Origin of the sequence: Micromonospora sp. NPDC005324, from assembly GCF_040607155.1 — a bacterium.
In the GTDB taxonomy this organism is placed as follows: domain Bacteria; phylum Actinomycetota; class Actinomycetes; order Mycobacteriales; family Micromonosporaceae; genus Micromonospora; species Micromonospora trifolii.
In genome coordinates, this window is record NZ_JBEXGE010000014.1 from 1 (window position 1) to 57,671 (window position 57,671).

Consider the following 57,671-nt stretch of genomic DNA (forward strand, 5'->3'; position numbering starts at 1 on the left):
CTCGCCCTGTCCGAGCGTGAATACCAGTGCGGATCGTGTGGCCTGGTCCTCGACCGGGACCTCAACGCCGCCTGCAACCTGGCCGCGCTCGCGGCGGAGGCAACAACCGCCGGGAGTGGCCCGGCGGCTGGACGTGGAGCCGACCGCAAGACCCCGCTCGCGGGGCTGGTGGCATTGAAGCGTCAACCCGGCACCGCGCCAGCGGGTCAGACCGGGACCGTTCCACCGCAAGGCGGGACTGCCAATCGCGTGCTCGCTAGAGCGCACTGAGAGGCAACGGTGGATACTGCCGCAATGACTGTGCGGCGTTCCCTGTTTCTGCACTCGGAGCTGCGCCGTCGACCGGACGACCTGCTGCGGTCGATGCTGACCCAGGTCGACCCGGCCACGCCGCCGAACGGACCGGACGGGCCGGTGGCCGTCCTCGAACGGCGCGTGGCATCCCTGCTCGGCACGGACGAAGCCCTGTTCTTCCCCACCGGGACGATGGCGCAGCAGGTGGCCCTGCGCGTCCACGCCGACCGCCGGGGCCGGCGGGCCTTCGCCGCCCATCCGCAGTGTCACCTGGAGGTCTGGGAGCAGCAGGGGTACGCCGTCGTGCACGGGCTGCGCTTCCAGCCTGCCGGCGACCGTCACCGGCTGATGACCCTAACCGACCTCGCCGCCGTCGCCGAACCGCTCGCGGCGGCGGTCTGGGAGCTGCCGCAACGGGACATCGGGGGGCTGCTGCCGGAGTGGGACGACCTCGTCGCGCAGACCGAAGCGATGCGGGAGCGCGGCGCGGCCCGTCCACCTGGACGGCGCACGCCTGTGGGAGGCACAGACGTACTACCAGCGGCCGTTCGCCGAGATCGTCGCGTTGTTCGACACCGCGTACGTCTCGTTCTACAAGGGACTTCAGGGCGTCGGCGGTGCCGCGCTCGCCGGAGACACCGCACTGGTGGCCGAGGCCCGGGTGTGGCGCCGGCGGCTCGGCGGCGACGTCTACGACGCGTGGCCGCTGGCGCTCACCGCACTGCACGGCCTGGACACCCTGCTGCCCCGGCTGCCGGCACACCGGGAGCACGCGGTGGCGATAGCGGCGGCCATCAACGCCGACGGGGTCGCCCGTGCCTTCCCGGACCCACCACAGACACCCCTGTTCCACGTCCACCTTCCGGTCGGCGCGGACGCCGCGATGCGGGCCGCCGACGCCCTGCTCTCCGCCGACGGGGTGGAGCTGTTCGGCCGGGTCCGGTCCGCGCCGGATCCGGACCGGTGCTCGTTCGAGGTCAGCGTCGGTGAGAACGCCATGGACCTCGCCCCGGACGAGGTCGTCACGTTCCTCCGCGCGCTGCTGCGACACGCCACCTGACCCCGAGGGCGACGGGCGGCACCCCGCTCGGTCAACGGGATGGACGGGGCCCACCGGGCTTCCTAAGATCACGCCGGTGAACACCGAACCGCTCCACGTCGCCGGCGTAGCTGGCCCGATCGTCGTCGCCACCAAGGCATTCTTCGGCCACCCTGCCGTCACCGTCGGCGGAGTGCCGGCCCCCAGGACCGGCAAACGCTACGCGCTGCCGACCGTCGACGGTGGTGTCGTGCAGGCCACGGTCCGCGTCGCCTTCGCCGACCCTTACTCGACCGTGCAGGTCAACGGTGTGCAGCACCGGACCGGGCCTTCCATACCGGTCTTCCTGCGCATCCTGGTCCTGCTGCCGATCCTGCTGTTCACCGTCGGCGGTCTCCTGGGCGCGCTGGTCGGAGCGTTGGGCGTCGCGGCGAACCTGACGATTGTCCGCAGCCGGATGACAACCGCCGTCAAGGCGCTCGCCATGGTCGGCGTCGTTGTCGGCACTGTCATCGTCTGGCTCACCATCGCCGTCGCGCTGAACGCGGCGCTCAGCTGAACCGCGCAGCACACCCCCCTCCATACGGTCAGCACCACCGGTCGACGACCGGTGGTGCTGACGTGGTGCGGGTGTACCGGCCGCGCTAGCTCAGCCGGGCCTCGATGGTCTCGATGATGCGCGGACGCAGCTCGGCGGCGCGTACGACGGCGTCCACCGAGCCGACCTCGACGGCGCGGTGGATGTTGTGCACCCGGTCGAACTCCGCGGCCACCTCGCTGAGCTTTTCCGCGCGCACCGACGAGCGCAGCTCGTCGAGCTCCGCTGTCAACGCGGCGCGTTCGGTGCCAGCCGAGGCGGCGGTGCGGGCCTCCAGGTCCCGCACCCGCGGGTCGGCCGCGGTACGGGCGTTGACGTCGGCGGAGAACACCACGGCGGCGGCGGGCGCGCCACCGAGCACCGAGGCGAACGAGCCCTCCAGCGCCAGCACCGTCATGTTCGGGTTCAGCGCCTTCGAGAACACCACGAACGCACCGCCGTGGTAGCGCGAGATCACGCAGAAGACGATGGGACCCTGGAAGTTCACGATCGCCCGTCCGATCTCGGCGCCGTACTCCAGTTGCAGCTTGCGCATCGACTCCGGTGAGCCGTCGAAGCCGGACAGGTTCGCCAGCACGACGAGCGGCCGGTTACCGCTGGCCGCGTTGATCGCCCGCGCGGCCTTCTTCGACGAGCGGGGGAACAGCGTGCCCGCCGTGTAGGTGTCCGGACCGTCGGTGGGCGGGAAGCCGTGCCGCGGCACCGACTGGGACTCGATGCCGAGCAGGCAGACCGGAATGCCACCGAGGTGGACGTCCTGCACGACAGCGGTGTCCGCGTCCGCCATGCCGGCCCAGCGCTCCAGCACCGGGTGGTCCTGGTCGGAGAGGGCCCGCATCACAGTGCGGATGTCGAACGGCTTCTTGCGGTCCGGGTTGGACTCGACGGAGAAGATCTCCCCGACGGTGGCGAAGGCGCTGCCCGCCACGTCGTGCGGGAAGGCGGAGATGTCACGGTCGGCGGGGTCGGTGGTGACCGCCCGCCGGGGCGCGTCCTCGCCGGGCGCGACGTACGTGTGGTCGTAGTGCGCCATCACCACGTCCCGTGCGGCCGTCAGGTTCGGCGCCCAGTACTGCGCCTGCCCGTTCGGCCCCATCACCCGGTCGTAGCCGCCGATGCCGAAGTTGTCCTCGGCCGACACACCACCGGAGAAGTCGAGCGACTGCTTGCCGGTGAGCACCATCGCCGAGTCGGGCGTCATCACCAGGATGCCCTTGGTGTGCATGAGCATCGTCGCTTCGGCGTTCCAGTACGGCTGCGCGCCGACGTTGATGCCCGCGACCACGATGTTGATCTCGCCGCCGGCCTGGGTGAACTCGACGATCCGCTTGAGCGCGGCGGCCACCCAGTCCATGTTCTCCGTACCGGAGGTCATCGAGATCCGGGCACCGGCGGACAGCGCCCACCACTCCAGCGGCACCTGCATCAGCTCGGCCAGGTCCAGTGCGGCGATCACGCGCCGGCACTCCGGCTCCGACAGGGCGCCCAGCGACTTCGTCGGGTCGCCGAGCAGCACCACCCGGGTGACACCCTGGGGGTAGCGCTCGGTCGGCGTCGTGACCACTCCGGCGACGATGGCGGCGCTGTTGCGCCCCTTCGGCCGGTCCACCGGCACCAACCTGTGGTCGTCGTCGAGGTCGTGCTCGACGAAGTCGCCGAGCCGGCCGGTCAGCTCGTACGGGTACACGGTGTTGCGGCTGCTGGCCCGCAGCACCTTGAGCCGGTACTCGTCGAGCGGCTCGATCGGCTCGACCGGCGGCTCTCCGACGGCCAGTTCGGCGCCGCCCGCGGCGTCGAACGAGATCCGTACGGCGATCTTGGTCAGCTCGCCGGTCCGGCGGTCGCGTTGGCGCGCGATGAACAGGATCTCCTCAAGGCCGGCGCCCGCGGTCGTCGGGCGGACCCGCCCGGCGATCATTTCCATCTCCTCGCGGGTCAGCTCGCTCGGCGGCCACACGTAGACCACGATGCGGTTGGTGTTGAAGCGCGTCTTCGACGGCCGCCGCGACTGTGCGCGGCGGATCGAGTCGAGGCAGGCGGCGATGGCGTCCTCGGTCGTCGGCAGCGCGACCAGGCGGCCGTCCTGCTCGCGAAGCTCGGTGAGGTCACGCACCTGCGCGAACGCGACGAGGCGCTCGTCGGCCCGGTTCTCCCGGGCCACGCACTGGAAGAGGTAGACCTCCTCGTCCGACGACGGCAGCCGGGTCAGGTCGAACCTGTGCAGCCGCTCCAGCTGCATCCGCTGCGCGATGTACGGGTGCAGCCCACGGATCAGCCGGTCCTCGGTCAGCTGGGCGCCCGACGGGCGGAAGGTGAAGTGGTGGTGCATCACCGCACCGCCGCGACCCGCGACGGTGGTGGTGACCCGACGGACCTGGGGCGGCAGCGGGTGCGCGGCGATGACCTCGGCCAACGCGGCCGCCATCGCGTCGAAGTCCTCCGGCTGGTTCTCCCAGCCGAGGTAGATGTCGGCGTCCACGGCGTCCTCGCCGGTGGCCAGCTCGGCCAGCCCCCGCAGGGCGCTGCCCAGCGCGTCGAAGCTGACAGCGGCGGAGACCACGCTCGAGTCGGCGCGCTCGGCGACCACGAACGTGCAGTCCGCGACCTCGCGGGTACGCACGCTGGTGAGCGCCCGGTTGCCGTAGTAGCGCCGGGTCAGCACCTCCAACATGACCGCGTTGTCGAGGTGGTCGCGGACGAGCCGCTGACCGAGCAGCCGGACCAGCGGCTCGGTGCTGCGTACCATCTCGGCGATGCGCTCGGCGCGGTCCGGCGCGTCCGGGTGCGCGTCGAGGTGCCGCAGGTGCCCACGGATCTCGGCGTAGACGCGGGCGCGGTTGCGGCGCAGCAGCGGCTGGGCGAACCAGGCGAACACCACGCCGCGGGCCAGGTCCGCGACCACGGGGAAGCGGACCTGCGTCGCGGCGATCAGCCTCTCCAGTGCGAGGCCGGCCGGCTCGCGCAGCGTCTCGTCGGGTGGGGTCTCCCGCAGCCAGGCGCGCAGCAGCGCCGCGATGACCTGCGCGTCAGCGGAGGCGCGCTGCTGGGCGAGGAAGATCCGGAAAACGGCGGCTTCGAGGGCGGGGGTGCGGTCCAGGTCGGTGACGCCGTACCGGCCGAGCGCCTTGCCGAGCCTGGTCTGGAAGGCGTCCGGCAGCCCGGCCCGTTCGACGTCGAGGCTCTGCAGGTAGGTGTGGAAGTACTCCCGGGCGCTGTGCACGTGCGCGGCGCCGCCGTCCTCGCCCGTCGGCCGGTTGCGGCTCAGTTCGGCGAGATCGGCGAACACCTCGATGAGGTCGAGCTCGGCGGCCAGGGGCCGCTGGCCGGCCTCGGTGGCCGCCCGCCGCGCGGTGAGGTAGCCGTCGAGCACCCGGCGGTCGTCGTGCGGGTCGACGTCGAAGCCGAGCAGCAGACCCCGCAGGTCCTCCTGACCGCGCTTGGTGCGCTCGTCCGCCGGGATGTCCGCGGCGGCGCTGGGCAGGTCCAGTTCGACGGTCTCGGCGCTCGGGTCGTCAGTAATTTCCTCGGCGTCGTCCGCGAGCGGCTCCAGGCGCAGCAGCGGCGCGCCCGCCTCCACCTGGCTGCCCACCGAGACGGCGCACTCCTTGACCCGCGCCTTGAACGGCGCCCGCAGCACCGTCTCCATCTTCATCGCTTCCAGCACCAGCACCGGAGCGCCGGCCTCGACCTCCGCGCCGACCCCCAGGGGCGTGGCGACGACCAGCGCGGGCATCGGGGAGCGCAGGACGCCACCCTCGTCCCGGCTGACCCGGTGCGTCACGCCGTCCACCTCGACCAGGTGGGTCGGCCCGTACGTGCCGGTGAGCAGGCGGTAGCGGATGCCGTTGACGACGATCTGACCGGTGTGCCGGTCGAATCGGTCGAGCTCGACGTCCGCGGTACGCACGACGGGGCCGGTCTCGATGCCGACCCGGAACCGGTGCGCGCCGACGCGCGCCACCCGGGTGCGGTAACCGACGCCGCGCAGCTTGAGGTCCAACGGTCGGCCGCTGGCGTGCTGCACCTGCGGGCGCCCGCCGGCCGACGTCGACAGCAGCCGCTGCCGCTCGACGTGCTCCTCCTCCTCGTACGCCTCGATGGCGGCGGCGGCCAGGGCGACCGCGGAGTGGCGGTGCGTGACGAGGCGGCCCTCGCCGCGGACGCGGTCGATCCAGCCGGTGTCCGCGCTGGCGTCGATCACCTCGGGCTGGTCGAGCAGGTCGAGCACGAAGCTCTTGTTGGTCGCCCCACCCTCGATGATCACCGTGGTGTCCGCCATCGCCCGGCGCAGCCTGCCGAGTGCCTCGTCGCGGTCGCGGCCGTACGCGATGATCTTCGCGATCATCGAGTCGAAGTCGGCCGGGATGGTGTCACCCTCGCTGACGCCGGTGTCCACGCGGATGCCGGGGCCGCTGGGCAGGTCCAGCCGGGCGATGCGGCCGGGCGACGGGGCGAAGTCGCGGTCGGGGTCCTCGGCGTTGAGCCGCGCCTCAATGGCGTGCCCGCGCTCGGCCGGTGGCGCGCCTTCGAGTCGCCCGCCGGCGGCGACGTGCAGCTGGGCCTTGACCAGGTCGAACCCGCATGTCAGCTCGGTGATCGGGTGCTCGACCTGGAGGCGGGTGTTGACCTCGAGGAACGCGAACAACCGGTCACCGGGGTGGTAGAGGAACTCGACGGTCGCGGCGCCTCGGTAACCGACAGCCACGGCCAGCCGCTCGGCCGAGGTCTTCAGCTCGGCGGCCTGCGCCGGGTCGAGCACCGGCGACGCCGACTCCTCGATGACCTTCTGGTTGCGCCGCTGCACCGAGCAGTCGCGGACGCCGAGCGCCCACGCGGTGCCCTGTCCGTCGGCGATCACCTGGACCTCGACGTGCCGAGCGCCGGTGACCAGGCGCTCCAGGAACACGATGCCGCTGCCGAACGCCCGTGCCGCCTCCTGGCTGGTGCGCTCGTACGCGTCGACCAGTTCGGCGTCGTTCCTGACCACGCGGATGCCTCGCCCGCCACCGCCGGCGGTCGCCTTCAGCATCAGCGGGTAGCCGACCTCGGCCGCCGAGGCACGTGCCGCGTCCAGGGTTTCGACGGCACCGCGGCTCCAGGGGGCGACCGGCACGCCGACCTTCTCGGCGATCAGCTTCGAGCCGATCTTGTCGCCGAGTTGGCGCATGGCGTCCGGGCTCGGCCCGACGAAGGTGACGCCGATCTTCTCGCACAGTTCGGCGAACGCCGGATCCTCGGCGACGAAGCCCCAGCCGACCCACGCGGCGTCGGCCCCGGTCTCGGTCAGGGCGCGCTCCAGCACCGCCAGGTTGAGGTACGGGCGGGCGGACGCCGGGCCGAGATCGTAGGCGATGTCCGCCTCGCGGACGAATGTGGCGTTGCGGTCGACATCGGTATAGAGAGCCACGGTTTCGAGCTGGATGCCGGTCTCCGCGGCCAGCTCGCGGACCGCGTGGATGAGCCGCATGGCGGCTTCACCACGGTTGACGATGGCGACACGGTTGAACACCCGAAGAACCCCTTAGCTAGACCTCGACCTGCGTACCGAGAGACGACGGCTCCCAGCAGTGATCACCTTTCCGCGTGGCGGCGGCCAGCGCTATGGCGCAACCACCGAACCCACCGTCCCTCAGTTGTAGGAAGTGCACAAAACTTTTTGGCACCCCGAGGACCGTGCCGACCTCCGCCGACCCGATCCGGCCGCTCCGGCAGTTGATCAAGACGGTGCGGGCGGTTCACGTCCGCAGCCTCCCGTGTTCACCCCCGGGTGATCGGCTGACCAGGAAGATCATCGCCGGTCCGGTCACCCGCCGGCCCGGCTCGACCATCCCGGCCCAGGCCAGGAACGCACCAGGAAAGGAGCGGCAATGAGGTCACCGCACCTCGTACGCCCACGTCTGGCGCTGCTGCTCGCGGCGGGGCTGACCGCGCTCGTCACGCCGGCCGGCGTCGCCCACGCCGCGACCGCCACGGTACCCGCGACGGACACCCCGATCACCATCACCTCGACCGAGCAGCTCGCCCCGGGCGTCACGTACGGCTCGTTCGAGGTGACCACGCCCCGGGGCGTCACCGTCGGTTACCTGCTCACCGCCGACCTGAAGAAGAACAAGGTCTCCCTCGACCTGCTGCACCCCGACGCGGTGGCGCAGCGCACTGTCGTCTCGGCGATGACGAACGAGCAGGGTGCCGTCGCCGGCGTCAACGGCGACTTCTTCAACAACAGCGAGACGCACGCCGGCGTCACCCCGACCTACTCATCGTCCGGTCCGGAGATCGCCGACGGCGAGGAGTTGAAGTTCGCGGTGCCGACCGCGCAGCGTTTCGGCCCCGGCCTGGCCCCCGGCACCTCGACCCGCGATGTGTTCGGTGTCGGCGTGAACGGCAAGGCGCGGGTCGACACCCTGAGCCTGGACGGCGAGGTGCGCAGCGGGAAGGGCACGGTCGCGCTGGGTGGCCTCAATCAGTACGCGCTCCCGGTCGACGGTGTCGGCCTGTTCACCGCCGACTGGGGGACCGCCTCCCGGGTCCGGTCCACCTGCGGCACCGACACGAGCCGCAGCGACCCGTGCAGCACCCACACCTACGAGGTGACCGTACGCGACGGCGTGGTGACGGCGGTCGGCCCGACGCCCGGTGCGGGCGTGATCCCGGCCGACACCCAGGTGCTGGTCGGCCGGGAGGCCGGCGCGGACGCGCTCGACGCCCTCGTCGTCGGTGACCGGGTGCAGGTGCGCGAGAAGCTCGTCTCGGCCGGTCAACCGAAGCTGACCTTCGCGGTCGGTGGCGCCCCGATCCTGCGCGACGGCGCGCCGTTGGTCGGCCTGGACACCAAGACCGCCGCAGTACGCAGCGCGGCCGGTGTCAGCCCCGACGGCCGGACCGTCTACCTGGTCGCCCTGGCCGGCCGCGCCCCGGCCAGCGCCGGGTTCACGATCGCCGAGCTGGCCGACCTGATGCGCTCGCTCGGCGCGGACGCCGCCGTGAACCTCGACGGCGGCGGTTCGAGCACTGTCGCCGTCCGCGAGCCGGGCCAGGCCGCGGCCACCGCCCGCAACAGCCCATCCGACGGTACGGAGCGAATGGTCGCCAACGGCATCGGCATCTTCGTGGGCCGCCACTGACCGGTCCACGCGCTCGAATTCGCCCCGACCGGTGCCGCCGGACGGGGCGAACTCGTGTACCCGGGACGCCCCGGCACCCAGACTGTCGGCCCGGGCCAGATAATGAGGCCGGCCGAAAGGACCCCATGACCGTTCTCGACACCCGGGCGCTCAACCGCGCGACGCTCGCCCGGCAGCTGCTGCTCGACCGCGCCGACCTGCCGGCGCTCGGCGCCGTCGCCCACCTCGGTGGCCTACAGGCCCAGGAGCCGCAGGAGCCGTTCATCGGGCTGTGGTCACGGCTGCGCGCGTTCGACCCGACGGTGCTCTCGACCCTGCTGACCCAGCGACACGTGGTGCGTACCCACCTCATGCGCCGCACCGTCCACCTGCTCGTCGCCGACGACGCCGTGGCCTGGCGCCGCCGTCACGACGCCATGCTGCGCCAACGCGTGCTCGGGGTCTACCGCGGCGAGCTCGACGGGGTGGACCTCGACGAACTCGCCGCTGCCGCGCTGGCGGTGGTGGCCGACGGTGAGCCCCGCTCGATGCCCGAGATCGGGCGGGCGCTCGGCGAACGCTGGCCGACGCCGGGGCTGCGGGTGCTGGGCGAGATCGCTGTGGCGCTGCTCCCGATGACACAGGTGCCGCCGCGCGGCGTGTGGCGGGCGAAGGGAGGCGCGCGCTACGTCCTGCTCTCCGCGTGGCTCGACCGGGAGATCGCCCCGCCGGCCGGGAAGGGTGACGATTCGGTCGGCCAGCAGCTCGTACGCCGCTATCTGGCCGCGTTCGGCCCGGCGGCCACCGCCGACCTGCGGGCCTGGTGCGGCCTCGCCGGGCTGCCGGCCGCGGTCACCGCGTTGCGCGATGAGTTGGTGACCTTTCGGGACGAACGCGGCCGGAAGCTGATCGACCTCCCCGACGCGCCGCGCCCCGACCCGGAGACACCCGCCCCGGTGCGGTTCCTGCCGGCGTTCGACAACGCGATCCTCGGCTATGACGACCGCAGCCGGATCATCGACGACGCGCACCGTCTCCTCTCGGTGGCCGGCGAACGCGTGGTGCTCGTCGACGGCCGGGTCGCGGCGACCTGGACCGTCGAGTCGGGCACGGTGACCGTCAACCCGCTGCGCGGCTTCTCCCGCGCCGAGCAGGACGCCGTGACCGAGCAGGGGCAGGCCCTGGCGGCCTTCCTCTCCGACAGCGAGAGCGACCGGGTGCGGGTCGGTTCGTCTCCCCGGTGACGGACCGGGACGGTCCGACCCCGGGGAGACGAAGAGATCAGTCGACGGTCGGCGGAGCCGTCCTCGCCGCCTCGGCGAGCGCCGCCGCCGCACCGGCGTACGGGTTGTAGCTGTAGGTGCGGGCAAGGCCGGCCGGCACGGTGAAGTACGCGGCCGACAGTTTCGCCGGGTCGCTGGCGATCTCGCCCCGCGCGGGGGAGTCGTTGCCGTCGTCCCAGCCCCAGGGCGCGTTGGCCGAGTTGGTCGAACAGCTCCAGGTGCCGACGCCGCAGTCGCCGGACGTGTCACCGGCGAACGTGCCGAGGCTGGCGAAGAGGCTCGCGTTGGACCGCTGCGCCCACAGGCCGCCGGCGGCGAAGATGTCGATCAGCTGATACCGCACGTCGCGGTCGTTGCTGCTGCTCGGTGTCTCGGCGACGGTCGACGGGTAGTAGACGAGGCCGTCGCCGTTGATGTCGTACTGCGGGTGTGCCTTGAGTCCGTGGCCCTGTGCCTCCTGCGCCGTGACCGGGTGCTGGAACGTGTCGTGCGGTGACGCCTGGAACCGCAGGGTGCCGTCGATGCTCTCCCCGCCGCTGGTCCAGGTGCTGCCGGTCGGTGTGTAGGAGAAGAAGTCACTGTGCGCGACCGTGACGGCCGAGCGGAGAACGCCGTACGTGGAGCCGTCGCGCTCGATAGCGAACAGCGCGCCCTCACCGTCGTTCTCGTGTTCGGTCTCGAAGAACGGGTGGTCGGTCCAGTCGCGGGGGTGGAAGAAGAAGTACGTGATGTACCAGTGGGTGCTCGTCTCCACGACGGAGTAGTAGACGTGGGCGGCGAGTGGGCTGCCTGCCTGGCCGGCCTGGTCCCAGTTGTTGCGACCGTTGAGGTCACCGTCGAAGTCGACCTTGCTGATGTAGTCCGACTGTCCGCTCAGGGCGTGGCTGCCGGTGGCATCGACGTCCTGGTAGTGGATGGGCGCCCAGCGGAGGGCCAGCTCGGCCCGGCTGACGGCGGCGTCGGCGGGGGTTGGCGCGGCCAGCGCGGCGGCCGCCAGCACTGCCGCCGTGCCGGCCGCGATCAGTGCCCGCACTCCCCGGGGTCGCCGAGGCCTGCTGCTTGTGTCGAGCATGGTGTGCTCCCGTGTCCGAATGAATAGACCACAATGAATCATTCGGGGTTCAGGCGCCCAGTGGGTGTCCCTGCGGCGACGAGAATGCGGACGACGCTCGACGGGATCGGGATCGTCTTGTATCGATGTCCATCGGCTGCCATGCTGTGCTTCGGTCGCGCTCGGGGAGCCAGCGCGCACCAGACCTCCTCCGGTCCACGAGGCGCGCGAGGTGACCACGTCACCCGTGCCGGGCAGCCTCGTCGACGACCGGAAACCCGAGCGCGGCACCGGCAACCACCTCGGTCATCGGTGCCCGTGGACCACGGAGGTACCGATGCTTCGCATGTTCCTCGCTGTCACGACCCTGGCGCTGACCGCCTGGACCGGGACGACCGTCGCCGCCGAGGCGACACCCACACCGGCGCCGCCGGCAACGCCGACGCCGACGCCGACGATCGCCTGCCCACCGGCGTTGCCGATCACCGCCAGCGTGGCCGGGGCCACCACCACGAGCCTGACCATCTCGTACTTCATCTTCTTCCGCCCACCCTGCGGCTACAACCCGCCGATGACCGTGAGCCTCTTCACCAGCCGCGAGGACGCCCAACAGTGGCGGGCCGCGGTCGCCGAGGGCGTCTCCGGGCCGGACCGCAACGGCTCGGTGACCATCGACGGGCTGACGCCCGACACCGAATACTGGTACCGCTTCACTGACGTCGAGGGCCGACGGGACCCGTACGTGATCGCCTCGGCCCGGACGGCCTCGCTGACCTCGTGCCGCGCGACGGCCACGATCGATGCCCAATGGGGCAGCGGCTTCGTCGCGACGGTCACGGTCCGCAACACCGGCACGCTGCCGTTGGACCGGTGGCGCGTCTCCTGGCGGTGGTCAGGTGACGAGCGGGTCCAGACGGCCTGGGGTGGGGTGGCCGAGACGTCCGGCACGGACGTCACCGTCACCAACGCCTCCTACAACGGGACGCTGGCGCTGAACGGGGCGACGACGTTCGGTCTGCTCGTGACGACCAGCGCGGTTCCCGACGGGTTGACCATGAGTTGCGCCCGGTGAACGACGTCCGCCCCGCTTCCCGGCGCGACGGCGGGAGCGGGGCGGACGTCGTGTCGGTCAGGGCTTGCGGGCCACCGCGCCGTAGGCGTCAATCCCGACGGCGTCGGGCTCTTCCGGTCGCCACAGCGGGATCGGCACCAGGCCCGGCTCCACCATCGCCAGCCCGTCGAAGCAGCTCTCGAGCTCCTCCGGGCTGCGCAGGATGTACGGAACTCCGCCGCTCTGCGCCAGCCGCTCGGCACCGGCGACAACCGCAGGGCTGGTGTCGGTGCCGTCCCAGAGCACGAGATAGCTGCCGGACGGCATCGCGGCCATCGTCCGTCCGACGATCGACCGCACCTCGGCCAGGTCGGGCTCGTAGCCCATCACGCCCATGTACATCACGGCGATCGGCTGGTCGAAGTCGAGCGTCTGCGCCGCCTCGGCGAGGATCTTCTCCGGGTCGTGGTAGTCGGCCGGGACGTAGGTGGTGACACCCTCCGACGTCGTGCTGGCGAGCAGTGCCCGCGCGTGCACCAGCACCATCGGGTCGTTGTCCACGTAGACGATGCGCGAGTCGGGCGCGACGCCCTGGGCGACCGCGTGCGTGTTCTGCATGCTGGGCAGGCCGGTACCGATGTCCAGGAACTGCCGGATGCCTGCCTCGGCCGCGAGGTAACGAACGGCCCGCACCAGGAACACACGGGACTGCTGTGCCATGAGGACGATCTCCGGGTAGACCTCGGCGACAGCGTCGCCAGCCGCCCGGTCGGCCTGGAAGTTGTCCTTGCCGCCCATCCAGTAGTTCCAGATCCGCGCCGCGTGCGGCACGTCGGGCTGAAGTTTCGCGGCGAGTTCGGGGTCCGGGCCGGCCATGCCTGGCTCCTATCGAGGGGTCGTCAGCTGGAGGTCATCACTGCGGTACGAGCGGGATCGTACTCCGAGCATGTCCACACTCGACTCATGGTGGACGGGCTGGCGCGCACCGGGTGCCGGCGCTCGCGGCGCCGTGCCCAAGGTGGGCTGGATGGCCGATTCGCCGATCAGCGGGGCGGAACGCGTCAGCGGCTGGGTTGCCAGCCCAGCGCGGGGCCGAGCCGGGTGGCCATATCGGTGAGGATCTGTGCGTAGTCCGCCGCCGCGAAGGTGAAGGGCAGCGCGAAGGCGACCTCGTCCACCTCGCGGAACGCCGCATGGCCGAGCAGCCGTTCGGCGATCAGGTCCGACGGGCCGACGAGGTCGGGGGCGAACAGCATCCGGGCCGGCCCCTGCGGTTAGGTCGTTCGAGGCGTCCGCTGTCGGGCGTACGCCTCGTAGCGGGCACGTTGAGACGCGGTGGCGGTGTCGGTGGGGATGACGACGAGCCCCTGCGAGACGCGGGCGCGGTCACCGTCCGGATGGTGGGCGCGAAACGTCCGGATGTGGGAGAGCTGAATCTCGGCGAAGTCGGTGGCGTCCTCAGCCTTGACCACGCTGCTGGTGAGCAGGTTCATGCCCTGCTCGCCGGCCCAGCGCGCCGAGCTGAGGCTGCCCGCGCCGTACCACATTCGGGAAGACAGCCCGGGTGAGTGTGGCTGCACCCGTCGGGAGAACTCCTCGAAGCCCTCGAACCCATCGACGTCGCTGGCCGCCTCGCCACGGATGAGATCGAGCAACCGGCGTGCTCGCGTGTGGCTGAAGTCCTCCGTGTCAGCGGTGTCCGGGTACAACGATCGCCGCACCCGGTCGAAGTGCATCGGTGGGCCGACGCTGACCCCGGCGTTCAGCCGTCCGCCGGACAGGATGTCGACTGTCGCCAGGTCCTCGGCCAGCCGCAGCGGGTTCTCCCAGCCGAGTGGAATGACCGCGGTGCCGAGTTCGACGTGTCGGGTCCGCTGCGAGGCTGCCGCCAGGACGGCGATGGGGGAGGAGATGCCGTACTGGAGGTGGCGGTGGCGTACCCAGGTGCTGTCGAAGCCGAGTTGCTCGCCCAGCTCCATGAGCTTCAGGGTCGCCTCGTGGCCGGCGCGAGGATCGGCCTCGTCGAACAGGCCGATGGTCAGGAAGCCGAGCTTCCGTAGGGGCCGCGCGCCTGCTGCAGTCACCGTTTGTCTCCATGCCTGCCGAGGATGCTCGGCCGAGGGGCTTGAAATCCTACCTTGTTGGTAGGAAAATCGACCGCATGCCCCCCGTTCGGATGTTCACCTCCCGCCGGGTCGTCGACCTGATGCGGGTCGCCGCGCAGCTCTGTCCGGGCGCGCCCATCCCTGCCTGAACGGGGCTTTCCAGCCCTCGCCTGCCCGTGTTCGCCGCTGGCCCCGCCGCGTGCGACCGGTATCCCGGCATCCCGCGAGCGCGGAGGTGCACCCCGTCGAGGAGGACCTGTGACGATCAACGACGCCCCAACACCCGCCGCCGCGGACCCCCGGATCCCGTTCGACGAGGAGTGGCGGCAGTGGCACCGCCGCCACGAGGAGGTTCGAACCGACCCGCACGGCTTCCTCGCGGTCACCGGTCTGCACTGGCTCACCTCGGAGCCGCAGCGATTCCCCGACGTGCCGGGGGAGTGGCACACCGGCGAGAGCGGACCGGTGGTGGCTCTCGGCGACGACGAGGAGTTGATCATTGGCGACCGGCCGATTCGAGGCCGGCACGAGTTCGGGCCGATCGCCGAGCGCGGCGGCGTCAGCGTGGGCATCGACGCTGGGGTGCTGGAGGTGGCCCGCCGGGGCGGGCACGACATTCTCCGTCCCCGGCGCCCGGATCACCCATTCCGCGTCGCCTACCGGGGCACCCCCACCTATCCCCCCAGTCGCCGATGGGTCCTGAGCGGCCGCTTCGTGCCGTTCGACACCCCTCGGCCGACCACTGTCGGCGCGGCCGTCGAGGGGCTCAAGCACGTCTACGACGCCCCCGGTCAGATCGAGTTCGACGTTGACGGGGTGCCGCTGACAGTGACCGCGTTCAACGGGCACGCGCCCGGAAGCCTGTCGGTGCTGTTCACCGACACCACCTCCGGAGTCACCACCTATCCGGCCAACCGGTCCCTGGCGGTCGGCGCCCCCGACGAGCAGGGCCGGGTCACCGTCGACTTCAACCGAGCCACCAACCTGCCGTGCGCGTACACCGACTTCGCGACCTGCCCGTTGCCCCCGGCGGAGAACCGGCTGCCGATCGCGGTCGAGGCCGGCGAGAAGACACCGTACGAGCGGTTGGCGGACACTCCCGCCGACCGTTCGTAGGCCCAGCGGACCAGACCCTCGGGAGGATCGCCATGACCCAGTCCACCGACGCCCCGATCGACGCCGACAGCGACACGCTGCGGACGTTGCTGCGCCACCAGGCCAGCACTGTCACAGTGGTCACCGCTCCCGGCTCGCCGGCGGTCGGCTTCACCGCCACCTCGTTCACCTCGGTGTCGCTGGCGCCGCCGATCGTCTCGTTCTGCCTGAACCTCGGGTCGTCGAGCTGGCCAGCGGTGGCCCGTGCCCGCCACGTGGCCGTGCACCTGCTCGCTCACCATCAACAGGAGTTGGCCAGGACCTTCGCGACGAGCGGCATCGACCGGTTCGCGACACCCACCCGTTGGCGGCCCGGCCCGGAGGGGGTGCCGATCCTCGACGACACCCTGGCGTGGCTCCTCTGCCGGGTCGTCGACCGGGTGACCGTCGGCGATCACGCCGTGGTGCTGGCCGAGCCGGAGGTGCTCCGGCACGCCGACGTCGGTTCGCCCCTGCTGTACCACCGTGGGCGCTACGCCGGGCTGGCCGGCGACCAGGCCGGGACGTCCCGCCGCTCGGCCGCCTGAGCGACGCTCTTTCCGGCCGGTCGGGCGCAATCCCTGCAAATCCTATAGCCTTAGTAGGGTATGCGTCAACGAATCGACGTCCTCCCGTGCGATAGCCGACATCCGGCGACGGATTCGTTGACACCACCACGCTTCGGAGGTGGACTCGGCTCATGTCCAGCGAGCTGCGGCTGACGATCCGCGGCCACATCGACTTCGGTCGGGTGTGGTCGAGTTCCTGTCTGGTCTGACCCGGCACCCACGCCCGTAACCCGGCCCGCCGCACCGGCCCGCCGAGGTGAGGCGCACCGCCGCGCCACCACCGCACCGACACCGTCACCGGCCCGCGCCGCGCGCAGAGGCCGGGTGTCGGCATACCCGCTTCCGCCTGCCTGGACAGGAGATCTCACCATGCCCGCGTACCGTCTGCGAACCCTGGCCGCCGCCGCGCTCGTCCCACTGCTCGCCGTCGTCGCCGGCTGCTCCACCGGTGCCGCCCCGGCCGCCGAGGCGGCCGGCCAGCCCCGCTCCGGCGGCACCCTCACCTGGGCCGTGGAGACCGAGCCGATCACCCTCAACCCGCACCAGTACGCCCAGGCCAAGGCCCGCCTGCTGGTCTGGACACCTTCGAGTCGCTGCTCACCTACGACCAGCAGGGCAAGCTTGTGCCCTGGCTGGCGACAGGCTGGACGGTCACCGCGGACGGGCTGACCTACACCCTGACACTGCGCGACCGGGTTACCTTCTCCGACGGCACGCCCTTCGACTCGGCGGCCGTGAAGGCCAACGTCGACAAGCTCCGGGAACCCGGGTACGCCCCGGCCGTCGCCGCTGTCCAACTGCGCAACCTCAAGGCCGTCGAGGCGGTCGACCCGCGCACCGTACGGCTCGTCCTCAGCGCGCCGGACGTGCTCATCCTCGACTTCCTCGCCTCCCCGCAGGGCGCCCAGGTCTCGCCGAAGTCGCTGCGTGAGGCGAAGAACCTCAAGGCCGGTGGCATCGACGTGGTCGGCACCGGGCCGTTCGTGCTGGACCGCTACGTTCCCGGCCAGGAGCTGCACTATCGGCGCAACGCCAGCTACGACTGGGCGCCACCCACCGCGACGCACACCGGCCCGGCCCACCTCGACGGGATCACCTACCGGTTCCTCAAGGAGTCGGCGGTACGCGTCGGCGCCCTCACGTCGAGCCAGGTGCAGCTCATCGAGGGGGTGCCCGCCACCGACCAGCCCTTGATCACCGGCAACCGGACGCTGCGCCTGAGCCGCGAGCTGAATTCCGGCTCCTCCTACTCCTACTACTTCAACACCTCCCACGCGCCCTTCGACGACCTGCGGGTCCGGCAGGCGTTCCGGGAGGCCGTCGACGTCGACACCGTCCTGAAGTCGGTCTACCGCGACACCGCCACCCGCGCCTGGAGCGTGATCAGCCCGTCCAGCCCGCTGTACGACAAGCGCCTGGAAGGCGGCTACAGCGGCGACGCCGCCAAGGCGAACACACTGCTCGACCAGGCCGGCTGGGCTGCCCGGGACGCCGACGGCTACCGGGTGAAGGCCGGTAAGCGGCTCACCGTGCGGCTCGTGCAGTCCGCGCCCTTCGTCCGGGACCGCCGCGACGTGCTGGCCCAGGCCGTCCAGGCCGCTGTGAAGCAGAGCGCCGGCATCGACCTCAAGGTGTCGCTCGTCGACCAGGGCGCCGCCACCGACGCCTTCCAGCGCAACGAGTACGAGGTCTTCGACAACTCACGCGCCGATACCGACGCCGGCGCGGCACTCAACCTGCTGCTGCACTCGAAGGGCGGCATCAACCGCACGCAGGTCAACGACCCGCGTATCGACCAGTTCCTGGAGACCGGTCAGGCCGCCGCCGACCCGACGAAGCGCGCCGGCATCTACGCCGACCTGCAACAGCGGGTCGTCGCCGAGCAGGCACTGCTGCTGCCACTGTACGCGCCGGCCGACCAGATCGCCGCCAGCACCGGGGTCGGCGGGGTGCGCTTCGAGCCCACCGCCGGGGTTCCCGCCAGCGCGTACGACCTGTGGATCGGCGAGTGACATGAGCCGCCCACCCGTACGTGCCGTGGCCCGTCGGCTCGGTGCCGGCCTGGTCGTCCTCTGGGTCGCGGCCACCGCCGCCTACCTGGCGCTGCTGGCCGCCCCCGGCGACACCGTCGACAACATCGTTGCCGACGGTGCCGACACCCCGCAGATCCGCGCCGAGATCATCGCCGAGTGGGGTCTGGAGCGGCCGGCCGTCGTGCAGTACCTCGACTACCTCTGGCGGCTGGGCGGCGGCGACCTCGGTCGCTCGTACCTGTTGCAACGCCCCGTCGCCGAGGTGATCGGCGAACAACTCGCCCCGACCCTGACCCTCGCGGTCGCCGCCGCCGGGCTCGGGGTGCTGCTCGCCCTGCTCATCGCGATGGCCACCGCCGGGGACCGGCGACCGTGGCTGCGCCGGGTCAGCTCCGGCACCGAACTGCTGCTGGTGTCCACCCCATCGTTCCTGATCGGGCTCGTGCTGCTCAGTGTGCTGTCTTTTCGGTTCGGGCTCTTTCCGGTCTCCGGCGATCGGGGATTCGCCGCGTTGGTGCTCCCCGCCGTCACCCTCGCGCTGCCCATCGCCGGACTGCTGGCCCAGGTGCTCCGCGACGGGCTCGACCGGGCCCTCGACCAGCCGTTCGTGCTCACCGCCCGCTCCCGAGGCGTGCGGGAACGTGCGGTCCTGGTACGTCACGCGCTCCGGCACGCCCTCCTGCCGGCCGTCAGCCTGGCCGGCTGGGTCTTCGGCATCGTGGTCGGCGGCACCGTCATCGTCGAACAGGTCTTCGGCCGGCCCGGCCTCGGCCAGGTCACCCTCAGCGCGGTCACCACCCGGGACATGCCTGTGGTGCTGGCCGTGGTCACCCTCTCGGCTGCCGGCTACGTCGTGGTCAACACCGCGGCCGACCTGGCGTACCTGCTGGTCGATCCGCGTCTGCGAAGGAGTTGACCCGATGACCGTCACAGTGGGTTCCCCGCTCACCGACGCCCCCGCGCGGATCCTCGCCGACCCGGCCGAAACGACCGTACGCCGACGGTCCCGGCCGCGACCCGGCCTGCTCGCCGCCGGGGCGTACCTGATCCTGCTGGTCGTCGCCGCGGCCTGGCCGGCGGCGCTCGCCCCCGGTGACCCGCTCGCGGCCGACCCGCTCGGCGTGCTCAGTCCGCCCGACGCGGCGCACTGGTTCGGCACCGACCACCTCGGCCGCGACGTCTGGACGCGGGTGGTGCACGGCGCCGGCCACTCGCTCACCATCGGTGTCGCCGCGACCGCGATCGCTGTGACCGGCGGCGTGCTGCTCGGACTGCTCGCCGGTCTGACGCACCGGGCCGCCGACGAGGCGTTGAGCCGCACGTTCGACGCGCTGTCGGCATTCCCCATGCTGCTGCTGGCCCTGCTGTTCATCGCCATCGCCGGCCCCGGCACCCTCAGCCTGATCGTCGCCATCGGCATCGCCACCCTGCCACACCACGCCCGCGTGGTCCGTGGTCAGACGCTCGTCGTCCGCCGCTCGGGCTACGTCGAGCAGGCCGTCACCTTCGGCCGGTCCCGGCCCGAGCTGGTGCTGCGGCACGTGCTCCCCAACGTGGTCGGTCCGGTGCCGGTGCTCGCGGTGATCGGGCTCGGTGAGGCGATCCTCGCCGCCGCCGGGCTCAGCTTCCTCGGGATGGGTCCACAGCCACCGTCGCCGGAATGGGGCGCGATGCTCTCCGAGGGACGCAACTACCTCCAGGTGGCCTGGTGGATCACCATCCTGCCCGGCCTGGCGGTCACCGCCACAGTGGTGTCGCTGACCGTCGTCGGCCGCCACTGGCAGGCACGCTTCGACGGGCGGCGGCGCTGATGGCCGCCCTGGTCACGGTCGAGGACCTGCACGTCGACTTCGACACCCCGACCGGCAGGGTGGCCGCGGTACGCGGGATCAGCTTCACCGTCGAGCGCGGCGAGTGCGTGGCCGTCGTCGGAGAATCCGGCTCCGGCAAGAGCGTCACCGCTCGTACCCTGGTCGGTCTCGCCGGCCCGGGCGCGCAGGTCCGCGCCGCCCGACTGGAAATGGCCGACCGGGACGTGCGGGGACACCGGCCACGGGACTGGCGGCGGATCCGTGGCCGCCTCGCCGGGCTGGTGTCGCAGGACGCGCTGGTCTCCCTCGACCCGCTGCGCACCGTGGGCGCCGAGATCGGTGAGGTGCTCACCACCCACGAGATCGTCGCCCGCCGGGAACGGGCCGGCCGGGTCACCCACCTGCTCGACGAGGTCCACCTGCCGGAGCCGGAGCGGCGGGCCCGGCAGTACCCGCACCAGCTCTCCGGTGGGCTGCGGCAACGGGCGCTGATCGCCTCGGCGATCGCCGGTGAGCCGGCCCTGCTGATCGCCGACGAGCCGACCACCGCGCTGGACGTCACAGTGCAGGCGCAGATCCTGCGGCTGCTCGCCGAGCGACGCGCCGCCGGGGTGAGCCTGCTGCTGATCAGCCACGATCTGGCGGTCGTCGCCCAGATCGCCGACCGGGTCCTGGTGCTGCGCGACGGCCGGATCGTCGAGCACGGCCCGACCGACCGGCTGCTGCGCGCACCGGAACACCCGTACACCCGGCAGCTGCTGGCCGCGGTGCCCTCCGCGACCTCGCGGGGCCGCCGGCTCGCCGGGCCGGCGCGGGCCGGCGACGCACGAGCGACGCTGCCCGCCCGGCCCGAGATCCGCGCGGACGACACAGTGCTCGACGCGGCCGGCCTGACCAAGAGGTACGGCGAGCACACCGTCGTGCGTGACGTCTCCTTCACCGTCGCGCGGGGCGAGACCCTCGGCCTGGTGGGCGAGTCCGGCTCCGGCAAGAGCACAGTGGCCCGGATCGTCGCCGGTCTGCTCGACGCCGACGCGGGCGCCGTCACCTTCGAGAAGACGCCGTGGGCCGGTGTGCCGGAGCGGGCCCGCCGCCCGCTGCGGCGCAGGTTGCAGCTGATCTCGCAGGACCCGTTGAGCTCCTTCGACCCGCGCTACAGCGTCGGGCGGGTCGTCGCGGAGAACCTCGGCACCGACGTCGGCCGCGCCGACCGCCGCGATCACGTCGTCGACCTGCTGCGTCGCGTCGGTCTCGGCGCGGACCTGGTCGACAGGCATCCCCGGCAGCTCTCCGGCGGGCAGCGGCAGCGCGTCGCCATCGCCCGCGCCATCGCCCCCCGACCCAGCCTGATCATCTGCGACGAGCCGGTCTCCGCCCTCGACGTCTCCGTGCAGGCCCAGGTGCTCGACCTGCTGGCCGAGCTGCGCGCCACCGACGGCACCGCCCTGCTCTTCATCTCCCACGACCTGGGCGTGGTGCACCACCTCAGCGACCGGGTGCTGGTCATGCACCAGGGCACGGTGGTCGAGCAGGGCCCGGTCGGCGACGTCTTCACCTACCCCCGACACGACTACACGCGGTCGTTGCTGAACGCGCTGCCCACGCTGGTCACCGCCGGCCGACCGGAGGAGAGACACCCATGACCGACAAGAGCCTGCACCTGGCCGTGGCCCTCGACGGCCTCGGCTGGCACCCCGCCGCCTGGCGGCTCTCGCGCGCCGACCCGACCGCGCCGCTGACCGCGCGCTACTGGAACGCCCTCGCCGGCGAGGCCGAACGCGCCGCACTGGACCTGCTCACCATCGAGGACAGCCTCGACCTCCAGTCGTCGTGGCCCGACGGCCCGGACGACCGCGTCGACGAGGTCCGGGGCCGTCTCGACGCGGTGCAGGTCGCGTCCCGGCTCGCCCCGCTGACCCGGCACATCGGACTGATCCCGACCACCAGCACCACCCACACCGAGCCGTTCCACCTCTCCACGGCGATAGCCACCCTCGACCACATCAGCGGCGGGCGGGCCGGTTGGCGGCCCCGGGTCTCCGCACGCAGGGCAGAGGCCGGGCACTTCGGCCGCCGTGACATCCCGCCCCTGGACCTGGCCCGGCTCGACGAACCGGAAGCCGTACGGGTCGTCGGCGACCTCTTCGCCGAAGCCGGCGACGCGGTGGAGGTGGTCCGCCGGCTCTGGGACAGCTGGCAGGACGACTCCGTGATCCGGGACGTCCCGACCGGCCGCTTCGTCGACCGGGAGCGGTTGCACTACACCGACTTCACCGGCCGGTGGTTCTCCGTCAAGGGCCCCTCCATCGTGCCCCGGTCCCCGCAGGGGCAACCGCTCGTCGCCGCGCTCGCCCACTCGTCGGTGCCGTACGCGTTCGCCGCCCGGCACGCCGACATCGTCTTCGTCACCCCGACCGCCCCGGAGCACGCCGCAGCGATCGTGGCCGAGGTGCGAGCGACCGAGGAGACCGTCGGCCGGGCGGGCGCGCCGCTGCGGATCCTCGCCGACCTGGTCGTGCTGCTCGACGAGACGTCGACGCTGGCCCGGCGCCGCGGGACCCGCCTCGACGAGCTGCACGGCGCGCAGTTCACCTCCGACGCGTCCATCGTCGCCGGCACCCCGGGTGAGGTGGCCGACCTGCTCGCCGAGTGGCACCGCGCCGGAGTTGACGGTTTCCGGCTGCGACCCGCCGTGCTCCCGGACGACCTCACCGCGATCACCCGGGCACTGGTGCCCGCGCTGCGCGACCGGGGCCTGTTCCGTGCCGCCTATCCCGGCGGGACGCTGCGCGACCTGCTCGGTCTGCCCCGACCGGCCAGCCGCTACGCCGTCGCGACCGCCTGAGCACTGGAGACCATCATGCCCAAGCAGATCATCCTGGCCGCGCACTTCCCCGGCGTGAACAACACCACCGTGTGGAGTGACCCCGCCTCCGGCAGTCAGATCGACTTCTCGTCCTTCGTCCACCTGGCCCGCACCGCCGAGCGCGGCAAGTTCGACTTCCTCTTCCTCGCCGAGGGGCTGCGGCTACGTGAGCAGCGGGGCCGTATCCACGACCTGGACGTCGTCGGACGGCCCGACACGTTGACGGTGCTCGCCGCCCTCGCTTCGGTCACCACGCACCTGGGGCTGGCCGGCACCCTCAACACGACGTTCCGGGAGCCGTACGAGCTGGCCCGGCAGTTGGCGAGCCTCGACCACCTCTCCGGCGGGCGGGCCGCCTGGAACGTCGTCACCACCTCGGACGCGTTCACCGGGGAGAATTTCCGCCGGGGCGGCTACCTCGACCGCACGCTGCGCTACGAACGGGCCGCCGAGTTCGTGCGTACCGCGCGTCGGTTGTGGGAGTCGTGGCCGGCGGAGGCGATAGTGGGTGACCGGGACGGCGGCCGGTACGTCAGCGAGGCCCGCCCAGGCGCCTTCGCCCACCACGGTGAGCAGTTCGACATCGCCGGGCACTTCACAGTGCCCCGCAGCCCTCAGGTGCACCCGGTGATCCTGCAGGCCGGCGACTCTCCCGACGGTCGTGAGTTCGCCGCGTCCAGCGCCGACGCGATCTTCTCCCGGCACGGCACCCTGGAGGACGGCCAGGAGTTCTACCGGGACGTGAAGTCCCGGCTCGCCCGGTACGGCCGCCAACCCCACGACCTGTTGGTCATCCCCGGTGTCACGTTCGTGCTCGGCGACACCGACGCCGAGGCGCAGGAACGCGCTCACCACATCCGCCGGCAGCAGGTCAGCCCGCAGACCGCGATCCTGCTGCTCGAACAGCTCTGGAACCGGGACCTGTCCGGGTACGACCCGGACGGCCCGCTGCCCGCCGAGGATCCGGACGTCTCCGGCGACGCGATCAGCCGAGGCCGGGCCGGCATGTACCCCGACCCGGTCGGCACCGCCCGGCAGTGGCGTGCCCTGGCCGAGGAGAAGGGGCTGGGCATCCGCGACCTGATCATCGAGGTCACCGGCCGGCAGTCCTTCGTCGGCACCCCGCAGCAGGTCGCCGAGCGGATGAACCACTTCGTGCAGTCGGACGCCGCCGACGGGTTCATCCTGGTGCCGCACCTGACCCCGGGTGGGCTCGACGACTTCGTCGACCGGGTGGTCCCGCTGCTTCAGGAGCGTGGCGTCTTCCGCACCGAGTACGCCGGCACCACCCTGCGCGACCACCTGGGCCTCAGCCCCGCTGTGACCCCGGCGGCGTCCGCCCGAGCCTCCAGTCGAAAGTGACGGTCCCCGCGTGAAGTTCCTGCTGATAACGCTCATCACCCACCTGCCCGACCCGGTCACCGGCCAGCGGAGGAGCACCACCGAGCGGTTCCGGGAGGTGGTCGACACGGCAGTCCTCGCCGAAGAGCTCGGGTTCGACGGGTACGGCGTCGGTGAACGGCATGAGCGCCCGTTCATCTCGTCGTCGCCTCCGGTGGTGCTGAGCCACATCGCCGCCCGCACCTCCACCATCCGGCTCTTCACAGCGGTCACGACGCTCAGCCTACTCGACCCGGTCCGCGCGTACGAGGACTACGCCACCCTCGACCACCTCTCCGGCGGCCGACTCGAACTGATCATCGGCAAGGGCAACGGCGCCGCGCAGGCGCAGCTGTTCCACGTCACCACCGACGACCAGTGGGAGCGCAACCGGGAGGGCTACGAGCTGTTCCGCCGGCTCTGGCGGGAGGACAAGGTCACCTGGTCCGGGACGTACCGGCCGTCGCTGACCGAGGCCGAGACCTGGCCACGCCCGCTCCAGCAGCCCATCCGGGTGTGGCACGGCAGCGCCACCAGCCGGGACTCCGTCGACCTCGCCGCCCGCTACGGCGACCCGATCTTCTCCGCGAACGTCACCAACCCCATCGAGCCGTACGCCGAACTCATCCGCCACTACCGGGAACGGTGGGCGCACTACGGGCACGACCCGGCCGACGCCCTCGTCGGTGCCGGCAGCGCCGGCTTCCACGTGGCCCGCACCTCGCAGGAGGCGATCGAGCGGTACCGGCCGATCTTCGACGCTCGGGTGGCCGCGTTCCGGCGCCTCGGCGTGCCACCGGTCTTCGGCACCCTGGAGGACGCCATCGACCGCAGCTCGATCCTGGTCGGCAGCCCGCAGCAACTCGTCGACAAGGTGCTGCGCTATCACGAACAGTTCGGCCACGAGGTCATCCACCTCCAGGCCGACCACGACGGGCTGACCGACAAGCAGCACCGGGAGAGCCTGGAGTTGTTCCAGGCCGAGGTGGCGCCGGTGCTGCGCCGGGAGATCCCCAGCCGTCCCTTCCACGCGCCGGTGACCGCAACCGCCACGGCCTGACCAGAAACGGGGACCGCCATGCCCTCCACGCCGTTGTCCATCCTCGACCTCGCCCCGGTGCCCGCCGGCGGCACCGTCACCGACGCCCTGCGCAACACCGTCGACCTGGCCCGCAGGGCCGAGCAGTCCGGCTACCACCGCTACTGGCTGGCCGAGCACCACCTCGCCGCCGGTGTCGCCAGTTCCGCGCCGGTAGTGCTCATCGGGCAGGTCGCCGCGGCCACCAGCGCGATCCGCGTCGGCTCCGGGGCCGTCCAGGTCGGTCACCGCACCGCCCTGTCGGTCGTCGAGGAGTTCGGCACCCTCGCCGCGCTGTACCCCGACCGCATCGACCTCGGCCTCGGTCGATCCGGTCAACGGCGCGTCGAAGCCGCCCGGGAGATCGCCGCGCCCACCCCGCCACCGGTCCAGGCCCGGGTGGTCGACGGACTGCTCATCCCGCCACCGTTCTCCTACGCCCAGGTGCTCGCCTCACCGCGCTTCGCCCTGAGCAGCGCCCTGCTGCACCAACCGGGCGCCCAGCCACCGCCCTTCGCCGAACAGGTGGCCGACGTCCTGGCCCTGCTGCGCGGCGACTACACCGACGCCGACGGTCTGGACGCGCACGCCGTGCCGGGGGAGGGCACCGATCTCCAGGTGTGGCTGCTGGGCAGCAGCGGCGGAGAGAGCGCCCAACTCGCCGGCGCACTGGGTCTGCCCTTCGCCGCCAACTACCACGTCAGCCCCTCCTCGGTGCTCGACGCGGTCGCCGCCTACCGCGCCGCGTTCCGGCCCTCGACCGCGCTCACCGAGCCGTACGTGGTGGTCTCGGCCGACGTGGTCGTGGGCGAGACCGACGCCGCCGCACGCCGGTTGGCCGCACCGTACGGCCCGTGGGTGCGCAGCATCCGCAGTGGCGAGGGCGCGATCCCGTTCCCGAGCCCGGAGCAGGCCGCCGCGCTGCAGTGGACCGACGACGATCGCAAGCTGGTCGCCGACCGGGTGGACACCCAGTTCGTCGGATCGCCGGGGACGGTGGCCGAGCGGCTGCGCACCCTGCGGGATGTCACCGCCGCCGACGAGCTGCTCGTCACCACTATCACCCACGACCATGCCGATCGCGTCAGCTCCTACGAGCTGCTGGCCAAGGAGTGGAACGACTGACCCCGGCTGGAACGGCGGTGAATGTCAGTAGACCGTCACCGGGTGCCGGACGACACCGTCGAACAGGTAGCCGAGAGCATTGGGGCGGGCCTGGTCCGGCTGGCTCGCCCCGGTGACGTCGGTGGCCCGAGCCTGCACTGTGAACCGGCCGGGCCGCGGGGGGCGCCAGCACGCCGTCCAGCGCTGCCAGACGCCGGCCTCGTCGTCGGGGTGGAGGTTGGCGGGTTGCCAGGTCGCCCCGTCGTCGGTGCTGATGTCGACAGCGCGGATCGGGCCGTTGCCGGACCAGGACCGGCCGGCGATCATCAGCTGCTCGCCGCTCGGGACGCGGACGTCCCACGGCAGCTCGATGGCGCTCTTGACCACCGGGGTGGTCACGAGTCGGCCGTCTACCGGATGGCCGGGACCGAACATCCGGTAGAACCGGGTGTTCCACGCTGAGGAGAGGGGGGTCGCGGAGACCTCGATCGGGCCGACCCACTTGATGGAGGCGACGCCGATCCAGCCCGGCACCACCACCCGCACCGGGAAACCGTGGTCGACCGGCAGCGTCTCCCCGTTCATCTCGTACGCCAGCAGCACGTCGTCGATGGCCTTGGCGATCGGTATCGGGCGGCGCACCCGGCCGAGATTCACCCCGCCGGTCACGAAGTCCGGGTCCAGGCCCTCGGGCTGCACGTCCACCGCGTCGTCGGTCAGGCCGGCGTGACGCAGGACTGTCGACAGCCGTACGCCGCGCCAACGGGCCACCCCCACCGCGCCGAGACCCCACGGCACGCCCGGTGTCGGGTGGGTCTGCTGGGAGGCGAAGAATCGTCGGCCGTTGCCCGCGCACTCCAGCAGAACCGCGGTCTCCTCGGCGGGCATGGCCCGCAGGTCGCCGTAGTCGAACTCGACTGCGTCGTCCCGGCTCGGCGCGCCCCGCAGGCCGGTGCCGAACAGGCGCAGACGCCACGTGTCCACGTCCAGCAGCGGACTGTGGGTGTGGTTGCGCACGAAGAACCGGTCGGTGGGGACCGTGAAGCCCTGCGAGGCCATTGCCTCCCACCGCATCTCGGCGTTGCCGTCGCGGAGGGTGAGCAGGCCAGGGGACAGCGGCTTGGCGATCGTCGCGGCGGCGCGTGACGGGAGGGAAACTGTCACCCGGATCCTCCCTGCGGACGGTTTGTTGGCAAGTCCTATTGAATCAATAGGACTTGCGGCTTGACCAGCCTGGGCCTGACGTGCGCGTGGCGAGGTCTGTGCGGAGTCGCTGTCACCGGTGGACCACCCCGTTCTGGTACGCCCAGACGACGGTCTGGAGCCGATCCCGTGCGCCGATCTTCGCCATGGCGCGGCCGAGATGCGACTTGACGGTGCTGGTCTCTATGAAGAGCTGCTCGGCGATCTCGACGTTCGACAGGCCCTGCGCGAGCAGCTCCACGATCTCGGTCTCCCGCGCGGTCAGGTGGTGTGCCGCCGCCGCGTCCGAGCGGGGAGCGGGCGTACGCCTGGCGAACTCCGAGATCACCCGACGGGTGACGGCCTGGTCGACGAGCCCGTATCCGCTCGCGAGGCGACGGATCGCTTCGATCAGCTCCTCGGGCTCACAGTCCTTGAGGATGAACCCGCTGGCGCCGGACTCCAACGCGCCGAAGACGTACTCGTCGAGGTCGAAGGTCGTCACGACCAGCACGGCCGGTGGCGTCCCGGTCGCCTCGGCGACGATCTGCCGGGTCGCGCTGAGCCCATCGCCGTGCGGCATCCGAACGTCCATGCAGATGACGTCCGGTTGCAGCCGGCGGGCCAGCTCGACGGCGGCGGACCCGTTCGACGCCTCCGCCACGACCTCGATCTCGCCGGCCTGCTCCAGGATGACGCGGAAGCCGGCGCGGACCACTGCCTGATCGTCGACGAGCATCACTCTGATCATGCTGGGGCCTCTACCTTCGGTCGGGATGCGGCGGGACCGTTCGTCGGGAGGGTCGCGGCGACCGACCAGCCACCGGCCGCCGTCGGGCCGGCGGTGAACGTCGCCCCGATCAGCTGGGTGCGCTCGCGCATGCCCACCAGGCCGACGCCGCCGGTCCGTGCCGCCGGTACGCGTCGCGGCGCTACGGGTTCGTTCACCACCTCCAGCGACACCGAGCGGGGCTCGAAGCGGAGCACCACCCGCGCCGCAGCGCCCGGGGCGTGCTGGCGGGCGTTGCTCAGCGACTCCTGCGCGATCCGGTAGAGCGCGACGTCGGCGATCGGCGGCACCTCGCGCTGCTCACCCTCCCGGACGAGATCCACCGGGCCGGCGAGGTTGCCCGCGGTGCGGACGAGGTCGTCGAGCATGCCCAGCCCCGGCACCGGGGCGGCGCCGTCCTCGTGCCCCGGCCTGCCGCGCAGCACACCGACGACCAGCCGCAGATTGTCCAGGGTCTCCTTGCCCTGGCTGCGGATCCAGGCCACACCGGCCTTCGCGGCCGCCGGGTCCCGGTCGATCAGCCGCTCGACCGCCGCCGCCTGCACGACCATGCCGGAGAGGTGGTGCGCCGCCACATCGTGCAGCTCCCGGGCCATCCGGGAGCGCTCCGCGCCGATCGCCGCCTGGACCTTCGTGCGTTGCTCCCGGATCGCCTCGTGCGACCGCACCCGGACCAACTCGACGTAGCGCCGGTAGGTGGCCACGTAACCGCCGACGAAGGTCGCACCGGCGTAGGTCAGGGCGCTCGCCGAGACGTACGCGATGGCCGTCAGCAGATCCGGGGTCACCACGACGGCGGCCCCGATCGACTCCACCACCACGACCGCGCTGACGGCCAGCAGCGCACGGCGAACCGGCAGCAACGACCCGACGGTGTACGCCACGACGAACGGTGCGAGGCCCCGGATGGTCGCCTCGGGCAGGGAGAGGCCGATGATGGGCAGTTGGAGGCCGACGACGAGTACGAGGCAGAGCAGTGGCCGGACCCGACGCAGGCACAGCAGCATCGCCTGCGCGCAGCAGATGGCGACGAGCAGCCAGGCCCGCGCCGGGTCGAACGACACCCCGTCCTCCGGTGCCACGAACCAGAACAGTGCGGTGAGCAGTACGAACGTCAGGACGGTCAGCACCGCGGCCAGCAGGCAGTCCCGTGGGAACACCCCGGTCACCCCGAGCCGGGTGAGCCGTCCGTCGAGCCACTTCGTCAGTCGCGGTGTGCCGGGTCCGGTGTCGGCATGGTCCCTCATGCGGTGCGCGTCCTTGCTCCGGGTCGTCCCGGGTCGGGCCGGTCAGTAGGAGATGCTAGGCGCGAGCAGGTGGAACTCCACGGCGAACCAGCCCGCACCGGCGAGAGCGAACAGGATCAGGCCGCTGCCGGTGATCCGCCGCCAGCCAACGTGGCGTCGCACGTCGTCGACGAGCCGGACCGCGGCGGGCAGCACACCGAGCAGACCGACCAGTTGCAGCACCTGAATGGTGCGCAGGACGGCACCGGGAACGTCCTGGAGGCCCATGATGCTGCCGATGCTCAGCACCCACCCGGCGAACGCGAGCAGTGTGCCGGCGACGGCGAGGCGGCTCAGGATCCGCGCCGTGCGCCCCGCCCGCTCCCGCGGAGCGCGGCCGAGCCGACGGCGGACGATCGCGCCGACCGGCCAGGACAGGACGGTGAGCAGCAGCACGACTGTTGACAGCGCCAGCACCGGAACGGCCACAGTGGAGGCGCGGGCAGGCTCGACGGGCAGCAACGCGAACGCGGAGTCGAAACTGATCGCCTCGACCCGGTCGTCGGTCGCCCGCATGGCGATCGTGCGTTGCCCGCCGACCTCGCGCCAGACCCAGGGCTTCACCTCCTGGTAGAGGGCGGGGGAGTCGGACAGCGGGCCCGGTTCCACCAGCAACCGGTCGCCGTCGGCGACGCTGACAGTGGTTCGACCGACCAGGCCGATCGCCGTCAGGAAGTTGCTCCGTATCGCTCGCGAGGACTCGTACGTGCCGACGGCCAACGCGGCGTGCCTGGCGGTGGTCGCCGGGTCCACGCCGGTGGTCGGCTGGTCGTCGCGGGCGGGGAAGTAACGGTCGGCGAAGCCGTTCACGACCGACTCGCGAAGCTCGTGGCTGTCGAGGGCGCCGGAGCCGTTGCTGTTGAGGGACAGGAAGATACCGGCCCGGTCGTCGGGGTAGATCTGAAGGTGGGAGTGGAAATACCTGGTGTCGCCGCCGTGGCCGAGGATCCGGTGACCGTTGCGGTCCTCGGCGAAGAACCCGAGGGTCATCCGGGGCCCGTCGGCCAGCGTGCCCAACGACGTCGCGTCGAGTGCCGGTCTCTGCATGAGCTCGCGGGTCGGTTGGTCCAGCAGGGGCGCGAAGCCCGCCGGCTCGCCGAGCTGGGCGAGCATGAATCGCGCCATGTCCGTCGCCGGGGCGCTGAGCGCACCGGGCGGGGGCGTGCCGACGATCTCGAACGGCGCGGCGGGCGCGGTGGAGGTGTCGTACCCGTTGGACAGCCGGTCGCGCAGCGCCGCCGGGAGGGGCTGCTCGAAGGTCGATGACGGCATGCCCGCGCGGTCCAGGATGTTGCGTTGGACGTACTCCTCGAAGCGCGTCCCGCTGACGCGTTCGACGATGTAGCCGGCGAGCGCGTTGCCGTAGTTGGAGTACGCGGGGACGGTGCCGGGCTCGTAGATCTGCTCCGGTGGGTCGGTCATCAAAGCCTTGCGCAGGTTGAGGTCACTGCCGTCGGTGCCGATGAGGCCGGCGATCCGCTCCTCGAAGCCGGCGGTGTGCGTCAGCAGGTGCCGCGCTGTGACGGCCCGCTCGTAGCGGCGCGGCGGCTCGAAGTCGAGGTACGTCTTGACGTCGGCGTCGAGGTCGAGCTTGCCGCTCTGCACGAGTTGCAGCACCGCTGTGGCGGTGACGAGCTTCGACACCGATCCCATCCGGAACAGATCCCGGTCCGGGTCGACCGGTACTGCCCCGTTGCCGCCGGTGCCGGTGTCGGCGTACCCGTACCCCCGGGTTGTGATGATCTTGCCGTCGTCCACGACGGCGACAGTGGCCCCCGCGATGTCGGTGCGGTCGAGCGCGGCCGGAAGCAGGCCGTCGAGCCAGGCGTTGACATCGGCGCCGGTCAGGGCGGAACCCGCCCCGCTCCCGGGTGCCGCCGGAGCGTCGATGGGCGGTGCCGGGTTGTGCTGCGGCGCGCCGCAGCCGGCGGCGCTCACGGCGAGGACGACAGCGGTCGCCAGCACCGCGCCGAGTCGGACGAGAGGCTGGTGTCGCCGGGATGGAGGAAGAAAGAGTGGGCGCATTGTCTGCCGGTGCCTTCCCAGGCGAACGGGTGTCCGGAGCAGGTCCGTACGGCGTCACCCGATGCCCTGGAACAAGCGTGTTCGAGGAATCGCGCTGATCCATCTGGCGCAGGACGGCACTGCGCCTACGACCTGAGGAGGAGAAGCGTCTGCACCCTTCGCCCCTCGATCGAGGGACATCGTTTGACTTGTGCAGCGAATGCATCTTTGATGGTCGATGTGCTTGTTCGGCGTGGTCGGGCGCTTCGTCGTCTGGGTGGGCCGGTCGATGCCCTGAGCCTGGAGGAACGAATGCGAGTCATCGCGCGGAGAAATCCACTACGCCCACGACGGCGGCTGTTGCCGGTGGCGATGGTGGCGGTGACGCTGCTGAGCCTGGCCGTCGGTGTGCCGGCGGCCGCCGCGGCGCCGTCGACAGTCGTCGGCGTGGCCAGCGGTCGTTGCCTGGACGTGGTCGGCAACGTCAGAACCGCCGGCGCCGGCATCAACATCTACGACTGCAACGGCCAGGCCAACCAGGCGTGGACCTTCACCTCGAGTGGTGAGCTGCGGGTCTACGACGACACGATGTGCCTGGACGTCGTCGGCCAGGACACCACCGCCCCGGCCGCGCTGCAGATCTACGGCTGCACCGGCGGCGTCAACCAACGCTGGCGGATCACCACCTCCGGGACCATCGTCGGGGTCCAGTCCGGCCTGTGCCTGGACGTGTCCGGCGCGGGCACCGCCAACAGCACCACAGTCGGTCTCTGGACCTGCAACGGGCAGTCCAACCAGCGGTGGACGACGTCGCTCGGCAGCGCCGACAGCCAGCCGCCGACGGCGCCGGGCAGCCCACGGGTGAGCGGCCTGACCTGCAACTCGGTGACGTTCGCGTGGAACGCCTCGACGGACAACGTCGCGGTGGCCTTCTACGACATCTACCACGACGGCCAGCTGATGACGTCGGTGAGCGGCACGACGCTCTCCACCAACCTGACCGTGGTGGCCGGGGCGACCTGGGGCCTGTACGTCAACGCCCGCGACGCCGCCGGCAACGTGTCGCAGGCGAGCGCCACCGTCTCGATCACTCCGCCGCCCTGTCAGGCCGACAGCCAGCCGCCGACGGCGCCGCAACAGCTCACCGGCACCGCGTCGGGCACCACTGTGACGCTGCGCTGGACCGCTTCGACCGACAACATCGGGGTGCGGGCGTACGACATCTACCGGGCCGGCGCGAAGGTGGGCACGGTCACCGGCGCACCGCCGGCGACCACGTTCACCGACAGCGGTCTGGCGGCGAACACCTCCTACCAGTACTACGTGGTGGCTCGGGACGCGCAGGACAACGCCTCGTCGGGCAGCGGCACCGCGACGGTGACCACCGGCGCCGCGTGCGCCAACCCGGTGTGCGGGGTACGGCAGGTCACCACCGACACGGACATCCCATGGGGTCTGGTGACGTTGCCGGACGGCAGCGTCCTCTACAACCGCCGCGACGCGCACGACATCATCCAGCTCAACCCGACCACCGGGGCCAAGACCAACCTGGGCACGGTGCCGAACGTGCAGAGCACCGACGGTGAGGGCGGCCTGTTGGGGCTCGCCATCTCGGCCAGCTACTCCAGCGACCGCTGGCTGTACATCATGCACACCTCGCCGAGCGACAACCGCGTCGTCCGGATCAGGCTGGAGAACGGGCGACTCAACACCGCCAGCGAGCAGGTCCTGCTCAGCGGCATCCGGCGTAACAAGTACCACGACGGCGGTCGCCTACGGTTCGGCCCGGACGGCAAGCTGTACGCCAGCACCGGCGACGCCCAGAACGGCAACTACGCCCAGGACCGGGCGAGCCTCGAAGGCAAGATCCTGCGACTCAACCCGGACGGCACCGTCCCCTCGGACAACCCGTTCGGCAACTACGTGTGGAGCTACGGCCACCGCAACCCCCAGGGGCTGGCGTTCGACTCGCAGGGCCGGCTGTGGGAGCAGGAGTTCGGCAACTCGGTCATGGACGAGACCAACCTGATCACCAAGGGCGGAAACTACGGCTGGCCGGCGTGCGAGGGCACCAGTGGCACCTGCGGTACGGCCGGGTTCATCGCGCCGAAGCGCACCTATCCCACCGCCGAGGGGTCCTGCTCCGGCATCACGATCGTGCGTGACGCGCTCTACGTGGCCTGCGCCCGAGGCGCTCGGATGTACCGCGCGGTGATCAGCGGCAGCAGCCTGACGAACGTGCAGACGTACTTTAGCGGCACCTACGGTCGGTTGCGGACCGTGGAGCCGGCGCCCGACGGTGGGCTGTGGCTGACCACCACCAACGTCGGTGACAAGGACAGCACCCCGAACAACAGCAACGAGAGGATCCTGCACGTCACGCTCGGCAACTAGGCCCGACGTCCCCGCGGGGCCGCCTCCGGGCGGCCCTGCTGGAGCGCGGGTCAGACCGGGTGCTTGCTCAGACTCTGGAAGCTCAGCGCCCGCTGGGTCGGAATCTCGGCATCCCCGAACTCCGTCGTCCAGGGCCGGGACAGCGTGGCCGGCGCCCGCCACCGGGCCACCCGCGACCCCGGGCCGGCCGACGAGTCGGCGCGCGGCCCGGCTGAGGTGGCCGTGTCGTCGGCGCGCGCCGGGTCGATGCCCAGCTCCCGCATCCGCTCGACGTACGCGCGGTAACGCCGCTGGGCCTCGCCGTGCCGGCCGGCGGCGCGCAACACCTCCACCAACTCCAGGTGGGCGTCCTCGTCGTACTGGTCCCGGTGCACGAGCCGCATCAGGTAGACGAGCTTCTGATCGGTGTCCGAGGTGTGCTGCGCCAGGGCCCGCAACACGCGGGTGTGCGCCACCTGTGCCTCCTCCCGCAGCGGTTGCGCCCAGTCCTCGTACGGGTCGTCGGCGAGGAAGTCCCCGCCGTACAACTCGTCGGCGCGGATCAGCATCGCGGTGGCGGTCGGGTGGTCGGGCTGTGCTGCCTGCGCCTCCTCGGCGGCGGTGAGGAACGACTCGACGTCCACGTCGATCACGTCGAGGTCGATCGCCACCGAGCCCCGGTCGGCCAGCACCGCGCCCCGCCCGCTGGTGCGTTGCCCGGTGCCGAGCACACGGCGCAGGGTGGACAGCAGCACCGAGAGCCGGTTCGCGGTCCGCGACGGCGACTCGTCCGGCCAGAGCAACTCCATCAGCCGGGCGCGCGGCACCGCCCGGCCGCGATGCGCGACGAGGATCTTCAACAGGTCCCGGGCCTTCTTGGACTGCCATTCGCCGTATGGCACCACGGCACCGGCCCGGAACACCCGAAAGTCACCGAGGGTGTGGATGACCACCGCCGGTACGCGCAGCGTCATGGCGGTGAGCCCGTCGGCGACGCCCGGGTCGAGGCGTACCCCGCAGCGGCGCAGCTTCTGCTCGGCTCCCTCCGCGCCGCGCCGCGCCTGCCGGCCCTGCAGTCGGGCCGCGATCAGTCGGACCGCGGCCTCCTGGGCCGGGTCGCCGAGATCCCGACAGAGCGCGGCGGCGTCGTCGAGCAGGCCCGCGGCGGCCCGGGGGTCCTCCGCCGCCAGGACGGTGAGTTGCAGTGCCTCGATCAGGGTCGCTCGCCGCCTGCCGACGGTGGCGCCGGTGCGGGCTTCGGCGGCGTCGAAGTGGGCCGCGTCGGTGTCGCCGCGCAGCAGTGCCACCCAGCCGCGGGCCAGAAGCGCGTACGGTCGGTCGGGTTCGCGGGCCATGGTGACCGCTCGTTCGGCCAGGTCCCGGGCGGCCCGCAGGTCGTCGGCGGCCCGGATCCGCGCCAGCTCGGCCAGGATCTGGGCGCGGGACATCGGCCGGTGCTGCCCGTTGCCCAGGATGGCCAGGGCGCTCTCCAACGCCTTGCGGGCCTGGCGCGGTTCACGCCGGCGGCGGTGCACCATGCCGAGCGTGGTGAGTGAGAACGCCTCATCGGCGCCGATCCCGGTCAGCTCCCGAAGGCGTTGGTCCGCGGCGCTGTCGGCGAGCGCCTCCTCCAGGCGGCCCAGCAGGCACTTCGCCGTCGCGGTGAGGGCCAGCGCGTAGGGCTCGTAGCCGGTGTCGCCGGTCACCTCGGCCAGCCGGACGGCCGCCTCGGCGTGCCGGAGCGCGTCGGAGGCGTCACCGACCCGCAGCAGGTAGCCGGCGAGGTCCAGGTGAATCATCAGCCGGAACAGGCCGACGTCGGCGTGGCGCAGCCCCTCCGACTGCTGCGCGCGTCGCCGTGCCGCCGACGCGTCGCCGGTCGCCGCGTCCAGCAGCATGGCCAGCCGGGCGTACGCCCCGTGGGCGGCGGGGGAGTCGCACCCGTGCGCCGCCTGGGCGGCCTCCTCGGCGTCGGTGGTGGCCCGCTCGATGTCGCCCTCGATCAGGTGGTGCACGGCGGCGTGGCAGTGCACCTGCACGGCGTGCGGGCCGGCCGCGTCGATCGGGATCATCGCCAGCCGGGCGGCGGCCAACTGCGGTTCGCCGTCGAGGTGGTGTTGCAGCGCGACGCGCCAGATGTCGGCCAGCGGAGCGTCGGCCGGGTCGGGCGTGGCGGTGAGCAGGTCCGGCTGGATGGTGAGCCACAGGTGCGCGGCCGTGCGGTCGCCGACGTCGGCGAGGCGGCGCAGCGTACGCCCCGGATCACCGCCTCGGTGCGGTTGACCCGGTGGCGATGCCTCGCCCCCGCGTTGATCGCGGGTGGGCGTTGGCGGACGCAAGGCATGGTTGAGTCTGTCTCCGGACATCCACCACTCCCGTTTTCTCTCGAGGAGGCTCAGGTGAGTGAAGAGACAACCGGTCGTCCGTGGCCGACGCCCGGCGTGGCTTCCCCCCGGCACGATCATTGTCTTCATTGAGCATCATCGCCATAACCAAAAGAGTCGGTGTACTTACTGACTGCTATGCGGTATCGGCATAATGCCGCCCTCAGGATTCCCTCAGGCGGCCCCCACAGCACGCGCACGGCCCGTACAAGCAACCGGCACGGCTCCGCCGCAGAATTCCGGGCATTGCGTTTCGCCTGCCCGATCGGAGCTGAGATCCGATGTCCGAACAGACCGCCGCGCCTGTCCTCGTCGCCTTCTGGCAGCGACAACTCGACGCCCTTCCGGAGCCACCGGACCTGCCATTCCCGCCCGTACCCGGGACGACGGCGGCCGGCGACCCGAGTGCGTCCGGCGGCACGGCCGGCGTGGCGCTGCCGGGTGGTTCGTCCGAGGCGTTGGTCGACGCACTGGCCGCTGTGTTCGGGTTGCTGCACCGCTGGACCGGGGGCGGCGACCTGCTCGCCGAGACACCGGCCGGCTCGACCGCGCCGCAACGCTGGCTGCCCGTGCGCGTGCGAGTCCCCGAGAATCCCACCTGGACGGAGCTGCGGGACCTGGTCCGGACGGCGCTGCGCGAGGCGCGGGCACACGCCTCGGGGCTGCCCGCGACGGTTCCGGAGCACCGACCGGTGGTGTCGGTGGGCCTCGGGGGGCTGCCGTCGGGGGCGCGGGGCGTGCTGCGGCTGCTGGTCGACGACGACGGATCGCCGACACTCACCGTCACCCATCCGAACGCGGCGCTGATCGGGGCCACGCTGACCGTCCTGCTCGCTCGCGTCGCGGAGCGGCCCGAGGCGCGCCTGGCCGACCTGCCGCTGCTCGACCCGGCGACGGAACGGCGGGTGGTGGCCGGGTGGAACGCCACCGACACCGCCTACCCCCGTGACCGGTCGGTGCCCGACCTGTTCGCCCAGTGGGCCCGGGAGACACCGGACGCCCCAGCGCTGGGCAGCGGCGACGAGATGCTCAGCTACCGGGAGGTGGACCGGCGGTCCAACCAGTTGGCGGGGCACCTGCAACGACTGGGCATCGGCGCCGAGGCGCTGGTCGGCCTCTGCCTCACCGACACCGCCGGCTGGGTGATCGCCGCCCTGGCGACGCTCAAGGTCGGTGCCGCGTACCTGCCGCTGGACCCCGGGTACCCGCCGCAACGGCTGGCACTGATGTGCCGCGACGCCGCGCCGGGAGCGATCGTGCACACCGCCGCGCTGGCCGACCGGCTGCCGGACGACGGGACACCGCGCATCGTCCTGGACCGGCTGCCGGACGCCGACGACCCGGCGGGCCCGCCGGAGGTGAGGATCCACCCCGACCAGCTCGCGTACGTCATGTACACCTCCGGCTCGACCGGCCGGCCCAAGGGCACCGGCGTCAGCCACCGCAACATCGTCCGGCTGGTCCGCGACACGAACTTCGTCGACGTACGCCCCGACGACGTGATGGGGCAGGCCGCCACGATGTCCTTCGACGCCGCCACCCTGGAGGTGTGGGGGGCGCTGCTCAACGGCGCCTGCCTGGTCGACCTGGACATCAACGACGTGATCGTGCCGGAGCGGCTGCGCGAGCGCCTGCACGCCACCGGCGTGACGATGATGTTCCTGGCCACCTCCGTGTCCCGACAGTTGGCGACGGAGGCCCCGGACGCCCTGGCCGGGTTGCGCTACCTGACCTTCGGCGGGGAACAGGCCGACCGGGCGGCGGTGAGCCGGCTGCGGGCCGCCTGCCCGGAAACGACGGTGGTCAACGGGTACGGCCCGACCGAGGGCACCACCTACACCACGACGTACGACTGCGCCCTGCTCAGCGCCGACGACCAGGTGGTGCCGATCGGTGGCCCGGTCGCCAACACCCGGGTCTACGTGCTGGACCGGTTCCTCCAGCCGGTGCCGCCCGGCGTGCTCGGTGAGCTGTTCATCGGCGGGGACGGGGTGGCCCGCGGCTATCTCGGCCGCCCGGAGGCCACCGCCGACCGGTTCGTGCCGGACCCGTTCGGGCCGCGCGGCGGTGGTCGGCTGTACCGCACCGGAGACTTGGTCCGACAACGCGCCGACGGGTTGGTCGAGTTCGTCGGGCGGTTGGACCACCAGGTCAAGATCCGTGGGTACCGGGTGGAGCCGGGCGAGGTGACCGAGGTGCTCCGCGGTAGCGGTCTGCTGCGCGACGCCATCGTGCGCGCCGACCGCGACGGGGCGGGCGACGCCCGACTCGTCGCGTACGTGGTGCCCGCCGACGGGGTGCGCGTCGAGGCGGTCCGGGAACGGGCCCGGGAGCTGTTGCCCGATCACCTGGTGCCGGCCGTGTTCGTGGCGCTGCCCCGGCTGCCGCTCAACCGCAACGGCAAGGTGGACACCGACGCGCTGCCCGCACCCGACGACAGGTCGGCGCCCGACGTGCCACCCGCACCCGACGTGACCTCGGCCGACGACGAGGACGCCGGCCCGCGTGCCGGGACCGAGCGGACCGTGGCCGAGATCTGGCGGGACGTGCTCGGTGTGCCGGTGAGTCGACGCGACGACGACTTCTTCGACCTCGGCGGCCGGTCGTTGAAGGCGACCCGGGTGCGGTCCCGGCTGTCCGCCGCGATCGGCGCGGAGGTGCCGTTGCGGCTGATCTTCGACCACCCGACCGTCGCGGCGCTGGCCGCCGCGGCGGACGAGATCACCGGGGTCCGCGAGGCGGCGGCCCAGCCTCCCGGGCCGGTCGACGGGCTCCCACCGGACGCCGCGCCACCCGCCGATCTCGCCGGCCTGCTCGACCAGTACGAGCACGGGAGCGCGAGATGAGCGGGGCCCTCACGCCGACCGGGCTGCGAGAGCGGGTGGACGCGCTGCCGCCCGAGCGACGGCAGGCATTCCTCGCCGCTCTCCGCGCCGACGGTGACCGGTACGGGATCCACCCTCTGACCGCCGCCCAGGAGTGGATGCTGCTGCTGGCCCAGCTCCACCCGGAGAGCCCGGCCTACCACGTCCCGTACCGGGTGGATCTGCGTGGCGACCTGGACGTGGCGGCCCTGCGCGCCGCGCTGGACCTGGTGGTGGCCCGGCACGAGGCGTTGCGCACGGTGTTCGTGCCGTTGGACGGGGAGCCGTACCAGCTGATCCTCCCGCCGGGCGGCGTGCCGCTCGAGGTGCGCGACGTCGCAGCCGACCGGATCGACGAGTACGCCGCCGCCGAGGCGGTCCGCCCGTTCGACCTGGCCCGGGGGCCGCTGCTGCGCGCCACGCTGTGCCACACCGGCCCGGCCGACTGGTCCCTGCTGCTCTCCCTGCACCACGTGGTCTGCGACGGCTGGAGCATGGGCCTGCTCTTCGAGGAGCTGTCGGCGGCGTACGCGGCGGCGCGGGACGGACGGGTCGCGCAGCTACCGCCGGTGCCGCGCGACGTGCCTGCCGCCCTGGCCCAGGACCGGCTGCTCGCCCCCGCCGAGCTGGCCCGGCGGTTGAGCTGGTGGCGCGACGCCCTCGCGGGTGCGCCGCCGGGACTGGACCTGCCCACCGACCGGCCCCGACCGGCGGCGCTGGAGGACGCCGGTCACGAGATCGAGTTCTCCTGGCCGCCCGAGCTGGCCGACCGGGTCGCCGAGGCGGGACGCCGCACCGGCGCCACCCCGTACATGATCTTCGCGGCGGCCTGGGCGGCGCTGCTGCACCGGCACAGCCAACAGCCGGACCTGCTGCTCGCCACCCCGGTGGCGAACCGGCAGACCCTCGACAGCGAGACGGCGGTCGGCTTCTTCGTCAACACGCTGGTGCTGCGCAGCCGGGTCGACGGGGAGGTGACCTTCGCCGCGCTGCTGGACCAGTTGCGCGACACGGCGCTGACCGCGCTGACCGACCCGGTGCCCTTCGACGCGCTGGTGCAGGAGATCCGACCGGTCCGCGATCCTGGCCGTCACCCGCTGGCCCAGGTGATGTTCGCCATGGAGGACGGCTGGGAGCAGCGCCTGACGCTGCCCGGGGTCACAGTGCTGGCCAGCGGCGAGACGCACACCGCTACCTCCATGTTCGACCTGACGCTGACAGTCATCCCGTACGAGGGTCGGATCGACGGGCGGATCGAGTACCGGACCCGGCTCTTCGACGAGCCCACCGCCCGCGGGCTCGCCGACCAGCTCGCCACGCTGCTCACCGCCGCCCTCGCCGACCCGGACACCCCGGTGGCCGGGCTGCCGCTGCTGCGCCCGGACGCCGCTCGGGACCTGGTCGACCGCTGGGCCGCCACCGCCACCGCGCCGGCACAGCAGCCGACCCTTCCCGAGTTGGTGACCCGGCAGGCCGTCGCCCGACCCGACGCGGCAGCCGTGGCGTACCGCGAGCAGACGCTGACCTACCGGGAGCTGGACGTGCGGGCGGGCCGGCTGGCCCACGCCCTGGTGGCCCGTGGGGTGCGGGCCGAGACCACGGTCGGGGTCTGCCTGCCCGCCGGCCCGGACTGGGTGGTCGCGCTACTCGCCGTGCTCCGGGCCGGCGCGGTCTACCTGCCCCTGGATCCACAGTTGCCGGCGGCCCGGCTGGCCTACCTGCTCACCGACTCCGACGCCACCCTGGTGCTCACCGGAGCCGACGCGCAGCTGGCGCTGCCCGCCAGCGACGTGCCGCTGCTGCGACTCGACGAGCCGCTGCCGCCCGCCGCCGGCCCGCTGCCGGGGACCGCCCACCCGGACGCCGCCGCCTACCTGATCTACACGTCCGGCTCGACCGGGCTGCCCAAGGGCGTCGTCGGCACCCATCGCGGGCTGGGCAACCTCGCCGAGGCGCAGGCCCGGCTGGTGGGCGTCCGCCCCGACGACCGGGTCCTCCAGTTCCACTCGATCAGCTTCGACGTGTCCCTGTCCGACCTGGTCACCGCGTTCACGGTGGGCGCGACGCTGCGCCTGCTCGGCCCGGACGAGCGCACCCCCGGCCCCGACCTGGCCGCAGCGCTCGTCCGGCACGGCGTCACAGTGGCCGACCTGCCCCCGGTGGTGCTCGACGCCCTGGACCCGGCCGGGGTGCCGGACCTGCGGGTGCTCACCGTCGGCGGCGAACCCTGCGCGCCGGACGTCGCCGCCGCCTGGTCGCGCGGCCGGCTCCTGATCAACGGGTACGGCCCGACCGAGGCCACTGTGACCGCCACCGCCGCACGCTGCGCCCCGGACGGCACCGAACTGCCCATCGGTCGGCCACTGACCGGGGTACGCGCCTACGTGCTCGATGCCGAGCTGCGGCCGGTGCCCCCCGGCGTGCCCGGCGAACTGCACCTCGCTGGCGTCGGGGTGGCCCGTGGCTACCACGGCGACCCGGCTCTCACGGCGCGCCGCTTCGTGCCCGACCCGTACGCCCGGACGCGCGGGGCGCGGATGTACGCCACCGGCGACCTGGTGCGCTGGCGCGCCGACGGGCAACTGGTCTTCCTGGGCCGGGCCGACAACCAGGTCAAGATCAATGGCTACCGGATCGAGCTGGGCGAGGTGGAGGCGCGGCTCCGGCAGTGCGCCGGTGTACGCCGGGCCGCCGCCGTGGTCCGCACCGATGCGCCCGGTGGCCGCCGCCTGGTCGGCTATCTCGTCGGTGACGACCTGTTGGTGGACGAGCTGCGCCAGGACCTGCTCCGGCAGTTGCCCCGTTACCTGGTGCCGACGGCCTTCGTGGTGGTCGACGACCTGCCGGTCAACGCCAGCGGCAAACTCGACCCGTCCCGGCTGCCCGCCCCCACCGTGACCCGCGCCGACCTCGGTGCCGCGTACGTGGCCCCGAACGGGGACATCGAGCGGGCCGTCGCCGAGGTGTGGCGCGACGTGCTCGGGCTCGCCGACGTGGGCGTGCACGACAACTTCTTCGACCTGGGCGGCACCTCACTGCTGCTGGCCCGGGCGCGGGCCCGGCTCACCGACCGGCTGGGCCGCCCGGTGCCCGCCGTCGAGCTGTTCCGGTACCCGACCATCGCGCTGCTGGCCCGGTTCCTCGACGGCGGAACGCCGGTGGTCCCGCCAGCTACGGATCCGACCGCCGGTCGCCGCCGCGACGAACGCAAGCAGGCCCTCGCCGAGCGGGCCCGACGTGCCCGTCCGGTGCCGGCAGGGGAGGGACGACAATGACCGATCAGGAGACCGGACTGGAGATCGCCATCGTCGGTATGGGCGGCCGGTTCCCCGGCGCCGCCGACGTGGACGAGCTGTGGCGCCGGGTCCTCGCCGGCGCGGAGACCATCACCCGCTTCACCGACGCGGAACTGGCCGCCGCCGGGATGAGCGAGAACGAGCGGCGGCACCCCGACCACGTGCCGGCGCACGGCGCGCTGCCGGACGTCGACCGGTTCGACGCCGGTTTCTTCGGCTACTCGCCCCGCGACGCCCGGCTGCTCGACCCACAACAACGGCTCTTCCTGGAGTGCGCCTGGGCCGCGCTGGAACGCTCCGGTCACCTCACCGGCGACCCGGACCGGCTGGTCGGGGTGTACGCCGCCGCCGCGGCCAGCGGCTACCTGCTGCACCACCTGTTCCGCAACCCGCAGCTCGACTCGGTCAGCGAGTACGAGCTGATGCTCGCCAACGACAAGGACTCCCTGCCCACCCGGGTGGCGTACCACCTGGACCTCCGCGGCCCCGCCGTGGCGGTGCAGACGGCCTGCTCGTCCTCGCTGGTCGCTGTGCACCTCGCCGCGCAGGCGCTGCTGGCCCGGGAGTGCGACGTCGCGCTCGCCGGCGGCGCGCACCTGCTGCTGCCCGCCGGCACCGGCTACCGCCACGAGGTCGGCGGCATCATGTCCCGCGACGGGCACTGCCGCCCGTTCGACGTGCGGGCCAGCGGCACCGTCGGCGGCGACGGAGTCGCAGCGGTCGTGCTGCGCCGGCTGGTGGACGCCCGCCGCGACGGCGACACCGTGTACGCGGTGATCCGCGGGTCGGCGATCAACAACGACGGCCGGGTGAAGGTCGGCTTCACAGCGCCCGGTGTGGATGGTCAGGTCGCTGTGATCCGGGCCGCCCAGGAGATGGCCGAGGTCGACCCGGCGAGCATCGGGTACGTCGAGGCGCACGGCACCGGCACCGAGCTGGGCGACCAGATCGAGCTGCGGGCCCTCGCCGAGGCGTTCCGGGGCGCCGCCGACGGGCGGTGCGCGCTCGGCTCGGTGAAGTCGATCCTCGGGCACCTCGACGTCGCTGCCGGGGTGACCGGCCTGATCAAGGCGGCGCTGGCGCTGCACCACAGCGTCGTGCCACCCAGCCCGTACTGCACCCAGCCGCATCCCGAGCTGACCGGCAGCCCGTTCCGGGTGCCCACCGCCGCGCGGCCCTGGCCCGATCTCGACACGCCGCCCCGCGCCGCGGTCAGCTCGTTCGGCATCGGCGGCACCAACGCCCACGTGATCCTCCAGGCCGCCGAGCCCACCCCACCCGGCCCGCCCGCCGACACCGACGCCACCCGGCTGCTGGTGCTCTCCGCCCGGGACGCCGACGCGCTCGACCGGGCTCGCGCCCAGCTGGCGGCCCACCTGGCCGAGCACCCCGACCTTTCGCTGGCCGACGTCGCGTACACAGTGCGCGGGTCCCGGCCGGAGCTCGGGCACCGGCTGGTCACCGTCGCCACCACCGCACCTGTCGCCGCCGCCCAACTCGCCGACCGGGATTCGGCGCTGGTCCGCACCGGCGTCGCCTCCGGCGCACCGGCGGGAGTGGCGCTGCTCTTTCCCGGTCAGGGCGCGCAGTACGCGGGGATGGGCCGCACCCTGTACCGCACCGAACCCGTCTACCGGGCCGCCTTCGACAGCTGCGCGGACCTGCTCCGCCCGCACCTCGACGCGGACCTGCGCACGCTGCTCTGCCCACCCGGTGACCCGGTCCCCGCCGCGCCGGAGCTGGACGAGACCCGGCTCACCCAGCCGGCCCTCTTCGCCGTCGAGTACGCCCTCGCCGAGCTGCTGCACCACCACGGCGTACGCCCGGCGGCGCTGGCCGGTCACAGCCTCGGCGAGTACGTGGCCGCGTGCCGGGCCGGCGTCTTCACCCTCCCGGACGCGCTCGCCACCGTCGCCGTACGCGGCCGGCTCATGCAGGCCCAGCAGCCCGGGTCGATGCTCTCGGTGCACCTCCCCGCCGGCGAGGTCGCGCCCCTGCTGCCCGCCGGGGTGGAGGTGGCCGCCGCCAACGCGCCCCGGCTCACCACAGTGTCCGGCACGACCGCCGCCGTCGCCGCGCTCGCCGTCGAACTGCGCGGGCAGGGGGTGGCCTGCCGGGAGGTGCGCACCTCGCACGCCTTCCACTCGGCCATGATGGAACCGGCCCTCGCCGGGTTCGCCGCGCACCTGCGCGAGGTGCCGCTGCGCCCGCCCACAGTGCCGGTGGTGTCGAACGTGACGGGCGGCTGGCTGACCGACGACGAGGCCACAGACCCCGGCTACTGGGTGCGGCAGCTGCGCCGACCTGTCAACTTCACGGCCGGCGCCGACCTGCTGCTGCGCCAGCGGTTCGCGTTGCTGGAGGTCGGCCCCGGCCGCACCCTGGCCACCCTCGCCCGCCAACACGAGGCGTCCCGCGGCGTCCCGGTGTCGACCACCCTGCCCGCCGACCGCACACCGGACGGCGAGGACGCCACTGTCGCCCTGGCGGTCGGCCGGCTCTGGCTGGCCGGGGTGCCGGTGCGCTGGCCCGACGGCCGGACCGAAGGACGGCGGCGGGTGCCAGTGCCCACGTATCCGTTCGCCCCTCAGCGGCACTGGGTCGAGCGGTTGCCGCCGCAGCGCTCGGGCCCGCTCGACCTCGGCGACGTCGCGCCGGAGCCCACCCCGGCGTACCCGGCAACCTCGCCACCCGCGCCGGTCGACGAGCCGTACGAGGTGGTGCGACGGATCTGGATCGACCTGCTCGGGGTGGAGGAGATCGGCCCACACGACGACTTCTTCGAGCTGGGCGGGCACTCGCTGCTCGGCACCCGGGTGGTGGCCCGGCTGCGCGACGCGCTCGGCGTGGACCTGCCACCGGCGGCGATCTTCGAGTCGCCCACCCCCGCCGCGCTGGCCCGTACCGTCGCCGCGCTGGCAGGACCGACCACCGACGTACCCCCGGCGGTTGTCCCACCCACGGACGGCGACCCCACGGACGGCGACCTGACCGACCTGCTCGCGGAGATCCGGGCGTTGTCCCCGGAGAGTCTCGCCCACGAGCTGCACCTGGCCCGACACGAGGAAGGTAACCCTGATGGCTGACGAGCAGCGCGTTCTGGTCAACGACGAGGAGCAGTACGCCCTCTGGCCCCGCCACAAGGAGGTCCCGGACGGCTGGCGGAACGCCGGTTGTGCCGGCAGCCGCCAGGAGTGCCTGGACTTCGTGGCGCGGACCTGGACCGACATGCGCCCCCGCAGCGTCCGCGAACACCTGGCCGCCGAGACCGCCCGGCTGGGCTGAGCGGTAGCGCGGCACGCCCTCAGTCGCTGGTGAGCAGCACGAGCTGCTGGGTGGCCCGGGTCATCGCGACGTAGCGGTCGACAGCCCCCGAGATGCCGGTGCCGAACGTCTCCGGGTCGACGAGGACGACCAGGTCGAACTCCAGCCCCTTGGCCTGCTCCGGGCTCAGTGACCGGACCCGGGCCGTGGGCGGGAACGTCGGGTCGCCGATGACGCAGGCGATCCCGTCGGCGTGCGCGGCGAGCCAGGTGTCGAGAATCGACAGCAGGTCGGCGACCGATCCGTGGACGACGGGGAGCCCGTTGCCGCGGATGGAGGTCGGCACGTTCGCGTCGGGGAGTACGGCCCGGATGACCGGCTCCGCCGCTGCCATGACCTCCACCGGCGTCCGGTAGTTGATGCTCAGCGAGGCCACTGTGACCCGGTCCAGCCCGACCCGCTTGAGGCGTTCCTGCCACGACTCGGTGAACCCGTGCCGGGCCTGGGCGCGGTCTCCCACGATGGTGAAGCTGCGCGACGGGCAGCGCGCCAGCAGCATCTGCCACTGGGCGTCGGTCAGCTCCTGCGCCTCGTCGACGACGATGTGCGCGAACGGGCCGGCCAGCAGGTCCGGGTCGGCGTCCGGCTGCGCGGACTCGTCGACCAGGACCTCGCGCAGGTCGGGTTGGCGCAGCATCGCCAGCAGGCCCTCGCCGTCGTCGTAGGTGTCGGCGGCGAGCAGCTCGTCGACGACCCGGGCCATGTGCTCGCGTTCGACAGCGGCCGCCGGGTCACGCCGGCGGGCGTGCCCCGAGCTTTCCGCGTCGCCGAGCCGCTGCCGTGCCGCGTCGAGCAGCGGCAGGTCGGACACGGTCCAGGCCCGGGGCTCGTCGCGCTGTAGCGTGCGGACCTCCTCGGGGCTGAGCCACGGCGCGCACCTGCGCAGGTACGCGGGCACCGACCACAGGTCACCCACGAGGTCTGCCGCGTCGAGCAACGGCCAGGCGCTGTTGACCGTCGCCCGCAGCTCCCGGTTATGTCTCAGCGAGTCGCGGAGCACGTCGTCCGGCTCCTCGCCGTCGTACCGGTCGACGAGGATGGTGAGCAGCTCCTCCCAGATCTCCTCACGCGCCTCGTTGTGCGGGGTGCCCGGACCCGGCGCCCGGAACGCGTCGGCCCAGTCCTCGGCGCTCAGCCGGACATCGGAGTCGCCGACGGGGACCGTCATCGGGGCGACCGGCGGGTCCTCGTAGAACCGCACTGCCGCGTCGATGGCCCGGACCAGCTCGGCCGCGGACTTCAGCCGGGCCACCTCCGGGTCGGTGTCGGCGGCTGCCGTGGCGCCCTCTGCGACGAGGTCGCGCACTGTGCAGGTCTGCACGTCCTCCTCGCCGAGGCTGGGCAGGACGTCGCCGACGTAGGCCAGGTAGGGCTGGTGCGGCCCCACGAAGAGCACCCCACCCCGGCGCTGACCGAGGCGCGGGTCGGAGTAGAGCAGGTACGCGGTGCGGTGCAGGGCGACGACGGTCTTACCGGTGCCCGGACCGCCGTCGACCACGAGGGCGCCGGCCGACCCCGCCCGGATGATGGCGTCCTGGTCCGCCTGGATCGTGCTGAGCACGTCGCGCATCCGGGCCGACCGGGCGCTGCCCAGACTGGCGATGAACGCGGACTGGTCGTCGAGCGCGACGGCGTGCCCCACGAGCCCGTCCGCTGTGAACACCTCGTCCCAGTAGTCGCTGATCCGGCCGAGGGTCCAGCGGTACCGGCGGCGGCTCGCCAGGCCCATCGGGTTGGCGTGGGTCGCGCCGAAGAACGGCTCGGCGGCGGGTGAGCGCCAGTCGAGCAGCAGCCGTCGGCCCGTGCTGTCGGTGAGGCCGCGACGTCCGACGTACACCGGCTCGGGGTTGTCCGCCTCGACCACGTGGCCGAGGCACAGGTCCAGCCCGTAGCGGCTCAGCGAGCGCAGGCGGGCGGTCAGCCGGCGGACCTCCTCGTCGCGGTCGACGGCCTGCCGGCCCTTGCCGCCGGGCGCCCGACGAGCGGTGTCCAGACGGTCGGACAGCTCGGCGCTCAGCTGCGCGAGGCCCTGTGCCATGGCAGCGAAGTGCCGCTCGTCGTGGGCGATGAGCGCCGGGTCGGCCTTGGGGGCGAGGTGATCGGGGAGTTCGAACACGGAGGTGGGCAAGGAATCCAATTCATGACTTCCATTTCGGCAGAATTTGGCCTCGGCCGACGATTCTGCGTCATAAATGGGGTCTTGCCGCAAGCCCCCCAGTGCGCTATATGTTAGGAGTGGAAGGGGTGGTTTGTTCCCCCTTCCCATGATCCTCCGAGCGCATTCCCGCGGTGGACGTTCTCGACCACGTCCAGGTACCCGTCCGCTGGCAACCGGTGCAGATCATGGAGACAGTCGGACAACGCGTCCCAGCTCCAGCCGAATTAGCCGGAAACAGCAGCGCGTCCGGGAACTCTTAATCTGCGGCGTCGGGGTTCGAGTCCCTGGTGGCGCACCAACGATCAAGGCCCTGGCCTGGTGTTTCACACTGGTTCGAGGTCTTCTTCGGCTTCCCACCGCGGGCCGGGTGCTCGATAGGTGATCGGGAGCGAGCGGTTGGACTGGTCTGGCCAACGGTGGACGCGATGCCGCGTTCTGAACGTCAGTATCGGGCCGTCTTCGTTGGGTGAGCGGCGCCCGGTCGGCGAGCGGTGACGGCAGAGGTCTGCATTTGGACCTTGGCGAGCTACCCAAGGCTGGAGATCGGCCCAAGAAAAGTCGGCCTGTCCAGTAATTCTGTAATTTGTGTTCTCAATCTTCTCGACTGGCCTCTTGGGCAGGTCTGGGTCTCGAGCGGGAGCCATCTTGGTGTCGAGTGGCTGTGTTGCACGACGACGGACCCATCCTCCGCAGATCGCCAATGCGTTTTTGCCTCACATTGGCTCATTGACCTGCCATTTAGAACACCAGTACAGAGGTTTCGGCGACTTGCCAGTGATTGTGGTTGGCGCGAGCTTGGCCGTTGCGATATGTTGTGCGGCTCGCTGCTGGGCCGGTCGGCCCACTCCATTTGTTGTCCGGCACGAGGCAATCGCGGCGACTGTCCACGGCCAGCAGACTGAAGGGTATCCTCGTGGTCGCCGAACACTCTCCACAACGCATCCTGCTCACCTGGGCGGACATCGCCGCCGCCGCAGCTAGCCTTGAGCCGGACATGCGAGAACTACTTTTGGAACTGATTCGGGCGAAGAACCCAGGTGTGGCGACGAGTGTCACCACCGCCGACGGGCCGTGGTATGTCAAAGGCGTTCACGTGCGCGGTCACATCGGAGTCGGTGAGGAAGCCGTTGACCTGGACCTGAGTCCGACTGCGGGCCTCACCATCGTTACTGCCCGCAACGGCACCGGGAAGACGAGCATCGCCGACGGCGCCCGGCACACCCTCAGCGGCGGCACCAAGCGGTCCTACCAAGTGCTGGCGAGAAACATTCATTATCCAAACCGTGACATCGTTGTGACGCTCAGCAACGGGCGTCGAGACATGCAGATTATCTGCGGAGCGGACGAAGTCGTGAATTGGCGCGACGCGACAGGTTCCCTGAGCACACCACCCAGTGAATGGACCGAGGCATTCGAACGCTACATGCCTGTGCTGCTGTATCCGGAGATGTCCCAGGTTATCCAGGATCCGAGTAATCTGCACGCGTTCCTGAAAGACGCGCTGGAGTTGACCGCGCTGGAGGAACTGCAAGCCATTCTAAAAACTGATCGAGATAAGGGCACGGCCGCCCGACGAGCGGTGGAGGCCGCGCAGACGGGCGCACTGAACGGCATCGTTAACGTCGGTCAGGCGGAACTGGCCACGATGGTGCAAAACTGCGGCGCGTTCCCGGAAGATGAGGCGCAGGCGCGGATCCTTGCGCTGGTCGAGACCCTGCCGGAGTCGGCATCACCGCCGCTTGGTCTGCCCGACAAGTGGGCCGTGGATGACGGGCTCCGTGAGCGGGCCGTCAGGGTCCTCACTCGGCTGGACGACGTCGGCCGCGCGGACGCCGCCGGAGCGACCGCCCTCCTCGGCGTGCTTCAGAAGGCGCTTGCCCCTGGCGATACGAGGCTCGACGACCTCCGCGACCGGGATGTGTGCCCAGTGTGCCAAACAGCCGGGCACGAGTGGGTCCGCCTCGCCACCGAAGAGGCCGGTCGGCTGAGGACGACCACCCGGGACCTCCGCGCCGCAACCACTGCGGCGGCTGAGGCCCTGCGGGACCTAGGCGGATGCTTCCCAGCCGTGCTGGGGGATTCCGTGCGCCGGACGCTCACCCAGATGGAGGATCCGGCCACCGAACTCCGGATGATGCAGTGGGACCGGCTCGTTCGCGTGGCCGCCGATCTCACCACCGTCACGCCATCCGTGACGTTGCTGACCGAGGCGCTCGACGAGAGCGCCGACCTAGCCGCCTGGTACGGAAAAGTCCGGGACGAACTTCTCACCCGGCGCGACGACGTCATCGCCGCGCAAGCCACAGTGCGCGTGCACATCGGATCATGGATGGACGTACGCGCCCGAGAACGGCCGGCGGTGATGCGGCTTGCTGTGGCCGAGCGGCTGGACCGCAGGGTCGATCGGTGGATCCGGACCGCGCGTGAGAATATCTTCGCGCCCATTGGTAAGGAGGTGATGGAGCTGTGGTCGGTGCTCAACCCCGACGCGGACCTCAAGCTGACTGGTATTGCCCTAACCGGCGGTACGAAGCTCAGACGGAGTGTGTCGCTTGACCTCGCGGACGGTGACGTGGCACTGCCGACCGGCAAGAACAGCTCTGCGGTTCTGAGTACCGGACAGCGCAACGCGCTCTCCCTGGCCACCTACCTGCCACGGGCTACGCAGCCGGAGAGCCCATTCGGATTCCTCATCTTGGACGACCCGATCCACGCGTTCGATACATGGCGCGTGCGGTATCTGGCTCGACATTTGATCACCCTCGCCGAGCGTTTTCAGGTCGTCGTATTTACTCACGACGACCGGCTCTGGCGCGAGCTTCGCGGCCTGGGTGCCATGCCGACGCACATCCGGATGGATCGACACGGTGACGGTCGGCCCCAGGTCCGGGTGAGGAACGTGGCTAGTCCTGGAATCCAGCGCCTGAATGAAATCCAGCAGATCCTAGGCGCTGAGAAAGAATCGCCCATCGGAACCCCGGGCGCCGTTACCGCTATGACCCTGACCATATGCCGGCAGGCCGTGGATACTGAAGTAGTCGCGCAAATCGAGATGCTGGGGAGGCGAATCGGCTCGCCCGAGGCCACAGTCGTCGCGGAACTACGAAAGGCGCGGAAGACCCTCGATCAGTTAGCGCTCCTCAACAACTACGCCCGTCGCGCGGGCCTACGGGCCATCGACGTCGAGGGCTTCGCACCGACCGTTCACGCGCTAAATGGCGCCGCGCACGGCCGCGCCCCCGACGGAGAACCGCAGCTCTGGGTGCGCCAAACCCGGAAAATCATCAAAGCCGTCCAAAAGGTTTGGAGCTGAGATGGCTACCTACCCGGACGTCCAGATAGCGGATCTCCAGGCCGCCTATGAGGGGTGGCCTGGAAGTCGGGCCGAAAAGGCGCCGCTCGCGGCGCTGGTGCTCCGAGTTCGTATCGAACGCGCGGCTGCCCGGCTGCCCCGGACTGTGATCATGAAGCCACACATATCCGTGATCGAACGGAGGCTGCACCTCAGCATCGGCGAGCCCGGGCTGTCGCCCGAAGCTCAGGTCCGGCGCATGCGGGTGATTGCCGGGGCCCTGGATGCGTACGGGGCGATCTGCGAGATTCTGCACGGCCGTAATCCGGACCCGGTGCCGTCCCTCGCGGACCTGGATTCGTGGACGTCGGCGGTCGACGCACTCGAGGAGAACCTCTACCCGGCTCCCGCAGCTGTGCCTGGCGCGCGAGACCGGCTGCTGCTGACCGCGACTACTGGAACCTAAGCCGCAGGCACGGATGGCAGCGGGCGACGCCCACTGCCATCCGGCAGGGCGCGGTGGTCAGCGCTTGGGCCAGCGAAGACCAGGTGCTGCTGGGCCGGCCGATGATGAAGATATCTAGGCTCGAGGTGGCACAGAAAGCCGGCGTCGGTCTCGACCTTCGGAGCAGACTCTAGGACTTGTATTGTCACGGCAAGGATGAGCTGTACTTCCTGGTCAGGGAGTCGACGTAGACGCAGTGCTGCACCACTTCACGGTCGGTGCTTGTCAAGGGGCCGTAGCTGTCGAGGAAGCTTTCGCGCAGATCCGAGCGGAACGGCCAGGTCCGGGTGTCTAGGCGTACAAGGTCGCGCGCGGCGAGATCGTAGCGGCTGTGCTCGAAGTCGATCAGCCTGACGATGCCGTCGTCGCCGTAGACCATGTTGCGAGGCATGAAGTCGAGGTGGCACGGTACGGCCGATAGCGGTGCGAGGTCCCGTAGTGCTCGCATGTGGGCGCGTACCTCGGCACGATAGCTAGGCGTGATTCGGTTTCCGGCGAGGTCGATCCAGTATTCGGCGCGTTCGGCAAGCCAGGCCGTCCAGTCCGGTTCGAGGCGGGGCGGCCCGGCTACGTGCAGCGTCTTGAGTAATTGTCCTGCCTGCCGGTACGCGTCCTGCTCGGCCTCAGGGTCGAGCTGCCGCTGGCTGAGTGGGACGCCCGGAACGGCGGTGATGACGATGGCCGGTGGATTGTCGGTTGTCGCGAGTAGCCGGGGCGCCCTGTCTCCGAGCGCGGGAAGCCAGGTGCGGTAAGCGTGAATTTCCTGGAAGTGGCGTTCCCGGCCGCGGTGGATCTTGACAATGAGGTCTCCGAAAACGGGCGTGGAGGCGCGGAGCACGCGGGTGCCAGCGTGGCCGGGGTGCCAATTCACGGGCTTGGCGTCGGTGTCGAGGAGACGTTGGCAGAGCGCGAGGTGAACGCTGAGGTCAGTCATGGCGGGGTCGGAGGTGTCGGGTGTCGTTGTGGGTGACCAGCTGCCAGATGGTGCGGCCGAAGCGGTTGGTTGGCCGCTGCCACTGGGCGAGAGAGGCATGGTCGGTGACGAAGCCGAGCCGCAGGCAGGCATCCCGGGGCAGGCCGAGGAGCAGGGTGTGCGCCGCTTCGACGGTTTCCCCGTGGGCCGCGACGAGAATTCGTTCACCATCGTGGCGGGCGAGGATCTTCTGTAGCGCCGCGTTGGCCCGGTCGAGGTACTCGTTCCATGTCTCGGAGCCGGAAGCGTACTGATGGTCGGGGTTGTGCTGAGGCGGTCCTTGGAAGGAGGTTTTGACGTCCACCCAGGGCTGGCCGTCGGCTCCGCCGTGGTCAGGGCCGCGGAGGTTCGGGTCGATGGTTGCGGACAAGCGCAGGGCTCGGCTGATGATCTCGGCGGTCTGGGCCACGCGCAGTCGGGGTGTGGCGTAGAAGGCGGCATATGGTCGGTGGGCGTGCTCGGCGGCCAGCCGGGCGGCGAGTTGTTCCGCCTGCTTCCGGCCGAGGTCGGTGAGGCCGGTGCAGCCCCGTTTGCCGCCGACGATTCCGGCGACATTGCACGCGGCCTCGCCGTGGCGGGCGATCACGAGTTCGGTCGTGGAGGCCATCCGGGGGCTCCTTTTCTGGTCGACTCGGCGGGGATCGGGGCGGGCCAGGGCCGGACGGTGGGCCAGGGGTGCCGGTAGCCGTTGCGGCCGAGGTACCGCAGCGTCAGCAGGTGGTGCAGTTCGGCGTACTGCTTCAGGTCGACCAGGCTGCAGAGCTGGGGTGCGATCACGACGCGGTAGGCGTGCAGGCAGTGGGCGAGGGTTTGCTGCCCGAGGCTGCCGTAGGTCATGGAGGCGGTGACCAGCAGGCCGGCTAGGTCGTAGCCGAAGGGAGCGAGCGTCAGGTTGTCGAAGTCGACGACGGCGATGTCATCGCCTTCCGCGAGGTAGTTCCGAATGTTCGGGTCCTTGTAGAACGTCGCGGGCTGTCCGGCTCGGTCGAGTACGGCGTCGATGGCCGACCAGTGGACGCCCGAGGCGGCAGCGGCGCGGTGCAGCGCCTCCTGCCGTGGGCTTGTGAAGTCGGGGATAACGAGTCCGGTCGAGCTGATGTGGGGTTGTTCGAGGCTGGCGGCCTGTAGTTCACCTCGGTGTGCGGCAGCGTGGAGCCGGCCGAGTGCCGCAGCGGCGCGCGGAAGATCGCCCACCTTCGGTGTGTGCCCCGGCAGCCGCTCGAAGATCAGATGTCGGACACCCCGCGCGACAAGCGCGGGCAGGCGTACGCCGGATCCCAGGCCGGCCAGCCAGGTGTGGTGGGCGGCAGCGGCGGCGCAGCGTTCGGGGTCGTCGTACCGCTTGACGAAGATGGCCCCGCTCATGGCCGCACCGCTATGGCGTAGCTGACGGTGGATTGGGTTGTGTAGGGCGGTGCGGGCAGCCGCTGTCGGAGGGTCACTGCGATAGCGGGGATCCCGCCGGTCAGGGTGATCCGGTATTTCGGTGTGGTGGTGAGGTAGCGGGCGAGGTGCATGGCGTCCGCGAAGTGGAAGAAGTGGTCCTCGTGCTGGACGTCGAGGACGGTAAGACTGATGGCGGCGATGGTGTGCAGGTTGCCGCTGTGGAAGCTCTCGTAGAGGCTTGGTCGATTGGTTGCGTGCGGGTCGAGGCCGGCGGCGTGCACGAGATGGTCGAGTTCGGCGTAGCTGTCCAGCGACTTGGTGACCAGGACGGCGGTGCCGCCGGGGCGTAGGCAGCGGGCAATCTCCGCGACGGCGGTGGCCGGCGTCGGCGAGTGGTACAGGCAGAAGGCGGCGACTGCGGCGTCAGCCACTTTGTCGGGCAGGGGTAGGTGATGGAAGTCGGAGCAGACCATGGAGCCTCGCGCGCTGGCGTGGCCGAGGCGGTCGCGGGTGGTGTCAAGCAGTGCGGTCGAGGCGTCCACGGCAACGAGCTGCCGGGGCCGGAGCCGGTCGGCCAGGCGCAGGGTTGTGGTTCCGCGTCCGCAACCGATATCGAGCACGACCGCCCCGCGTGGAACCCGGGCGGCGAGCAGGTTGGCGATCGTGTCGGCGACGTTGCTTCCGCTGATCTTGGCGCGATGCAGCGCGTGGGTACGGTCGGCGAGTCGACCGTTGCCCCGGTAGAGGCCGCCGTGGACCAGTGTGGGGTCAAGGAACGGGTTGCTCGACATCTGTCGCCTCCCGTCCCGCTGCGGTCAGGTCACAGGCTGGTGCTCGTCGCGGACGCGTTTGATTAGATGGGCAGCTTGGCGGCGGGTGCTGAGGGTGATCAAGTGGATGTGTGGTCCGTGCTCGCGGAGCAGGTTCTGAACTCGCGGGCGCATGCTGCGCCGGTAGCCGAGGATGTAGCGGACGAAGTTCCAGGTGATGCGGTCGTAGACGCCGTCCTGGTGGTGTTGTCCGCCGCGGTAGCGCCAGCGGCGTTGGGCGATGCCCCACAGGCAGGTTGTGGCGGGCAGGTCGAGGAAGATCACGGTGTCGGCGGCGGCGAGCCGGATGGGCAGGGTGCCGGCGTAGTTTCCTTCGATGATCCATCGCTCGCCAGCGACGAGTTTCTCCTGCTGGGCGGCGAACTCGTCCTGCGATAGCGGCTTCCAGTGCTCGTCGTAGTAGGTCGCGTCGAGGTGAGTCAGCGGCACGTCGAGGATCCGGGCCAACTGGTGCGCGACGGTGGACTTGCCGCTGCCGCCGCAGCCGATGATGGCGATCCTGTCCATGGTTCTCCAGGGTAGAGGTGCGGTGAGCTCGTCCGGTGGTGACACGGTGAGTCATGGCCGCACCGGCTCCGGGTGACGCAGCAGGTAGTCGAGCACTTCGAGTTGGGTTGAGAGCCGGAACGGGTCGAGGTGACGGAGGCATTCGGTGATGAGGCTGGCGTGCTCTCCGGTGCCGGCGATCTCGGTGAGCCAGCCGATGCGGTGCCGCACGTCTGCGGCGTCGCCGACTATCAGCGACGAGGGAACGAACGCATTGGCGCCTCGGACGTCGGCGGGCAGCAGCGGCACACAGCCGGCGAGGACGGCCTCGAAGATTCGTTGGGTCATCTGCCCGGCGGCGGCGTATCGGGCGGGCAGCAGCAGGACGGTGGCGAGCGCGTCGGCGTAGATCGCGGAGACGCGGGGGAACGGGACTCGGCCGATGAAGTTCAGATTCGGCCAGCGCCTGGTGTCGGCCCACTTGCCGGCGATCAGGTGAGGAAGTTGCGCGGCGGCCGGCGCGAAGTAGGTGTCGAACGGGTGGTCGCGGTCGTACTGGTTGCCGACGTAGACCAGCGGGGTGTGACGGGGCTGGGCTACAAGCGCGGTGGGGTCGGCGGCGTCGATGGCCTTGCCGGCGACAGGAAAGAGCAGTGGTACCGCGCCCGGAGTCGGGTGCAGAGCGGGTTCGCAGACGGTGACGTTGCGGGTTCGGCGGAGGGGGTCCGCTGCGGGCAGCCGACGGTCCTTGTCCCACAGGATCGTTGGGGTGCCGAGCTGGTGGGTGTAGTGGTGGAGTAGATCGGCCTGCCGATGCAGGTCGCAGGTATGGCCGGGTCGCCCGCAGACGGTGGTGTTGCGGCCGGGGATGGGCCAGCGCCATTCGAGGAACAGGGCGTCGAGATCGGGTAGACCGACGTCCCAGCGGTAGCGGCCGGTGAGGTCGTCGCTGGCTTCGCACAGGTCGCGGTTGGGTTGGAGGATCACGATTTCGTGGCTGACCGCGCGTAGCCCGTCGATCAAGGTCCGGCGGTGGCTGCGGCCTCCGTCCGGGGTGTCGGTGATGCCGGGTCCGAGGAATCCCCAGAAGCTGTAGCCGATCTTCACTTGGTCACCCACCAGTCTTCGATGAGCAGCGCGTCGAGGCCGGATTCGGTCAGGCAGTCCAGGGCCATCTCTGGTGTGCCGCAGATCGGCTTGCCCTTGACGTTCAGTGAGGTGTTAATCAGCACGGGGTGGCCGGTGATCTCGCCGAAGCGGGTGAGGACGTCGGCGAGGAAGGGGTGCTGCTCGCGGGTGACGGTCTGGACTCGGGCGGTGCCGTTGACGTGCACGATCGCGGGCAGCTTGTCGCGGGTCAGCTCGGTCACGGGAGCCGCGAGTGACATGTACGGCGACGGTTGGCGTAGCCCGAAGTAGTCGGTGGCCTTGTCGGCGAGTACCACAGGGGCGAAAGGTCGGAATGGTTCGCGGAACTTGACGGTGGCGTTGAGCCGCTCGACCACACCGGCCTCCAGAGGAGAGGCGAGGATCGACCGGTGCCCCAGTGCCCGTGGGCCGGCCTCCAGCGCGCCGGTGAACAACCCGACGATCGCCCCGTCAGCTAACTGCCGGGCCAGATGTTGGACAGGTTCGGCGAGTCGGTTCGCATGCAGTCCCGCGCGCGGTTCTGCCGGCAGTGCAAGGTCGGGATAGGCGGGGCCGAGGTAGCAGTGGTGGCGGATGCCGGTAGGTGGGCGGCCGGTCGCCTCAAGCCAGGCATGTGCGGCGGCGCCGATCGCGGTTCCCGCGTCGCCGGGGGCGGGTGGCACGTGTATCTCGTCGACGACGCCGGCCTGGGCGATGAGGCCGGCGGCTACGCAGTTCATCGCGACCCCGCCGCCCAGGCAGAGCAGCCCGGAGCCAGTCAGCCGGCGGGCTCGCGTGGCGAGAAGCAGCATTACCTGCTCGGTGCGCTCCTGCATTGAAGCGGCCAGGTCGGCATGCTTGGGCTCTATCGGTGCCGTCGGCAGGCGGGGCTGACAGGTCGCAGCGGTGAA

43 protein-coding genes and 1 pseudogene (1 of these 44 running past the window's edge) are annotated in these 57,671 nt (G+C 71.5%); 25 read left to right on the plus strand and 19 right to left on the minus strand.

Annotated elements, in window-relative coordinates:
• The 4 genes and pseudogenes from ABZS40_RS16525 to ABZS40_RS16540 form a co-directional block, all read left to right on the plus strand.
• Nucleotides 1-270 (plus strand): zinc ribbon domain-containing protein (locus tag ABZS40_RS16525; RefSeq protein ID WP_354944098.1); only part of this gene is annotated, 270 nt, incomplete at its 5' end.
• A 93-nt stretch (nt 271-363) separates the two neighbouring features.
• Nucleotides 364-615: pseudogene (locus ABZS40_RS16530) on the plus strand (beta-eliminating lyase-related protein); the annotation flags it as partial.
• A 193-nt stretch (nt 616-808) separates the two neighbouring features.
• The gene (locus tag ABZS40_RS16535) at nt 809-1,354 is read left to right on the plus strand and encodes a beta-eliminating lyase-related protein (RefSeq protein WP_354944229.1); all 546 of its coding nucleotides are present in this window, start codon (nt 809-811) and stop codon (nt 1,352-1,354) included.
• A gap of 76 nt (nt 1,355-1,430) precedes the next feature.
• Nucleotides 1,431-1,892, plus strand: a complete 462-nt coding sequence (locus ABZS40_RS16540; RefSeq protein WP_354944099.1) for a hypothetical protein — start codon at nt 1,431-1,433, stop codon at nt 1,890-1,892.
• An 85-nt stretch (nt 1,893-1,977) separates the two neighbouring features.
• On the opposite strand, the gene ABZS40_RS16545 is transcribed toward ABZS40_RS16540, so the two are convergent.
• Nucleotides 1,978-7,440 carry a carboxyl transferase domain-containing protein gene (locus ABZS40_RS16545; protein WP_354944100.1) on the minus strand — a complete coding sequence of 1,821 codons (5,463 nt, stop codon included), beginning with the start codon at nt 7,438-7,440 and terminating at the stop codon, nt 1,978-1,980.
• Between the two features lie 358 nt (nt 7,441-7,798).
• On the opposite strand from ABZS40_RS16545, the gene ABZS40_RS16550 reads away from it, so the two are divergent.
• Both ABZS40_RS16550 and ABZS40_RS16555 read left to right on the plus strand, forming a co-directional pair.
• Nucleotides 7,799-9,055: a phosphodiester glycosidase family protein gene (locus ABZS40_RS16550; protein ID WP_354944101.1), complete on the plus strand. Its 1,257-nt coding sequence runs from the start codon at nt 7,799-7,801 to the stop codon at nt 9,053-9,055.
• Between the two features lie 125 nt (nt 9,056-9,180).
• Nucleotides 9,181-10,278 (plus strand): winged helix DNA-binding domain-containing protein, encoded by a 1,098-nt coding sequence (locus tag ABZS40_RS16555; RefSeq protein WP_354944102.1) that lies wholly within the window; start codon nt 9,181-9,183, stop codon nt 10,276-10,278.
• A 37-nt stretch (nt 10,279-10,315) separates the two neighbouring features.
• Here ABZS40_RS16555 and ABZS40_RS16560 read toward each other — a convergent pair whose 3' ends face one another.
• Entirely contained in the window at nt 10,316-11,389 is a 1,074-nt protein-coding gene (locus tag ABZS40_RS16560; RefSeq protein ID WP_354944103.1) for a hypothetical protein, read from the minus strand.
• Nucleotides 11,390-11,600: 211 nt separating this feature from the next.
• On the opposite strand from ABZS40_RS16560, the gene ABZS40_RS16565 reads away from it, so the two are divergent.
• On the plus strand, nt 11,601-12,440 hold the full coding sequence (locus ABZS40_RS16565) for a cellulose binding domain-containing protein (protein WP_354944104.1): 840 nt from the start codon (nt 11,601-11,603) through the stop codon (nt 12,438-12,440).
• 57 nt (nt 12,441-12,497) lie between these two features.
• On the opposite strand, the gene ABZS40_RS16570 is transcribed toward ABZS40_RS16565, so the two are convergent.
• The 3 genes from ABZS40_RS16570 to ABZS40_RS16580 all read right to left on the minus strand — a co-directional run bounded on the left by ABZS40_RS16570 (nt 12,498) and on the right by ABZS40_RS16580 (nt 14,503).
• A complete protein-coding gene (locus ABZS40_RS16570) occupies nt 12,498-13,295 on the minus strand; it encodes an SAM-dependent methyltransferase (RefSeq protein ID WP_354944105.1) in 798 nt (265 codons plus the stop codon).
• Between the two features lie 185 nt (nt 13,296-13,480).
• Nucleotides 13,481-13,675 (minus strand): hypothetical protein, encoded by a 195-nt coding sequence (locus ABZS40_RS16575; RefSeq protein ID WP_354944106.1) that lies wholly within the window; start codon nt 13,673-13,675, stop codon nt 13,481-13,483.
• Between the two features lie 18 nt (nt 13,676-13,693).
• A complete protein-coding gene (locus ABZS40_RS16580; protein WP_354944107.1) occupies nt 13,694-14,503 on the minus strand; it encodes an LLM class flavin-dependent oxidoreductase in 810 nt (269 codons plus the stop codon).
• A gap of 279 nt (nt 14,504-14,782) precedes the next feature.
• Here ABZS40_RS16580 and ABZS40_RS16585 point away from each other — a divergent pair, with 279 nt between their 5' ends.
• From ABZS40_RS16585 to ABZS40_RS16635, 11 genes are all read left to right on the plus strand, one after another.
• The gene (locus tag ABZS40_RS16585; RefSeq protein WP_354944108.1) at nt 14,783-15,640 is read left to right on the plus strand and encodes a DUF1684 domain-containing protein; all 858 of its coding nucleotides are present in this window, start codon (nt 14,783-14,785) and stop codon (nt 15,638-15,640) included.
• A 32-nt stretch (nt 15,641-15,672) separates the two neighbouring features.
• A complete protein-coding gene (locus tag ABZS40_RS16590) occupies nt 15,673-16,206 on the plus strand; it encodes a flavin reductase family protein (RefSeq protein WP_354944109.1) in 534 nt (177 codons plus the stop codon).
• Nucleotides 16,207-16,596: 390 nt separating this feature from the next.
• Nucleotides 16,597-16,896, plus strand: coding sequence for a hypothetical protein (locus tag ABZS40_RS16595; RefSeq protein WP_354944110.1), 300 nt, complete (start codon nt 16,597-16,599; stop codon nt 16,894-16,896).
• Nucleotides 16,851-18,239, plus strand: a complete 1,389-nt coding sequence (locus ABZS40_RS16600; RefSeq protein WP_354944111.1) for an ABC transporter substrate-binding protein — start codon at nt 16,851-16,853, stop codon at nt 18,237-18,239. Before ABZS40_RS16595 ends, ABZS40_RS16600 begins: the two co-directional genes overlap by 46 nt.
• Before the next feature lies 1 nt (nt 18,240).
• A complete protein-coding gene (locus ABZS40_RS16605) occupies nt 18,241-19,176 on the plus strand; it encodes an ABC transporter permease (RefSeq protein WP_354944112.1) in 936 nt (311 codons plus the stop codon).
• 4 nt (nt 19,177-19,180) lie between these two features.
• Nucleotides 19,181-20,071, plus strand: coding sequence for an ABC transporter permease (locus ABZS40_RS16610; protein WP_354944113.1), 891 nt, complete (start codon nt 19,181-19,183; stop codon nt 20,069-20,071).
• Entirely contained in the window at nt 20,071-21,714 is a 1,644-nt protein-coding gene (locus ABZS40_RS16615) for an ABC transporter ATP-binding protein (RefSeq protein ID WP_354944114.1), read from the plus strand. Before ABZS40_RS16610 ends, ABZS40_RS16615 begins: the two co-directional genes overlap by 1 nt.
• Nucleotides 21,711-22,916 (plus strand): LLM class flavin-dependent oxidoreductase, encoded by a 1,206-nt coding sequence (locus ABZS40_RS16620; protein WP_354944115.1) that lies wholly within the window; start codon nt 21,711-21,713, stop codon nt 22,914-22,916. Before ABZS40_RS16615 ends, ABZS40_RS16620 begins: the two co-directional genes overlap by 4 nt.
• Nucleotides 22,917-22,931: 15 nt before the next feature.
• The gene (locus tag ABZS40_RS16625; protein WP_354944116.1) at nt 22,932-24,299 is read left to right on the plus strand and encodes an NtaA/DmoA family FMN-dependent monooxygenase; all 1,368 of its coding nucleotides are present in this window, start codon (nt 22,932-22,934) and stop codon (nt 24,297-24,299) included.
• Between the two features lie 10 nt (nt 24,300-24,309).
• Nucleotides 24,310-25,377 carry an LLM class flavin-dependent oxidoreductase gene (locus ABZS40_RS16630; protein ID WP_354944117.1) on the plus strand — a complete coding sequence of 356 codons (1,068 nt, stop codon included), beginning with the start codon at nt 24,310-24,312 and terminating at the stop codon, nt 25,375-25,377.
• Nucleotides 25,378-25,395: 18 nt separating this feature from the next.
• Nucleotides 25,396-26,520, plus strand: coding sequence for an LLM class flavin-dependent oxidoreductase (locus tag ABZS40_RS16635; protein WP_354944118.1), 1,125 nt, complete (start codon nt 25,396-25,398; stop codon nt 26,518-26,520).
• A 24-nt stretch (nt 26,521-26,544) separates the two neighbouring features.
• Here the strand turns inward: ABZS40_RS16635 and ABZS40_RS16640 are convergent, their stop codons facing one another.
• The 4 genes from ABZS40_RS16640 to ABZS40_RS16655 form a co-directional block, all read right to left on the minus strand.
• Nucleotides 26,545-27,663 carry a sulfite oxidase gene (locus ABZS40_RS16640; RefSeq protein ID WP_354944119.1) on the minus strand — a complete coding sequence of 373 codons (1,119 nt, stop codon included), beginning with the start codon at nt 27,661-27,663 and terminating at the stop codon, nt 26,545-26,547.
• Between the two features lie 112 nt (nt 27,664-27,775).
• Nucleotides 27,776-28,432 (minus strand): response regulator transcription factor, encoded by a 657-nt coding sequence (locus ABZS40_RS16645; protein ID WP_354944120.1) that lies wholly within the window; start codon nt 28,430-28,432, stop codon nt 27,776-27,778.
• Nucleotides 28,429-29,718: a histidine kinase gene (locus tag ABZS40_RS16650; RefSeq protein ID WP_354944121.1), complete on the minus strand. Its 1,290-nt coding sequence runs from the start codon at nt 29,716-29,718 to the stop codon at nt 28,429-28,431. Before ABZS40_RS16650 ends, ABZS40_RS16645 begins: the two co-directional genes overlap by 4 nt.
• Before the next feature lie 42 nt (nt 29,719-29,760).
• Complete coding sequence (locus tag ABZS40_RS16655) at nt 29,761-31,722, minus strand: serine hydrolase domain-containing protein (protein ID WP_354944122.1); 1,962 nt, start codon at nt 31,720-31,722, stop codon at nt 29,761-29,763.
• A gap of 351 nt (nt 31,723-32,073) precedes the next feature.
• Between ABZS40_RS16655 and ABZS40_RS16660 the strand changes: the two genes are divergently transcribed.
• Nucleotides 32,074-34,155, plus strand: a complete 2,082-nt coding sequence (locus ABZS40_RS16660; protein WP_354944123.1) for a PQQ-dependent sugar dehydrogenase — start codon at nt 32,074-32,076, stop codon at nt 34,153-34,155.
• Between the two features lie 50 nt (nt 34,156-34,205).
• Here the strand turns inward: ABZS40_RS16660 and ABZS40_RS16665 are convergent, their stop codons facing one another.
• Entirely contained in the window at nt 34,206-36,500 is a 2,295-nt protein-coding gene (locus tag ABZS40_RS16665) for a BTAD domain-containing putative transcriptional regulator (RefSeq protein WP_354944124.1), read from the minus strand.
• 299 nt (nt 36,501-36,799) lie between these two features.
• Here ABZS40_RS16665 and ABZS40_RS16670 point away from each other — a divergent pair, with 299 nt between their 5' ends.
• From ABZS40_RS16670 to ABZS40_RS16685, 4 genes are read left to right on the plus strand one after another with little or no spacing between them, the layout of a single operon-like run.
• Nucleotides 36,800-39,364, plus strand: a complete 2,565-nt coding sequence (locus ABZS40_RS16670) for a non-ribosomal peptide synthetase (protein WP_354944125.1) — start codon at nt 36,800-36,802, stop codon at nt 39,362-39,364.
• On the plus strand, nt 39,361-42,657 hold the full coding sequence (locus ABZS40_RS16675) for an amino acid adenylation domain-containing protein (RefSeq protein ID WP_354944126.1): 3,297 nt from the start codon (nt 39,361-39,363) through the stop codon (nt 42,655-42,657). Before ABZS40_RS16670 ends, ABZS40_RS16675 begins: the two co-directional genes overlap by 4 nt.
• On the plus strand, nt 42,654-45,764 hold the full coding sequence (locus tag ABZS40_RS16680) for a beta-ketoacyl synthase N-terminal-like domain-containing protein (RefSeq protein ID WP_354944127.1): 3,111 nt from the start codon (nt 42,654-42,656) through the stop codon (nt 45,762-45,764). Before ABZS40_RS16675 ends, ABZS40_RS16680 begins: the two co-directional genes overlap by 4 nt.
• The gene (locus ABZS40_RS16685) at nt 45,757-45,963 is read left to right on the plus strand and encodes an MbtH family NRPS accessory protein (RefSeq protein WP_354944128.1); all 207 of its coding nucleotides are present in this window, start codon (nt 45,757-45,759) and stop codon (nt 45,961-45,963) included. Before ABZS40_RS16680 ends, ABZS40_RS16685 begins: the two co-directional genes overlap by 8 nt.
• A 19-nt stretch (nt 45,964-45,982) precedes the next feature.
• Here the strand turns inward: ABZS40_RS16685 and helR are convergent, their stop codons facing one another.
• Nucleotides 45,983-48,130, minus strand: a complete 2,148-nt coding sequence (gene helR, locus ABZS40_RS16690; protein ID WP_354944129.1) for an RNA polymerase recycling motor ATPase HelR — start codon at nt 48,128-48,130, stop codon at nt 45,983-45,985.
• A 101-nt stretch (nt 48,131-48,231) separates the two neighbouring features.
• The gene (locus tag ABZS40_RS16695) at nt 48,232-48,363 is read right to left on the minus strand and encodes a hypothetical protein (protein ID WP_354944130.1); all 132 of its coding nucleotides are present in this window, start codon (nt 48,361-48,363) and stop codon (nt 48,232-48,234) included.
• A 710-nt stretch (nt 48,364-49,073) separates the two neighbouring features.
• Between ABZS40_RS16695 and ABZS40_RS16700 the strand changes: the two genes are divergently transcribed.
• Together ABZS40_RS16700 and ABZS40_RS16705 are read left to right on the plus strand one after the other, a co-directional pair.
• Nucleotides 49,074-51,473, plus strand: a complete 2,400-nt coding sequence (locus ABZS40_RS16700; protein ID WP_354944131.1) for a hypothetical protein — start codon at nt 49,074-49,076, stop codon at nt 51,471-51,473.
• A 1-nt stretch (nt 51,474) separates the two neighbouring features.
• Nucleotides 51,475-51,918, plus strand: coding sequence for a hypothetical protein (locus tag ABZS40_RS16705; protein ID WP_354944132.1), 444 nt, complete (start codon nt 51,475-51,477; stop codon nt 51,916-51,918).
• Nucleotides 51,919-52,102: 184 nt separating this feature from the next.
• Here ABZS40_RS16705 and ABZS40_RS16710 read toward each other — a convergent pair whose 3' ends face one another.
• The 7 genes in view from ABZS40_RS16710 to ABZS40_RS16740 are tightly spaced (at most 51 nt apart) and all read right to left on the minus strand, a layout consistent with a single transcriptional unit that may run on beyond the window.
• Nucleotides 52,103-52,891 (minus strand): aminoglycoside phosphotransferase family protein, encoded by a 789-nt coding sequence (locus tag ABZS40_RS16710; protein WP_354944133.1) that lies wholly within the window; start codon nt 52,889-52,891, stop codon nt 52,103-52,105.
• Nucleotides 52,884-53,537, minus strand: coding sequence for a histidine phosphatase family protein (locus ABZS40_RS16715; protein WP_354944134.1), 654 nt, complete (start codon nt 53,535-53,537; stop codon nt 52,884-52,886). The genes ABZS40_RS16710 and ABZS40_RS16715 overlap by 8 nt, the downstream gene beginning before the upstream one ends.
• Nucleotides 53,513-54,295, minus strand: a complete 783-nt coding sequence (locus ABZS40_RS16720; protein WP_354944135.1) for a phosphotransferase — start codon at nt 54,293-54,295, stop codon at nt 53,513-53,515. The genes ABZS40_RS16715 and ABZS40_RS16720 overlap by 25 nt, the downstream gene beginning before the upstream one ends.
• Complete coding sequence (locus ABZS40_RS16725; RefSeq protein ID WP_354944136.1) at nt 54,292-55,107, minus strand: class I SAM-dependent methyltransferase; 816 nt, start codon at nt 55,105-55,107, stop codon at nt 54,292-54,294. The genes ABZS40_RS16720 and ABZS40_RS16725 overlap by 4 nt, the downstream gene beginning before the upstream one ends.
• Before the next feature lie 24 nt (nt 55,108-55,131).
• Nucleotides 55,132-55,653: a topology modulation protein gene (locus ABZS40_RS16730; protein ID WP_354944137.1), complete on the minus strand. Its 522-nt coding sequence runs from the start codon at nt 55,651-55,653 to the stop codon at nt 55,132-55,134.
• Nucleotides 55,654-55,704: 51 nt separating this feature from the next.
• Nucleotides 55,705-56,751 (minus strand): hypothetical protein, encoded by a 1,047-nt coding sequence (locus ABZS40_RS16735; RefSeq protein WP_354944138.1) that lies wholly within the window; start codon nt 56,749-56,751, stop codon nt 55,705-55,707.
• A protein-coding gene (locus ABZS40_RS16740; RefSeq protein WP_354944139.1) for a carbamoyltransferase C-terminal domain-containing protein crosses the window boundary here: on the minus strand, nt 56,736-57,671 show its 3' portion. It continues 774 nt past the right edge of the window; the window shows 936 of its 1,710 coding nt (coding positions 775-1,710); its start codon lies off the right edge, out of view; its stop codon occupies nt 56,736-56,738. Before ABZS40_RS16740 ends, ABZS40_RS16735 begins: the two co-directional genes overlap by 16 nt.

Excerpts from the sequence above, each read along its gene's own strand:
- ABZS40_RS16550 (WP_354944101.1), top strand. The coding sequence starts at position 7,799 with ATGAGGTCACCGCACCTCGTACGCCCACGTCTGGCGCTGCTGCTCGCG.
- ABZS40_RS16555 (WP_354944102.1), top strand. The coding sequence starts at position 9,181 with ATGACCGTTCTCGACACCCGGGCGCTCAACCGCGCGACGCTCGCCCGG.
- ABZS40_RS16560 (WP_354944103.1), bottom strand. The coding sequence starts at position 11,389 with ATGCTCGACACAAGCAGCAGGCCTCGGCGACCCCGGGGAGTGCGGGCA.
- ABZS40_RS16570 (WP_354944105.1), bottom strand. The coding sequence starts at position 13,295 with ATGGCCGGCCCGGACCCCGAACTCGCCGCGAAACTTCAGCCCGACGTG.
- ABZS40_RS16575 (WP_354944106.1), bottom strand. The coding sequence starts at position 13,675 with ATGCTGTTCGCCCCCGACCTCGTCGGCCCGTCGGACCTGATCGCCGAA.
- ABZS40_RS16590 (WP_354944109.1), top strand. The coding sequence starts at position 15,673 with ATGACCCAGTCCACCGACGCCCCGATCGACGCCGACAGCGACACGCTG.
- ABZS40_RS16595 (WP_354944110.1), top strand. The coding sequence starts at position 16,597 with ATGCCCGCGTACCGTCTGCGAACCCTGGCCGCCGCCGCGCTCGTCCCA.
- ABZS40_RS16605 (WP_354944112.1), top strand. The coding sequence starts at position 18,241 with ATGAGCCGCCCACCCGTACGTGCCGTGGCCCGTCGGCTCGGTGCCGGC.
- ABZS40_RS16610 (WP_354944113.1), top strand. The coding sequence starts at position 19,181 with ATGACCGTCACAGTGGGTTCCCCGCTCACCGACGCCCCCGCGCGGATC.
- ABZS40_RS16615 (WP_354944114.1), top strand. The coding sequence starts at position 20,071 with ATGGCCGCCCTGGTCACGGTCGAGGACCTGCACGTCGACTTCGACACC.
- ABZS40_RS16620 (WP_354944115.1), top strand. The coding sequence starts at position 21,711 with ATGACCGACAAGAGCCTGCACCTGGCCGTGGCCCTCGACGGCCTCGGC.
- ABZS40_RS16625 (WP_354944116.1), top strand. The coding sequence starts at position 22,932 with ATGCCCAAGCAGATCATCCTGGCCGCGCACTTCCCCGGCGTGAACAAC.
- ABZS40_RS16635 (WP_354944118.1), top strand. The coding sequence starts at position 25,396 with ATGCCCTCCACGCCGTTGTCCATCCTCGACCTCGCCCCGGTGCCCGCC.
- ABZS40_RS16645 (WP_354944120.1), bottom strand. The coding sequence starts at position 28,432 with ATGATCAGAGTGATGCTCGTCGACGATCAGGCAGTGGTCCGCGCCGGC.
- ABZS40_RS16650 (WP_354944121.1), bottom strand. The coding sequence starts at position 29,718 with ATGAGGGACCATGCCGACACCGGACCCGGCACACCGCGACTGACGAAG.
- ABZS40_RS16660 (WP_354944123.1), top strand. The coding sequence starts at position 32,074 with ATGCGAGTCATCGCGCGGAGAAATCCACTACGCCCACGACGGCGGCTG.
- ABZS40_RS16665 (WP_354944124.1), bottom strand. The coding sequence starts at position 36,500 with ATGTCCGGAGACAGACTCAACCATGCCTTGCGTCCGCCAACGCCCACC.
- ABZS40_RS16670 (WP_354944125.1), top strand. The coding sequence starts at position 36,800 with ATGTCCGAACAGACCGCCGCGCCTGTCCTCGTCGCCTTCTGGCAGCGA.
- ABZS40_RS16675 (WP_354944126.1), top strand. The coding sequence starts at position 39,361 with ATGAGCGGGGCCCTCACGCCGACCGGGCTGCGAGAGCGGGTGGACGCG.
- ABZS40_RS16680 (WP_354944127.1), top strand. The coding sequence starts at position 42,654 with ATGACCGATCAGGAGACCGGACTGGAGATCGCCATCGTCGGTATGGGC.
- ABZS40_RS16685 (WP_354944128.1), top strand. The coding sequence starts at position 45,757 with ATGGCTGACGAGCAGCGCGTTCTGGTCAACGACGAGGAGCAGTACGCC.
- ABZS40_RS16705 (WP_354944132.1), top strand. The coding sequence starts at position 51,475 with ATGGCTACCTACCCGGACGTCCAGATAGCGGATCTCCAGGCCGCCTAT.
- ABZS40_RS16710 (WP_354944133.1), bottom strand. The coding sequence starts at position 52,891 with ATGACTGACCTCAGCGTTCACCTCGCGCTCTGCCAACGTCTCCTCGAC.
- ABZS40_RS16715 (WP_354944134.1), bottom strand. The coding sequence starts at position 53,537 with ATGGCCTCCACGACCGAACTCGTGATCGCCCGCCACGGCGAGGCCGCG.
- ABZS40_RS16720 (WP_354944135.1), bottom strand. The coding sequence starts at position 54,295 with ATGAGCGGGGCCATCTTCGTCAAGCGGTACGACGACCCCGAACGCTGC.
- ABZS40_RS16725 (WP_354944136.1), bottom strand. The coding sequence starts at position 55,107 with ATGTCGAGCAACCCGTTCCTTGACCCCACACTGGTCCACGGCGGCCTC.
- ABZS40_RS16730 (WP_354944137.1), bottom strand. The coding sequence starts at position 55,653 with ATGGACAGGATCGCCATCATCGGCTGCGGCGGCAGCGGCAAGTCCACC.